We start from the raw sequence: 55,901 nt of genomic DNA, 5'->3' as shown, positions 1-55,901 counted from the left end.
GCGAGCCGCGTCGCGTTCGCATCGAAGACATCCAGCGTATCGTTGCACGGCATTACAACGTCTCGCGCCAGGAGCTGGTCTCGAACCGCCGCACGCGCGTTATCGTCAAGCCGCGCCAGATCGCCATGTATCTGTCGAAGACACTGACGCCGCGGTCGTTCCCGGAGATCGGTCGCCGTTTCGGCGGTCGCGACCATACGACGGTGCTGCACGCCGTCCGCAAGATTGAAGAGCTGATTTCCGGCGATACCAAGCTTTCGCACGAAATCGAGCTTCTGAAGCGCCTTATCAACGAATAGTCGGGCGCTTTCGATCAAAAAGAACAACGGCCAGGAGCAATCCTGGCCGTTTTCTGTTTCAATCCCTTTGTTTGATACCGCATGCGTACAAGCGTCCGCCGTGGGAGGAGACACGGTGTTCAGGGGAGGGATCCATGACGTTCACGAAAATTGCCGTCGTTGGCCTGGGCAAGGTCGGCCGACTGGCAGCGACGCTTCTGCATGAAGGCGGCTTCGAGGTGATCGGCGTCGATGCGCAGCTGCCGGTGGGAGACCTGCCCTTCAAATGCCGGAGCGGCGATATTTCCGACAGGGCGGTGATGGGGGAATTGCTGTCGAGTGTCGAAGCCGTGCTCTCCTGCCTGCCCTATCATCTCAACATGGAACTCGCGCGCGCGGCCCATACGGCCGGCATCAACTACTTCGATCTGACCGAGGACGTGCCGACCACCAACTTCATCATCGAACTGTCGAAGACCGCGCGCGGGTTGATGGCGCCGCAATGCGGATTAGCACCTGGTTTTGTCGGCATCGTCGGATCAAGCCTGGCGGACGGTTTCGATCGTTGCCGCTCGATCCGCATGCGTGTCGGTGCCTTGCCGCAACATCCGACCGGGCTCCTCGGCTATGCCTTCAACTGGTCGCCGGAAGGCGTCGTCAATGAATACCTCAACGATTGCGAGGTCATCGAGGGCGGCGTCCGCAAACTCGTCTCGCCGATGGAGTGGCATGAGACAATCTACGTCGAGGGCGTCAAGCTGGAAGCCTTCACGACATCGGGCGGCCTTGGCACCATGTGCGATACGCTGCTCGGGAGGGTCGAGAACCTCGATTACAAGACCATGCGCTATCCCGGCCATATGGACCTGATGAACTTTTTCTTCCACGAACTGCTGATGCGCGACAGGCGCAAGCTTGCTGGCGAGATCCTCACCAATGCCAAGCCGCCCGTGGAAGACGATGTCGTCTACGTCCATGTGGCTGCCGAAGGCACGGAAAACGGCAACCTGCGCCGCAAGGAGTTTGTTCGCGCCTATTATCCGCTCGAGATAGCAGGCGCTCGCCGCACCGCCATCGCCTGGACGACCTCGGCCTCCGTCGTGGCAGTCATCGAGATGGTCCGCGACGGGCTGCTGCCGTCGTCGGGTTTTCTGCACCAGGAGCACATTCCGCTGGACATGTTCGTGCAGACCCCGACCGGCAGCCTGTTCAAGACCGGGGCCTCAAGCCACCGCTAACCCCTTTGGCTTGGCAGCGCGCAAGTCTTGCCGCAACTGGGAACGCCGGGGAGCATGTAGCGCAGGCAGCAGATCTTGCGGCGGGCGACGCGCTCGCCGCCCTCTTCGACCTGCTGAACGCAGCCGCAGAACGGATTCACGCCGCCATCCGGCAGGCAGCCTCGGACGAACAGAGGCAGGTCGGATATCGTCGCCGCATCTCCGCTGGTCAGGCGCAGTGCATAGTTGACGTATACTGCCGCATTGTTCCAGCAAAGCTTGGCCGAGATGCCGCAGGCTTTCAGTCGAGTAACGGCCTCGCCCAGATGTGTTTGGAGCAGCGGCCCAACGGCGTCGAAATCGTCACCTGCGTTCGGGGCTTGCCCGTGTCCCTCATGCAGCACGCCGAACGCGCGTGGTAGCCCGTTCTCCGCCAAGGCGATGGTCATGTCACCAAAGGCTACCGGCAGCGCCTGCGCGGCCAACCTGCGGGCGATAAGATAGGGAATGGCCAGGGCTGAGAAGTAGTAGAGCGACCACATCGAGACGACGGCCCGTCTGTCGCTGCCGCCGCAGTGCTCTGCATAGCGGTCGATCGCCTGCTGAAAGCCATCGCCGTCAAAAAACTCCAGGAGAGGTAGGCCATCGGCGAGATCTGCCGTTAGCATCATGCGGTCCCGGCACCAGTCGTGTTCGCCGGAAAAGGCCGGTGACAGGCCGCACGGCTGGTCGCTACAATCGATTTTCCGTTGGGACGCGCTCGCCATTGTTCAGGCGTTGCGCCGGGTTGTGGTGACAGCGCGTCTTGGCGGCTGTCCGGCAAGAGAGCAAGCCTGCCGCAGTCCTTCCAGAGAAGGCGGATCATTCCTCAGGCCCACGGTACGGTTCCCGGCCGCGTGCCGCAGCGATGTGATCGTCAATCTGCGAATGGTCATCGATCTGGATCCCAGCATCCTCATGCGAGCGATATGCTGAGTGTATTAGTCAACAAATGCGGCCGAGGGAAGATGAAATGCGAGTAAGGAACTCAACTTTTATTCCTGCATGCGAAACTGCAGCAGCCAGTCAGCCATGCGCTTGGGATAGCAGCCAGCGACGGAACGCTGCGACCGCTGGCCGCTCGAGCGCCAGACCGGGATAAACCAGATGGTAGGCGAGGCGGCTGGACAGGCCGAGCGAAAAAGGCGCCACAACCGTCCCATCCTCCAGCTCGCGAGCCAGGAATGAGCGGCGCATCAACGCAATGCCCGAACCCGATTTCATGGCGTCGAAGGCGCCGCTGCCGTCGGTGAAGACCGGCCCTTTGTTGCCGTCGACACCGGTGGCGCCGGCGGCCTCCAGCCAGAGCTGCCAGTCTCGTCGGTAGACGTCGTGGATCAGGGTGAGGGCGGCAAGCCGGTCGGGTGTTGGCGCTTCGCCAAGTGCTGCTGCCAGCGCCGGCACGCAGACCGGCGTCAGTTCGTCGTCCACCAACCTTTCGCTGATCAGGCCGTCATAGCCGCCAAGGCCATGGCGAATGGCGAGGTCTATTCCATCGTGTGCGAAGTCGAGAACGCGATGCGAGGTGCTGATCCGCACGTCGATTTCGGGATGCGCGTCCTCGAATGCCCTGAGCCTCGGCAACAGCCAGTGGGTCGCAAAACCGGCGGTACAGGTGACCGTGAGGAAGGCGCCGCGAGCGCGGGTGGTAATGGCAGCCGTTGCCTCACGCACGAGGCGGAATGCGGCCCGCAGCGTCGCAAAGTAGTCCGCGCCCTCCGTGGTCAGTGCGAGCGCGCGTGTCTTGCGTTCAAAAAGCTGCACGCCCAGCGCCGCTTCCAGATCGCGAACCTGAAGGCTGATCGCACCCGGCGTGACGTTGAGTTCCTTCGCCGCCATCGTCATGCTGAGATGGCGCGCGGCGGCCTCGAAGGCGCGAAGGGCGGACAAGGATGGGAGATAATCGCTCATGATTTAGCTCACCTAAAGCGTAGGCCGAAAAAGACTCGTTTGTCGTGCCCAATTTGTCGAAATAATATCAGCATAAAGGCGGCTATCAATCGGAATCGCAAATGCCGATAGAGCGAGAATAATTCGCTCATTGAATGGCGCGCAACAATCGGGTGGCACCCGTCGCAATGGCGACGTACAGCTTGGGTATCGAGCGGAGGAGACGATGACATGCAGCAGAAACAGATGGGTCTTGCGGAATGGGGAATGTTGCTGGTGCTCTCCCTACTGTGGGGTGGGTCGTTCCTCTTCAACGGCATTCTGGTCAAGACCCTGCCGCCCTTCACCATCGTCACCGGCCGCGTGCTGATCGCGGCGATCGCGCTCAACGTCATCGTCCGGGCAACCGGCCACGTCATGCCGCGCGATGGGAAGTCCTGGGCCGCTTTCTTCGGCATGGGCATCCTCAACAACATGATCCCCTTCTGCCTGATCGTCTGGGGGCAGACGCATATCGCGAGCGGCCTTGCCTCCATCCTCAACGCCACGACCCCGCTCTTCGGCGTGGTTGTTGCCCACCTGCTGACCGCAGACGAGAAGATGACCGGCAATCGACTGCTCGGCGTGCTCGTCGGCTTTGCCGGCGTCGCTTACATGATCGGCTTCGATGTGCTGCGAGACCTCGGCTCCAACGTGCTCGCACAGCTCGCCGTGCTCGGCGCCGCGCTATCCTATGCTTTTGCAGGGATATTTGGTCGCCGTTTCCGGCAGATGGGCATGGCGCCACTGCTACCGGCGGCCGGGCAGGTCACGGCCTCGACCATCCTCATGCTACCGATCGCGCTGATCGTCGATCAGCCATGGACGCTGGCAGCACCGTCGTCCGAGACTTGGATGGCGCTGCTCGGGCTCGCCCTGCTGTCGACAGCAATCGCCTACGTCCTGTTCTTCCGGATCTTGTCGACCGCGGGCGCAACCAACCTCATGCTCGTCACCTTCCTCATCCCCGTCAGCGCCATTCTGCTGGGAGCGCTGGTGCTGGGCGAACAGTTGCAGGCCAAACATCTGATCGGCATGGCAATGATCGCCCTCGGCCTCGCGGCGATCGACGGACGGTTGATGCCCTTCGGCCGTAAAAGACCGGCCTAGACCTCGCCTAGCAGGCGAGGTCGGCGACGACGGAATCGAGGATGAGCATGCCGGATGGCGTGCAGCGTAGGCGCGAATTGCCGATCCGCTCGACGAAGCCGTGCTGCAGCAGGAACTCTTCGCGCTTTGGATCGAGGTCCCGTCCGGAAAGCTGCTGCCAGCGGGCGAGATCGACGCCCTCCTTCAGCCGCAGCCCCATCAGTAGCAGTTCGTCCGACTGCTCCTCATAGCCGAGCACTTCCTCGTCCAGCATGCCATGTCCGCCGCGCTCCACCAGATCAAGCCAGGCCTCCGGCTTGCGCTCGGTGGCGGTCGCGATCTTGGCGTTCCCGCGCGTCAGGCGTCCGTGTGCTCCCGGGCCGATGCCGGCATAATCGCCGTAGCGCCAGTAGGTGAGGTTATGCCGGCTTTCGGCGCCCGGCCGTGCGTGGTTGGAAACCTCGTAGGCCGGCATGCCTTCGCGCTCGGTAATTTCCTGCGTCGCCTCATAAAGCAGCGCGGATTGCTCGCCATCAGGAACGATCAGCTTGCCGGCCTTATGCAATCCGAAGAACGGCGTGCCTTCCTCGATCGTCAGCTGATAGAGCGACAGGTGGTCGACGGCATAGGAGATCGCCTGCTTCAGCTCGGCGTCCCACTCCTCCACCGTCTGGTTGGGCCGGGCATAGATCAGGTCGAAGGACATGCGCGGGAAGATGTCGCGCGCCAGTTTGATCGCCTTCAGCGCGTCGGCGACGTCGTGCAGCCGACCGAGGAACTTCAGGTCGCGATCGTTCAGGGCTTGGACGCCGAGCGAGACGCGATTGACGCCCGCCGCGCGATAGCCGCGGAAGCGGTCTGCCTCGACGCTGGAGGGATTGGCCTCCATAGTGATCTCGATGCCATCAGGCATGTGCCAGGCGGCTGCAATGCCGTCGAGAATGGCTGCCACCGTCGATGGGTTCATCAGGGACGGCGTGCCGCCCCCGAGGAAGACGCTGGTGACCGTTTTCGGTCCGCTCATCTGGCGCATCGTTGCCATTTCTTTCAGGAAGGCGGCGGTGAAGCGCTCCTGATCGACCGGCTGATGGCGGACATGGCTGTTGAAATCGCAATAGGGGCACTTGGCGGCGCAGAACGGCCAATGCACGTAGACGCCGAAACCGGGCTCGCCGGTATCGGGCAGGAGAGGGGCATTGCGCAGCAGGTTCGGCTGTTCCAAGGTGTCCACGATCGCCCTTATGCTTCCAGGCAGGTTTCGACGAAAATCTTGAAGGCGCGGGCGCGGTGCGAGAGCGCCTGGGCATCGCCCGGCTTCCAGCCATGCTTTTCTTCCGCGCTCATCTCGCCAAAGGTAGTCTCATAGCCTGCCGGTTGGAAGACCGGATCGTAGCCGAAACCCTGGCTGCCGCGCGGTGGCCATGCGACCGTTCCCTCGACTTCGCCGCGAAACAGTTCCGTATGGCCGTCCGGCCAGGCCAAGCACAGCACACTGACGAAGCGGGACGTGCGCTGGTCGGGTTTCGTCGCGCCGGCTGCCTTAAGCGCGGTCTCGACCTTCTCCATCGCCATGGCGAAATCGCGCGTGCCATCGGCCGTCTCGGCCCAGTTGGCGGTGTAGACGCCCGGATCGCCGCCGAGCGCGTCGATCACGAGGCCTGAATCGTCGGAGAGTGCCGGCAGGCCCGATGCTTGCGCCGAGGCCAGCGCCTTGATCGTTGCGTTTTCCTCGAAGGTCGTGCCTGTTTCATCCGGTTCGATGAAATTGAGTTCGGCAGCCGACTTGGCGGTAAAGCCGAACGGTCCGATCAGGTCCTGGATTTCCCGGATCTTGCCGGCATTGTGGCTGGCCACGACGATGGTCTTGGTCTCAAGCTTGCGCATTGGATATCCTATTCGATGCCCCAAATTCTGGCTTCGGCACATTCCAGACTGTTACCCGCGGGATCGCGAAAATAGATCGATCGTCCGCCCTGCGGCCACCGCACCTCGGATTCGATCGCGACGCCTGCGCCGGTCAGCAGCTTGGCAATCCGGTCCAGATTTTCGGCGGAGACGCGAAAGCACGCATGCCCGGCGCCGTTCGTGCCATGTGGCGGTACCTGCAGCGAATGCTGCTCCGGCGGCTTGATCGTTTCCTCAGGATTGAAGATCAGGAGAACGCCGGGGCCGCAGCGAAAGAAGACATGCCGGTTACCCGCCCGCGTGATCTTTTCCAGTCCGAGCACGCCTTCATAGAAGGCCTCGGCCCTGTCGAGATCGTCCACGTAAAGCGCGGTCTCGAGCATGCCTTCCAGCATGTCGTTCATCCGGCGATGGCCTGCTTCTGCATGTCGACGAGCTCGCTGATGCCGGCCTTGGCCAGCGCCAGCAGCGATGCAAACTCTTCCTCGCTGAAAGGCTTGCCTTCCGCCGTGCCCTGGATCTCGACGATACCGCCGGCGCCGGTGATGACGAAGTTGGCATCGGTCTCGGCCGAGGAGTCCTCGAGGTAGTCGAGATCGACGACGGGCTGATCGGCGAAGATACCGCAGGAGATCGCGGCGATGTGGTCCTTGAGGACCCGCTCGACCTTGATCATGTTGCGGCTTTCCATCCATTTCAGGCAGTCATAGAGCGCGATCCAGGCACCGGTGATCGACGCGGTGCGGGTCCCGCCGTCGGCCTGGATGACGTCGCAATCGAGCGTGATCTGGCGTTCGCCCAGTTCCTTGAGATCGACCACTGCGCGAAGCGACCGTCCGATCAGGCGCTGGATTTCCTGCGTGCGTCCGCCCTGCTTGCCGGCCGCGGCCTCGCGCTTCATGCGCTCGCCGGTGGCGCGCGGCAGCATGCCGTATTCCGCGGTGACCCAGCCCTTGCCGGTGTTGCGCAGCCACGGCGGCGTCTTTTCTTCAAGGCTCGCCGTGCAGAGCACGTGCGTATCGCCGAATTTCACCAGACAGGAGCCTTCGGCGTGCTTTGAAAAGTTGCGCTCGAAGGAAACCTTGCGCATTTGATCGGTTTTTCTGCCTGATGGCCGCATTCTATTCTCCTGGGGCATGACGCGAAAAGTACGAAGCGAATGGCAAACGGCGTCACACGCGCTTTTATGTTGTTGACCGCTTCTACGATTGGCGGCGCTCATTTGCAATTTCCCTTTTGCCAGCACGCGGAGATTGGCTATATTTTGTCCGATCATCGTCAGCACAGGTGCGCAAGAATTCATGGAGTTCAGATCGACGTCGGTTTCGGATGCAGTGGCTGCACTGGACGAACGCTCGAAGGAAATCTTTCGCCGCATCGTGGAAGGTTATCTCGAAAGCGGAGAACCGCTGGGTTCCCGCAATCTCTCGCGCATTCTTCCCATGTCGCTTTCGCCGGCATCCGTCAGGAATGTCATGAGCGATCTGGAGGAACTCGGCCTCATCTACTCGCCGCATGTGAGTGCCGGCCGGCTGCCGACGCAACTGGGCCTGCGCTTCTTCGTCGATGCCTTCATGCAGGTCGGCGACCTCACGGCTGAGGAACGCGCGAATATCGACCGCCAGGTGCGCGCGGGAAACCGCGACAATCCGATGGAAACGATGATGAACGAGGCGAGCCGGATGCTGTCGGGCATTTCCCGCGGCGCCGGGCTCGTCATCACCTCCAAGAGCGATCCGGTTCTGAAGCATGTCGAGTTTATTCGCCTGGAGCCGACCAAGGCGCTCGCCGTTCTGGTCGGTGATCACGACCAGGTCGAAAACCGCATTATCGAGCTGCCGGCAGGCGTGACGTCCTCGCAGCTGATGGAGGCGGCAAACTTCCTCAATGCCCACATGACCGGCCAGACGCTTCCAGAGCTGCGCAATCAGCTCAGCAAGCTGAAAGACAACGTGCGGCAGGAGCTCGATACGCTGTCGCAGGATCTCGTCGAGCGCGGCGTTGCCGTGTGGTCGGGCAGTGCGGATGAAGGCAAGCCCGCTCAGCTCATCATTCGCGGCAGGTCGAACCTGCTCGAAGGGCTCGTGGGTGCCGACGACCTCGACCGCTTGCGCATGCTGTTCGATGATCTGGAGAAGAAGGACAGCCTGATCGAGCTGCTCAATCTGGCGGAGAGCGGTCCGGGCGTGCGCATCTTCATCGGTTCGGAAAACAAGCTGTTTTCGCTGTCGGGGTCGTCGCTGATTGTGGCGCCCTATCGTGACAACGACGATCGCATCGTGGGCGCGGTGGGCGTCATCGGCCCGACACGGCTCAACTACTCGCGCATCGTTCCGATGGTGGATTACACCGCCCAGCTCATCTCGAGAATGTCGCGTTCCGGCATCTGATCGCGAAGGCGGCTATTCCGGCAGGAGCTCGCCGGAGCCGCCCATTTCGGCCGGCATGTCCTTGAACTTGGGAAGCCCGTCTTTCACGCGAAACACCGTCTCGGCGTAGTTCACATGCAGGGTAGGGGTGTAGCGCAGGCTCGGGATGACCGCCGCATAGACATCCGTGACGCCCCACAACGGGTGCTCGGTCAGCAGATGGCCGCCGCAAAGTTCGCAGAATTTCCGGACGCTCGTGTCGCTCTTCTGGTAGGCCTCCATGTGCTCGCCGCCCTTGGTGACGTGCACAGCGCCCTGCGTCCAGAGCGTGAAGGCGTTGATCGGCCCTGCCGACCATTCCCGGCACGAGTTGCAATGACAGTAGCCCATCGCCACCGGCTCGCCCCTGACCTCGATTGCGACCATGCCGCAGAAGCACTTTCCTTTGTAGCTTGCCTGATCGGTCATTGGGGGCTCCTGAAAACCGCGGTGAGATAATAAATATATACCAATATAAGAATTGCATGAAATGAGAATGCATGGCGATCGGGCAAACCCTATCGGCCCGCATTTCTGGCTTCTTCGTCACGCAGACTTGATTTTTGCCGGCCAAAGCTCGATATCGGGCACATCCAAGAAGACACCAATGACCGGAGAACGTCATGACTGACGAAACGACGAAGAACGGACCGGACGCAGCGGCGGCCGATACCGCTGCGAACGTCGAAAACGAAACCGTGGCTGAGGCTGCGCCGCAGCCGGATCCGCTCGATCAGCTGAAGGCGGAGAACGCCGAACTGCGGGATCGCTATCTGCGCCTGGCTGCCGACATGGACAACCTTCGCCGCCGCACCGAGCGCGAAGTCAAGGATGCGAAGTCCTATTCCGTGGCAGGCTTTGCCCGCGACATGCTGGCTGTATCAGACAATCTCCGCCGCGCGCTCGAAGCCATTCCTGCCGATGTCAGGGAAGCGGCAGATGCCGGTCTGGCAACGCTGATCGAAGGCGTCGAGATGACCGAGCGTTCGATGCTGTCTGCTCTGGAACGCCATGGTGTGCGCAAGCTGGAGCCGGTTGGCCAGAAGTTCGACCCGAACTTCCACCAGGCGATGTTCGAGGTTCCGAACCCCGATGTTCCGAACAATACGGTCGTTCAGGTGGTGCAGGCCGGCTTCACCATCGGCGAGCGCGTTCTCCGTCCCGCCATGGTCGGCGTCGCCAAGGGCGGCCCGAAGGTCGTCGAAGCCGACGTGAACTCAATATTCGACCAGAAAGACGCCTGATCCCATCGGGCCCGCTTGCGCGGGCCTGATTTTTCAGCGTCTAGATCAGATGCGGGCGAAGCGCTCGATCAGCAGATCGAAGAAGCCGTCCGCATCGACGTCGCGCATGACCTTGGCATTGCGCTTGCGATCGGTCACGTGCCACCAGTCGACCACGGTCATGCCGACCGTCAGTTCCGACTTCACTTCGATTTCCACGTTGCAGTCCCGGCCCTGGAAGAGCTCAGGCTTGAGCAGGTAGGCCACGACCGTCGGGTCGTGCAGCGGGCCGCCGTCCGAACCGTATTTCTCGATATCGAACCGCTCGAAGAACTCAAGCATCTCCACCATGGCAATGGCGGGGCGCGTGCCGAGGTCCGCCATGCGCTTGACGCGGTCCTTGCGGGTCAGGAGCTTGTGGGTCACGTCGAGCGGCATCATCACGATCGGGACGCCGGACCGGAACACGATGTCGGCTGCTTCGGGATCGACGTAGATGTTGAACTCGGCTGCGGGCGTGATGTTGCCGCCTTCGAAGAAGCCACCACCCATCATCACCAGCTCGCGAATGCGTGGGATGATATCGGGCGCCTTCTGGAAGGCCATGCCGACGTTGGTAAGCGGGCCAAGCGTGCAGAGCGTCACCGTTCCGGCCGGCTCGTTGCGGAGCGTCTCTATGATGAAGTCGACGGAGTGCTGGGCCTGCAGAGGCATGGTTGGCTCATCAAGCGTCGGGCCGTCGAGCCCTGTCTTGCCGTGCACATGCTCCGCCGTCACCAGCTTGCGCGCGATCGGCTTGTCGGCACCGGCGAAAACCTTGGTGTCGGTCTTGCCGCAGAGTTCGCAGACGATGCGAGCGTTGCGGCTCGTGTAGGAGAGCGGCACGTTGCCGGCAACGGTCGTGATGCCGAGGACTTCGAGTTCCTCGGGGCTGCCGAATGCGAGCATGATCGCAGCAGCATCGTCCTGACCTGGGTCCGTGTCGATAATGATCTTTCTTGGGTCTGCCATTCCGGTCGTTCCATCCTCGTGGTGCGCGTCTTCCTGGCATGCACCGTTTGTTTATTTTCCCGTAGCAAATCGGCGCAGCCGGTACGGGCCCGTTTTGATGCGAGGCGCAGCGGTCTTTGTCAAGCGTGGGCTGCAGTCATCGAATGCAGCAGCTTTGCCTTGCGCGCGCACGCCCGGCTTCCCATATTAGCACTACCCGGATGCTGACGTTCAGGTCTGGTTAGGTCGCTTGGATCAAGGACTTGAGAACGATGAGCCGCATTACGCCTTTCGCCAGCCCGCTTCTGTTGGGCTTTGACGCCATGGAGAAGACGCTCGAGCGGATTTCCAAGGCCAGTGATGGATATCCGCCGTACAATATCGAACGCATGGCCGCTGACCGCGTCTCGAACACGCCTGAGCGACTGCGCATAACGCTTGCGGTTGCCGGCTTTGGCGAGGAAGAACTTGACGTCTCGGTCGAGGAAAATCAGTTGGTGATCCGCGGCCGCCAGGTCGATCAGGGTGAGCGTGAATATCTCTATCGCGGCATAGCGGCGCGTCAGTTTCAACGCACATTCGTGCTGGCCGATGGCATGCAGGTTCTCGGCGCCGGCCTGAAGAATGGCTTGCTGTCTGTGGACCTCATTCGTCCGGAACCGGACCGTATGGTGAAGAAAATTAACATTTCGGTCTCACAGTAGGACAACGGCACACTTGAGCCGTTGGTCCCTTCTCATGGAGGTACAGGAAATGTTGATGAAAGAAGCCAATTCGCACCTGACCAAAACCGAACTTGCCGGAATCGGCAACGGCGAGGTCGCCTACATCCGAAAAATACGCTCTGAAGAAGTGTCCAGGTGCTTTCCCGAAGCGCCGGATATCGATCCGAGTGTTGACCTCTGGGCGCTCTTCGGCGCCGATGGTACGCCGATCCTGCTCACCGACAATCGCTCCAGCACCTTCTTCAAGGCTGCGGAGGATGAGCTGAAGACGGTAAGTCTGCACTAACAAGGCGCTGCTCCGGTGGCCACGCGACCGAACGCGTGTCCACGGTTGGCTGGGCTCCCGCTTTTGTGGCGGCGCAGACTCATGCTAGACAGCCTTGCATGCGCATAGCCTCTTTCCAGCGGTTCCCGATTTTCGATGACCTGGAGAGGGCGGCACAAACGCTTTTGTGCGACTTGCGATGGGCAGACAACAACAATGTCGATCTCGCCCTTTTCCCGGAATGTTATCTGCAGGGCCACAGTTACGACCGTTCGATCATGGAATGTCGCGCTCTGGCGACGGACGGCGCCAGTCTTCTGAAATGTCTAGAGCATCTGCGTCCGGCCCGATGGGACCGTCGTGACGAAGGCTGAGGAGTGTGCGGAGGGCGTCATCATGCTGGATATAGGCTGACGCCGGATGCTGCCCTAGACGCGCTTGAACGTCAGGTAAGCGGAGGAGCGTCCCTCGCGCCGGGCCTTCGCCTCGTAGCGCGTGCTCGGCCAGCCCTCATAGGGCGTGAGCCAATCGGCCGCATTGGAGGCTATCCACTCGAAGCCACCGTGATCGCGGCACTTCAGCAGCGTCCAGTTGACGTACGTGTCTATGTCGGACGCAAAGCAGAACAGGCCGCCTGGCTTCAGTACGCGGTGAAAGCGATCGAGATTGGTCTTCGACACGAACCGGCGCTTCCAGTGCTTTCGCTTCGGCCACGGATCGGGATAGAGAAGGTCGATCTGGTCGATCGAACCGTCCGGTAGCCAATCCAGCAGCTGCGTGGCATCGTCGTTGAAGACGCGGATATTCCTGGCGCCGGCATTGTCAACGCTCGACAGCAGCTTCTGCATCGAATTGACGAACGGCTCGACGCCGATGAACCCCGTGCTCGGTGTCTCCACCGCGCGGTGGATCAGATGTTCACCACCGCCGAAACCGATTTCCAACCGGAGCCGATTGGTCGCGACGGGAAAGAGTGCGTTCAGCGGCTCCGGGGGAGCCGCCGAGAGATCGATGATGAACGCCGGCAGCAGGGTATTCAGCTTCTCCGCCTGTTGTCCGCGAAGCGCTTTTCCCTTGCGGCGACCGAAAAAGGCTTCGGTCGCGCGGCCACGGCGTTCCATATCGGTCATTGCTCTGCCTTAAGCCTTCACAGCTTCCTTGAGGGCCTTCACGAGATCCGTGCGCTCCCAGGAGAACGAACCGTCACGGCCTGCCTTGCGGCCGAAATGGCCGTAAGCCGAAGTCTTGGCGTAGATCGGCTTGTTGAGGTCGAGGTGACGACGAATGCCGGTCGGAGAAAGGTCCATGGTCTTGCGGATCGCCGCTTCGACCTGGTCTTCGGTTACTTTGCCGGTGCCATGCAGGTCGACATAGATCGACAGCGGCTGAGCAACGCCGATCGCGTAGGAGATCTGGATCGTGCAACGATCGGCAAGGCCGGCTGCCACGACGTTCTTGGCGAGGTAGCGCGCGGCATAGGCGGCCGAACGGTCGACCTTGGTCGTGTCCTTGCCGGAGAAGGCGCCGCCGCCGTGCGGAGCAGCGCCGCCGTAGGTGTCAACGATGATCTTGCGGCCGGTCAGGCCGGCGTCGCCGTCAGGGCCCCCGATGACGAACTTGCCGGTCGGGTTGATGTACCACTTGCAATCGCTGGCGATCGGCAGGTCGCCGAGGGCTTCGCGGATGTAAGGCTCGACAACCGCGCGAACCTTGTTGGAGTCCCAGCTGTCGTCGAGGTGCTGGGTGGAGAGAACGATCGAGGTTACTTCGGCCGGCTTGCCGTCGACGTAGCGAACGGTCACCTGGCTCTTGGCATCCGGGCCGAGCTTGGCGACGTCGCCGTCGCCCTTCTTGCGGGCGACTGCCAGCAGCTGCAGGATCTTGTGCGAGTAGTAGATCGGCGCCGGCATCAGGTCCGGCGTCTCCTTGCAGGCGTAACCGAACATGATGCCCTGGTCGCCGGCACCTTCGTCGCCCTGCTGGTCGGCGGCGTTATCTACGCCCTGGGCGATGTCGGCCGACTGCGAGTGCAGCAGCACGTCGATCTTCGCCTTCTTCCAGTGGAAGCCGTCCTGCTCGTAGCCGATGTCCTTGATGGCGCGGCGGGCCGCTGCCTTGAACTTGGACGGGTTGATGACGTCGTTGCCGTCCTTGTCCTTCTTCATCAGGCTCGGCGGCAGGCGAACTTCACCGGCGATCACGACACGATTGGTGGTGGCGAGCGTCTCGCAGGCGATACGGACGCCCCACGGGTTTACGCCGGTCTTCGCGGCTTCGCGATAGACCAGATCCACGATCTCGTCGGAGATCCGGTCACACACCTTGTCCGGGTGACCTTCGGCTACTGACTCGCTGGTGAAGAGGTAATTGGCGCGCATCTCGGGATTCCCCTCAAAGAACAAAAGCTGCCTAGTTGGTATCGAGTCCGCTCACGAAAAACAAGCGCAGAAGGACATAAATATATCTTTATATCTGCGGCTAAGTGGCAAATTTTGCCCTAAAAACGCAGAAAACGGCCATTTAGGCCGTTTTCGTTTTAGTCGGTATTCTTACTGATGATTATTCGCTGTCGGCTTCGGCAGCCAGAGCCTTGACCAGTTCCACGACCTTGCGACGGACCTTCGGGTCGGTGATCTTGACGAAGGCGCGGTTGAGCTGAAGCCCCTCGGAGGACGACAGGAAGTCGACGACGTAGTTGGAGCTGGAAGCCTCGGCCATGCCCGTGAGCGCGCCGGAATGTTCGCCCGGTGCATCTTCGAAGAAGAAGGAAACCGGTACGTTGAGAATGCTGGAAATGTTTTGAAGACGGCTGGCACCGACGCGGTTGGTGCCCTTTTCGTATTTCTGGATCTGCTGGAAGGTGATGCCGAGACTTTCGCCCAGCTTTTCCTGGCTCATCCCAAGCATTGTGCGTCGAAGGCGAATCCGGCTGCCAACGTGGATGTCGATCGGGTTTGGCTTCTTCTTATTTTCAATCATGGTCCTGCCTAACAAAAATTTTCAACCTTGTTCAAACCGGCATGCCCAAACCCATCCCCAAAACGCCACGTTGCAAAGCCTTGATCTATCTCTTTGAAACATACGTTAAGAACGCCGATCGCAACCACTATGCAATTTTAGGGGTTTTCGGTCAATTCCGCTTGAAAACTAAACCGGAGCGCGAAACGGCTGCAATTACAAACAAGAGTATTTCGATCAACCAGAAGTACCTCTGGCGCGTATATGCAGGATTGCTCGTAAACCCCACTCCATCAATGGTTGCGTCGACGAAGCCCGTTTTATTAAGCCCAAGCCCGGCGATTATCTCGCCGCGGGCGTTTACGACGGCCGAAATGCCGCTATTGCCGTCGCGAATCAGCGGTAGCCCGGTCTCCACCGCGCGCACGCGCGCCTGCTGGAAGTGTTGGTAAGGCCCCGGTGTCGCACCAAACCAGGCATCGTTGGTGATGTTCAGGATGGCTGACGCCGAGGCGATGTCGCCGGTCATCTCGTCAGGGAAGATGATCTCGTAGCAGACCAGCGGGTAGAGCTTCATGCCCGAGGGCAGCGTCAGCAGTTGTCGCGTGGCGGCAGCGGAAAAGCCGCCGGGCATCTCGACGATGTTCTGAATGCCGAATTCGTTCAGCACGCTCTCGAACGGCATGTATTCGCCGAACGGCACGAGATGCACCTTGTCCGCGGCGGCGACGATCTGGCCGCGCCCGTCGATGACATAGATCGAATTGTAGTAGCGTGGCGCGTTGCCTGGCCCCATGTCCTCGGCCCGGACGGCGCCGGCAATCAGTACCTGATTGTCGTCGAGCGTATCGGCGATCCGGGTGAGAGCGTCCTGGTTGTCCGTCAGGATGAACGGGATCGCCGTCTCCGGCCAGACGATGATGTCGGGTTTCCTGCCGCCATCCTGCGGAGGCTCGGCGGAGAGCTTCAGGTGCTTTTCGAAGATGGCGGCACGATCGCCGTCGGTATCCATCTTGGCGGTCTGCTCGATCATCGGCTGGACGAGCCGGATAACCGGACCTGCCACGGTTGCCGCTGCCGGTTTTGGTGCGCCATAAAGCACATAGGCGCCGTAGCCGAGATGCGCCGCAAACAGCAGCGCGGCCAGCGAAACGCCGAACCTGGCGCCCTGTTTGGTGCCGAGAAGCGCCGGCGCGGCGAAAATGAAAACCGAAAGTGCGGTGATGCCCATGATGCCGATGATGTGCGCCGTTTGCATCATCAGCGGCACGGGCGTCATGCCATAGCCGATCGCGTTCCAGGGAAAGCCGGTAAACAGCACGCTTCGAGCCCATTCCAGCAGCCCAAAGCTCCCGGCAAGCGCTGCAATGCGTCCTACGCCATCGGACCAGAGGATGCGGGCAAGCGCGGTAGCAAGGCCGTAGAAGATCGCGAGCACGGCGGGCAGTCCGAAGATCGCGAGCGGAAGCGCCCAGGCAAAGGCGTCGGCGTCGATCATCAGGGCATGGCCGAGCCACCAGAGGCCGGCAACGAAGTAGCCGAAGCCGAACAGCCAGCCGGTGACGAAGGACGGCCAGAGCCGACCGATCAGGCTGCTGTGGGGAGAGGCGGCCGCACCGTCGATCAGCCACGCGAGCAACGTGAAGGAAACGAACATCGCGGCGAAGAAGCCGATCGGAGGAAGCGCCAATACCCCGAAAGCGCCGGCAAGGATCGCCAGCAGCACTCTCTTGAAACCCCAGGCCAGGATCACCCTGTCCGCAAGCCGCTCCATGCGCACTCCCACCAAGCCACGAATCAATTGTGTTCGCAGTCTTTCAAAAAAGCCGCCATTTGTCGTGGTAGGCGCTGATCAGTTTGTCGTGGGGGCTTCCGATTGCCGTTCGTCGCCGTGCTCCGGACCCGACGCGCCGTCCCCGTCGGTCTTGATACGGCGGCGGATCGCCTGGCGTTTGCGCGTGATGCGGACCCGCTTGATGCGGCGCGGATCGGCATCGAGAATGTGAAACTCGAAGCCGGGCAGGGCCTGAACCACCTCGCCACGCACCGGGATGCGCCCGAGTTCGGAGAAGATCAGGCCGCCCAGGGTGTCGACTTCATCCACCTGTTCGGTGATGTCGAAGTCGGGCCCGATCGCTTCGGCGATGTCTTCCAGCTCGACGCGCGCGTCGGCAACGAAGACGTCTTCCGAAATGCGCTTGAACATGACCTCTTCGTCGTCGTGTTCGTCGTCGATGTCGCCGATCACCATCTCGACGATATCCTCGTGCGAAGCGAGGCCGTCGGTGCCGCCATATTCATCGATGACAAGCGCCATCTGCGTACGGTTGACCTGCATGCGGCGCAGCAGATCCGACGCGAGCATCGACGGCGGAACGAACAGGATCTTGCGGATGATACCGGCTTCGGCGACCGTCTTCTGCAGATCGACGCGGGCAAGATCGAAATTCGGCTTGGCCACGCGAGGCGCCTTCTGCAGGTGCTCGGGCGACACTTCGACGATCGGCTCGACCGCCTTGATGGTTTTCGTGCCGCTGCGGCGCTTGTTGCGCGCCTGCTTGGCGACATAGGAAAGCAGATCGCGGATGTGGACCATGCCGCGCGGGTCGTCCAGCGTTTCGGCGTAGACAGGCATACGGGAGCGGCCGGATTCCTCGAACAGGATCATCAGCTCACCGATGGTGATGTTCTGATCCACGGCTTCGATGTCGGCGCGGGGAACCATGACATCGGCCACGCGAACCTCGCGGAAGCGCAGGATATTGTGCAGCATCGCCCGTTCGTCGGGCGAAAAGGCATCGTCGCCGGCTGCATCCGTCATCAGCGCGTCGGCCAGATCCTCGCGAAGACGCGAGCCTTGCTGCGGCCTCAGGATGCGTGCTGCGCGCGACCAGAAGGATTGGGATCGTCCGGACTGCCTGCTACTACTGCCACCCTCGTCGGAAGAGGAGGATTGGTCGGCGTCCTTGGCCTCAGGGGCCGGTCTCGTCGTAAAGTCGCTCATGGTTCCATTTTAAGGTCTTGACCCTCGTATGGGTCAGATAGGCCGAGTGCCGCCAAAATGCGAGTCTCCAGCCCCTCCATAATTTCGGCTTCCGCGTCATTATTATGATCGTAGCCGAAAAGATGCAAGAATCCGTGCACCATCAGGTGCGTCAGGTGGTCATCAAAGCTCTTCTCAAGCTCGGTCGCCTCGCGCTCCACCGTCTCTCTGGCGATGATGATGTCGCCGAGCATCGGGCCGGGGACCTTGCCGGGCTGGACCGGGAATGCCGGAAACGACAGCACGTTGGTCGGCTTGTCCTTGCCCCGCCATTCAGCATTGATGTCCTGGATCGACGCGTCGTCGGTAAAAACCAGTGAGACCTCGGGGATTATTTTCGGAAATGGCTGCTTCTCGGTCTCGCGCAGATAGGTCGCGGCTGTCTCCAATACACGGTCCGCCAATGCATGCAAGACGTCTTCGGAGGGCCACTGGCCCTCCTCGACGCTGATCTGGATATCAAGTTCCGCCATCAGTCCTGCCGGTTAACCTCTTCGGATTCCACTGCATAAGTGGAATCGTAGGCCCTGACAATGCGTCCGACGAGCGGGTGACGGACGACGTCCGTATCCTTAAAGCGGACGATCGAGATGCCCTCGACCCCGTTCAGAAGCTGCAGGGCTTCCACGAGGCCGGATTTGACGCCGCGCGGCAGGTCGATCTGGCTGGGGTCACCAGTCACGATCATGCGAGAGTTTTCGCCGAGACGCGTCAGGAACATCTTCATCTGCATCGACGTCGTGTTCTGCGCCTCGTCGAGGATGACGGCGGCGTTCGCAAGCGTACGACCGCGCATGAAGGCAAGCGGCGCGATTTCGATGACGCCGGCGGTGATCGCACGATCGACCTTGTCGGCCGGGATCATGTCGTAAAGCGCGTCATAGAGCGGGCGAAGGTACGGATCGACCTTTTCCTTCATGTCGCCGGGCAGGAAGCCCAGGCGTTCGCCGGCTTCGACAGCCGGACGCGACAGGATGATCTTCTCGACCACGCCGCGCTCCAGAAGCTGAGCCGCATGGGCCACGGCAAGATAGGTCTTGCCGGTACCGGCCGGACCACAGCCAAACACCAGCTCGGCGCGTTCGAGCGCCCTGAGGTAGGCGTCCTGCGTCGGCGTGCGGGCAATGATGGTCTTCTTGCGCGTCGAGACCTGGGCCATCGTCAACTTGGCCTTCTTTTCCATCGTCGGCAGGCTGAGCTGGTCGTCAGCGGCAACCGCCATGCGGATGGCACCCTCGACGTCGGATCGTTCCACGCTGCCGCCTTTCTGAAGCTTCTCATAGAGATAGTCGAGCGTTCGGCGCGCCTGATTGGTGGTGACGATGTCCCCGGAAATCACGACGGAGTTGCCGCGCGCTCGGGCGTCGATGTTCAGGCGCTCCTCGAGCAGCTTGAGGTTCTGGTCAAATTGGCCGAACAACTCGCTGGCGAACCTATTGTTCTCGAACGTCAGTATAAAGTGATTGGCGTCGCTCGCGATGCGTGGGTGGCGCGGTGAAGAAGAAACCAATTCTTGTCCGTTCAAGCGGTCGAGCTCCTTGGGTTTAGACCTCAGCCTCTGCTATCTCGGCAAACAGGCTGTTGGTTCCGGTTCCGGTGATTCGCACTCTAATAATGTCACCGATTTGCGATGTCTTTGCATCAACATTCACCGACTGAAGCCAGGGAGAACGGCCGATAAGTTGTTGAGACATACGACCGGGCTTTTCGAGCAACAGTTCGATGGTTTTCCCGACGCAGGATTCGGCAAATTCCTGCTGCTGCTTCAAAAGAAGCGCCTGCAGGCGTTCGAGCCGTTCTGCCTTGATCTCTTCCGGCACTTGGTCCTTCAGATCCGCACCGGGCGTACCCGGCCGCGTCGAGTATTTGAAGGAGAAGGCCTGCGCATAGCGGACTTTCTCCACGAGTTGCAGTGTATCCTCAAAATCCTGATCTGTCTCCCCCGGAAAGCCGACGATGAAGTCGCCCGAAAGCGCGATGTCAGGACGGGCAGCACGGATGCGCTCGATCAGCGTCAGATATTCGGCGGCGGTGTGCCGGCGGTTCATGGCCTTGAGGATGCGGTCGGAGCCCGCCTGCACGGGAAGGTGCAGGTAGGGCATCAGCGCGCGCAGATCACGGTGCGCTTCGATCAGCCGGTCATCCATGTCGCGCGGGTGGCTGGTCGTGTAGCGAAGGCGAGCGAGACCGGGAATTTCCGCCAGCCGGTAGAGCAGGTCGCCAAGCGTCCATTCCTGGCCGTTCGGCCCCACGCCATGCCAGGCATTGACGTTCTGGCCTAGCAAGGTGATTTCCCGCACGCCGCCTTCGACAAGCTTCTGCGCTTCCTCGACGATCTGACTGACCGGGCGCGACACTTCCGAACCGCGCGTATAGGGCACGACACAGAAGGTGCAGAACTTGTCGCATCCTTCCTGAACCGTCAGGAACGAGGTCACGCCGCGAGAGCGGATCTTCGTCTTTTCGGCGATGGGAAGGTGCTCGAACTTATCTTCCAGCGCATATTCCGTATCGACGATGCGCTGGCCTTCCTTGGCCCGACGCAGTGCTTCCGGCAGGCGGTGGTAGGTCTGCGGGCCGATGACGACATCCACGGCAGGCGCACGGCGCAGAATTTCTTCGCCCTCGGCCTGCGCCACGCAACCGGCCACGCCGATCATGAACTCGCGGCCTTCCTTGTTGCGCTCCTTCTTCATGTCGCGCAGGCGGCCAAGTGCCGAGTAGACCTTCTCGGCGGCCTTCTCGCGGATATGACAGGTATTCAGCAGCACGAGATCAGCCTCGGCCATGTCCTCGGTCGGCTCATAGCCGTCGCGGGCAAGCGCATCGCTCATCCGGGTCGAGTCATAGACGTTCATCTGACAGCCGTAGGTCTTGATGAAAACCTTGCGGCTGTTGCTGCCATCGCGGAGATTGGTCTCCGGGGCCGGGAGGAGGGCGCTGTCCTGGGTCATGGCGCGCTATTTAGTGGTTTTTGGCGCGCGAGAAAACGGAAATCTTGTCTCAGTCCAAATCGCGGCCGCGCAGTGCCGCACCGAGCATCGTGCGAATCCGCTGGGCGATCGTCGCGCTGACATCCTTGCGCTTGGTCTCGGGCCCGTAACGGACCGCCTCGCCGAAGCACACATCCACCTCGAAAGCACCGCATCTCAGCATGTCCTTGAGATGCGGAAACATCTCGACATCGCCGGGCCAGGACGTCAGAGGACGATGATAACGCCCCGTCGGCAGACCGTGTACGCCCGTATAAGCGATCGCGACGGGCTGCACGGTGACGACACCGGTGGGTGAAGCAGGTACGGCCATTGCAGCCGCGCCGAACAGGGATGACTTGACGTCGAGCAGCCGGTTACCGTCCGATGTGGTGCCTTCGGGAAACAGCACGACGATCTCGCCGTCCGCCATCCGGGCCGCGATCTCGCTGGCCTGGTTGCCCGTCTTGCGCTTCTCCTCTCGCACGACGAAGACGCTCTTCTGCAGCTTGGAAAGCGCGCCGAAGATCGGCCAGTCACGCACCTCGATCTTGGCGATGAAGGCGACATCGGCAATCGAAGACAGAACCATGATGTCCATCCATGAGGAATGGTTGGCGCACAGCATCAGTGGCCGGTGCGTTTCCATCTTGCCGTGGACGCGGACGCGGATGCCGAGGCAGAAGCAGACGATACGGTGCCAGACGCGCGGGAGCCAGCGCCGCATCCGCCAGTCGAAGCGCAACGCCAGAAGCTGCCAGGGCATCAGCACGATGCTGGCGATGACAATGACGATGGCGGCGAGGGCGACGCGCAGCCAGGCGATCAAGTCGAGAACTCCGCGGCTGCACCACTCATGGCCTCAGTGCTCGTCCTTCTTGAGCGGAATGCCATAGAGTTCCAGCCGGTGATCGACGAGTTGGAAGCCATGCTCGCGGGCGATCCGCTCCTGCAGTGCCTCGATCTCCGGCGAGCGGAATTCGATGACCACGCCGGTCTTCAGGTCGATCAGGTGGTCGTGGTGCTCTTCCGGCACGGTCTCGTAGCGGGAGCGACCGTCGCGGAAGTCATGGCGCGCAATGATGCCGGCGTCTTCGAAGAGCTTGACGGTGCGGTAGACGGTCGAGATCGAGATCTTGGCGTCGACCTTCACCGAGCGGCGGTAGAGTTCCTCGACGTCGGGGTGGTCTTCGGATTCCTCGAGAATGCGCGCAATGACGCGGCGCTGCTCGGTCATGCGCATGCCGCGTTCAGCACAAAGCTCCTCAAGGGTTTTGGCCACTTCAGTCATGTGCCGCCTTCCGATAGTCAACGTTGTGTAACGGAACTAGCGAAGAACGCGCTTCATGACAAGCGCGGTGGAAACCCCGCCATTCGCATCCTTGTAGTATCCACGACGCTCGCCGACCTTGTCGAAGCCGAGTTTGCGATAAAGGCCGAGTGCCGCCACGTTGCCGTCATCGACCTCGAGGAAGATGCTCTCGCCGCCGCGCAGCTTTGCTTCGCGCATCGCGGCCTGCATCAGTCGCCAGCCGAGCCCGGCGCGCGCTACCTTTGCCTGCACGGCGATCGTCAGGATTTCCGCCTCGCCAGCAACTTCGCGGGCAAGGACGAAGCCGGGAAGCGGCTTCTTCAGGAAGGCGTTGGTCTGGCGTGCGACGAAGCCGAAGACGGTGCTCTGGGTCAGCAGGCTATAGAACTCGCCATCTCCCCATGGCCGCGCAAAACGCTCCCCGTGAAGGGCTGCGACCGCGCGGCAGTCTTCAGCATCCATGGCGACGATTTCGAATTCCGGCTTCAGCGTCAGATAGGATTCCAGCATGGTCATACTCGCGCAATGGCGAACCCGGCCTGCGGCTTGGCGTCAGGTCCGCGCAGATAAAGAGGCTTCGGCTTTCCGGAAGAGGGGTCTGCGGCAGCGCCGAGGCGCGCCACGATGGAAATTGGAAAATGGTTGGCTTGCTCGCCGGCGTTAGGCCTCAGCAGCGGGGTCGCGGAGCCGGTGATCGCACCGTCGAAGTCCGCCGCGAATGCCTGTGCGTCCTCGGTCGTGACTGCGCGTGCCTCGTCGAGCGGGCGGCCGGCGGGATCGAAGGATTGAAGGTAGATCTCGTTGCGCTTGGCATCCATTGCAGCGAGCACGGCCTGGCCCGGCGACCGTTGCCGCTCAGCCTCCGCCATGACGGCGAGCGTCGTCACGCCAACCGCGGGGACGCCCAGCGACAGCGCGAAGCCGCGAGCAGCGGCGACGCCAACGCGAATGCCAGTAAAGGAGCCGGGACCGACAGTAACGGCGATGCGCTCGACGGCGGAAAGTGCGATGCCCGCCTGATCCAGCGCGCGGTCGACGATCCCCATCAGATGTTCTGCATGCCCCTTGCCGATCATGTCCGATGCCTCCCCCAGCACCGTATTCCTGCCGCTGTCATAGACAGCGGCAGCGCAATCCACACCTGCGGTGTCGAGCGCCAGTATGATCATGGCATCAATTTCCGAATAAAACGTTCCTGACTGTCCATACATCGCCACGCCACGCTTGCAAACGCTGCGTCATCGCGAATGTTGGTTCAGGTCGTCAGACGGCTTCGACTTCCTGCACCTCGGGAACGAAATGGCGCAGCAAATTCTGGACACCGTGCTTCAGCGTTGCCGTCGAGGACGGGCAACCCGCGCAGGAGCCCTTCATGTTGAGATAGACGGTGCCGTCCTTGAAGCCGCGGAAGGTGATGTCGCCACCATCCTGGGCAACGGCCGGACGCACGCGTGTCTCCAGCAGTTCCTTGATCGTCAGAACGATCGATTCATCGCCTTCGTCGAAGAATTCGCCATCGGCATCGGCAGCTTCGCCGAGAACGGAAGCCGCTCCCATGACCGGCTTGCCGGACATGAAATGCTCCATGATCGATCCGAGAATGGCGGGCTTGAGGTGCTGCCACTCCTGGTTTTCCTTGGAAACGCTGATGAAATCATAGCCGAAGTAGACGCCGGTCACGCCGGGAATGTCGAACAGGCGAGCCGCCAGTGGCGAAGCGTTGGCCTCGTCGGCATTGCGGAATTCGGCGGTGCCGTTTTCCATTACGACCCTGCCGGGCAGAAACTTCTGCGTGGCGGGATTCGGCGTGGCTTCGGTCTGAATGAACATCTTGCTCTCCGTGCGGCGGGCGCAAGGCTCCAGCCGTCTTTAGAATTCTTCAAAAGAGAAATAAGCCGTTTGGCGTTGCTATTCAAGAGACTGTCACTCAAGAAAACGCATCAAGCCAGTGCGTCAAGTTCCTCGTCGGTCAGTGTATCAGGAAGCACGGTGACGGGGATGGGAAAGGCTGCGCCGCGACCTGCCACGGACGACACGAGTGGTCCCGGGCCTTCCTTTGCCGAACTCGCCGCGAGCACCAGAATGGCGATGTCCCGATCTTCCTCGATCACCGCGTTGATCTGTTCGGCTGCACTTCCCTCGCGAATGACGACCTCGGGTTCGATGCCGATTGTCTCGCGCACCAATTGCGCCGATTTGGCGACGACCGCTTCGGCTTCCTCGCGCGCTTCGGCCCTCATGATCTCCTCGACACCCAGCCATTGCTGAAAGTCTCCGTCCGGAATGACGTAGACGAGCACGAGGCCGCCATTGGAGTTTTTTGCACGGCGGCCGGCGTAGTGGACAGCCCGCTGGCACTCGGGCGTGTCGTCGATGACCGCCATGAATTTGCGGCGATGGCCCTCAAGCCTGGAGAGTCGTTTTGATACCATGGAGCGGACTCTGACACCCGATCCCGAAAATTTGCAAGTCCTCGTTTTGCGCGGATCCGGTGGTCAGTTCACGCCGGCACGAGGCCGTAAAGCAGCATGATTTCCTTGACATGCTCGATATCAGGCTTGCCCTTGACGTTCATCGCCGCAGAGATTTCCTCGAAGTACCGACGGCCGATCAGTCCGGGAGTCATGGTGATGAGAGCGCGTGCGGTTTCTGCGTGAAGGTTCTCATGGGTGTGGACGACGCCGCGCGGGATGAACACCGTCTGCCCAGGGGCCACCTCGTGCTTTTTTCCGTCGACGGTGGTCGTCATCGTGCCGGCAATCCCGTAGATCACCTCGTCGACATCCCTGTGAAAATGCGCGGCCGGCACCCTGGATTGCGACGGCACGACGAATTCGAACATGACGACGCTTTCCGAACTCTGATCCTCGTCGATCAGGAACCGGACTTCCATCGCGCCGATTTGAATGAGGTTACGATCACGCATCGGAGCCTCCGCAGGGGTCCTATGAGACTACGCTGTCATACCCGGTTCGACAAGTCCGGGCGGCTTGGCCGCCCGGAACCTGGCTATTGGCGCTTGGCCTAGTAAAGGAAGCCGACGATGTCGCGGACTTCCTTCATCGTCACTTCCGCGCGTGCCCTTGCCCGCTCGCCACCGTTGCGAAGGATCGCGTCGATGTGGCTCGTGTCGGCCATCAGGCGGCGCATCTCGGCGGTGATCGGCGACAGCACGTTGACCGACAGGTCGATCAGGGCCGGCTTGAAGACCGAGAACTGCTGGCCGCCGAATTCCGAAAGCACCTCGGCCTTCGACTTGTCGGCGAGTGCCGCGTAGATGCCGACGAGGTTGTCGGCTTCCGGACGACCCTTGAGGCCGTCGATCTCGCTCGGCAAGCCATCCGGGTCGGTCTTGGCCTTGCGGATCTTCTTGGAGATCGCATCTTCGTCGTCCATCAGGTTGATGCGCGACAGATCGGACGGATCCGACTTCGACATCTTCTTGGTGCCGTCACGAAGCGACATGACGCGCGGTGCCGGACCGTCGATCAAGGGCTCGACCATCGGAAAATAGGCATGCACCGGCTCATCCCCGACGGTGATGTCGATCCCGTATCCGGCCTTGCGGATATGCTCGGCGTAGTCGAGGTTGAACTTCATGGCGATGTCGCGGGCCAGCTCGAGATGCTGCTTCTGGTCGTCACCAACGGGAACATGCGTTCCGCGATAGACGAGAATGTCTGCAGCCATCAGGCTCGGATAGGCATAGAGACCGAGCGAGGCCTGCTCGCGGTCCTTGCCGGCCTTGTCCTTGAACTGCGTCATGCGGTTCATCCAGCCGATGCGCGCGACGCAATTGAAGATCCAGGCGAGTTCCGCATGCTGCGGCACGGCCGACTGGTTGAAAACGATATGCTTTTCAGGGTCGATGCCGGAGGCGATAAAGGCGGCTGCGATCGATCGGATCTGGTTCGGCATGTCTTCGTGCACGAGTTGCGCGGTCAGCGCATGCATGTCGACGACGCAATAGATGCAGTCATTGCCGTCCTGCAGCGCCACGAACTTGCGGATCGCGCCGAGATAGTTGCCGAGATGGAGATTGCCGGTCGGCTGAACGCCCGAAAAGACCAGTTTCTTGAATTCGCTCATCATGTCCTCGATTAGGCTTGTGGAGGGCCTTTACTGCGCCACGCGTCTTTGACGCGTGAAGGACGCAGTAACACTTTTAGATCTGCGTGCAATCCCGATCGCAACACGCCGTTTTGCGGTCGGGATTGCGCGCGGCGGCCAACGGCCCATGTTGCTAACGCAGCGGCTTATGCACGGGCAAAGCCCGGCAATCAAGGGGGCTGGGCCTTCGCCGCGCCGAATGATTGCGGGCGGTGCTCGCAAGGCACGGTTGCGCGCTCACGCGGCCGGAATCGGTCCGTGGCTTGGGCATGGCATTCACTCGGACGGGGCGCTGGAAATTGCCGCGTTTGAGTAAAGAGGAATGGCGCTTTCCAGCGCCCCGTTCGGCGGTTTTTGTGCGCAACTCCGGCCCCTCTGCAGCCTTCGGGGGGGAAGCAGTGCTCCGCCCGAAAACCTTGTGTGCCACACAGGCACGTCCGAAGCGAAACTCGGGCTGCGTCGCCGCAGCACGCCGTCTCCGGAGGGAAGCCATTTTCTGCGAACCCCTGGTGAGGAAGCCTGCGTCTTCCCCCTTCACCCGGCGCCGGTCCCGTTTCGCCGCAACGCCTTGCGGGGTATCCGACAACAGAACGGAGGGATTGTAAGGCGTCTGTTTCGGCCGGGGAAAATCGCATTTAAATTTCTGTGAATTTTCTAATTCAATTTTTAGTGTTGAGCAATTTCTACCTCTTTTTAGGTATCTCTACTTTATCAATTGGCGGTAAAATGGGGCTAAATCTTGCATTGGTGGGTATGAAATTTCACAAAAAGGCCATTTTTGGGGAGAGCTTTTCCGGCCGCAAACTCGAGCGTGTGGCCGAGCCCACGCTCTAGCTGGGGAGGGAACCATGCATACTGCGTTTTCGATCGCGTTAGCCGGTCTTTTCAGCCTGTCCTGTTTCGACAGTGCGAGTGCCCAGAACGTGCGTAGAATTTCCTTGGGGCCTGCAGCGCCCACCGAGAAGGTTGCTTACACATTGCAGACCGTCAGTGTCCGGGCGAGTTGCTTTCCGCCGAAGCTGAAGGGGATCCTGGCCTATATCGCACTCAGGACCGGCCGGCGTCCGCTGGTGACGTCGGGCCTCAGGCATAGCGGTCGGTCGCATTCGCAGCATCGAAATTGTGCCGCGGCCGACATTCGCATTCCGGGGCTTTCTGATCGTGCGATAATCGCGATCGCGGAAGACGCCCCCGGCATCGGCGGCATCGGGCGTTACTGCAACGGGATCGTCCACGTCGACATAGGTCCAAGCCGCCGCTGGGTCTACTGTTAGGCCAAGGCGGTGGCTAGGTGTCCGTCTTGACCGCCGGCTTGCGGTTGAGATTGCGGCGGATCATGCCGAGGTTCGCGCCGCCGATCAGGAACGCCGTGGCGAAGTAGACGGTCATGGCAATCAGGATCAGCAGGCCGAGCGTGCTGATCTTCGTTGTCAGGCGAGCGTCCGAGGCAAGCCACGGCGCCCAACGGTGCTGAAGATACATAATCGCCGCGCCCATGACGGCAGCAGAAACGACGAGAAGCGCGGCGCGACGCGCCAGCGCCCACTCCCACGCGAGATGGCCGCGGCGCAGCAAGGTGGAGAATAGCAGCACGGTGCTGATCCAGCCGGCCGTTGCTTCCGCGACTGCGATGCCGGGAGCACCGAGGTGAGGAAAGAGCGTGAGCGCGGTGGCGCAGTTGACCCCAACGGCGACCGCCGAAAACCGCATTGGCGTCCTGGTGTCCTCGCGTGCGTAGAAGCCCGGCTGCAGGGCCTTGATCAATACAAAGGCGGGCAGGCCGATGCCGTAGATGGCAAGGATCGAGCCGACGATGGCGGTGTTTTCCTGGTGGAAGGCGCCGCGCTCGTAGAGCACGCGGATGATCTCGTCGGAGAGGATCCAGAGCGCGAAGGCGGCTGGGATCGTCAGGAACAGCACGAACTCGATCGAGCGGTTCTGCAGATTTCCGGCTTCGCGCAGATTGCCGGCCTTCAGGGCGCGCGCCAGTTCCGGCAGCAGCACCACGCCGACGGCGACGCCGACGACGCCGAGCGGCAGCTGGTAGATGCGGTCGGCATATTGCAGGGCCGCGATGGCGCCCTCCCGCGAGGAGGCGATTGCCTGGCCGATCATCTGGTTGATCTGGGTGATGCCGCCGGTGACGGCGGCCGGAATGGCGAGGATCAGCAGGCGTTTGACGTTCGGCGTGAAGCGCGGGAAGCGCAGGCCGATGCTCATGCCGGCATGAACCACGCCGAGATAGACGACGACAAGCTGCAGGATACCGGCCACCAGCACGCCCCAGGAGAGGTACCATGCGGTCTGCAGCGGTTCGGCACCGGTGTAGAGCGCATAAAACAGCGCCCCGATCATCACCACGTTGAGGAAGACAGGCGCGATCGCTGCGGCAAAGAAGTGATGCAGCGAGTTCAGCATCCCGCTCATCATCGCCGTCAGCGACATGCACATGAGATAGGGGAACATCACCGCCGCCATGCGCACGGTAATGTCGAACTTGTCGGGATCGTTGGTAAAGCCCGGCGCGATGATGAAGCGCACCAGGAGCGGCATCGCCAGCTCCATCACGATGGTGATGAGCAGCAGCACCGAGAAGAGAACGCCGAACACTTCCTCCGAGAAGCGCTTTGCCCCGTCGGTCCCGTTCGCCTCGATTTCCTTGGCAAACAGCGGCACGAAGGCGGCGTTGAACGCGCCTTCCGCAAACAGCCGTCGGAACAGGTTGGGGAAGCGGAAGGCCGCATAGAAGACGTCGGCCATCGGCCCGGTGCCGAGTGCGGCCGCCATCAGCGTTTCACGGGCAAAACCGAAGATGCGGCTGCCCAGAGTGGCGCCGCCGACGGTGGCGAATTTCTTGACGAGGCTCATGCGTATAGGCTCATGCGGTGGAATCCGCTTTCTTGTCAGTCGGCACGGCGCTGCGGGCGGTGCTCGCCGGCGCGATGATACCGGACGGCATGCGTTCGCGAAGCTCGTCCTGTTCCTCGGCGATGACGGCCCTCAGGCGCGCGGTGATGTTCGATCGCTTGCTGTCGCCGGAGATCTTCTGGCCGACGAGATCGGTGACGTAGAAGGTGTCGATCACCTTCTCGCCGAAGGTGGTGATGCGGGCCGACTGGATGTCGAGCGACAGGTCGGAGAGAACAGCCGTGACCTCGGACAGCAGCCCGGTGCGGTCGAGGCACTCGACCTCGATGACCGTGAACTTGTTCGACAGGCTGTTGGAGATGGTGACCGACGGCGGGATGACGAAGGCCTTGCTCTTCTTGCGGTTCTTGGTGCGCGTGGCAATCACTTCCGGCAGCCGCTTGCGGCCCGAGAGCACGTCCTCGATCATCCGACCGATGGTGCCGGCTCGGCGCAGCTCGTCGGCATCGTCCTTGAATTCGCGGCTGACATGGATCGTGTCGAGCGCGCGCCCGTCCGATGTCGTGAAGATCTGCGCGTCGACGATGTTGGCGCCCGCAGCGGCACATGCGCCGGCGATGACCGCGAGCAGGCGCGGATGGTCGGGCGACAGCACGGTAATCTCGGTGATAGCATGGAAGCTGTCGGTGCGCACCATGGTCGCCAGCGCCTGGCCGGCCTTGTCCGCCTGGCGGATGAAGCCGGCGTGGCGCACCTGGTCTTCCAGCGGCACGGACAGCAGGTAGGGCTGGTAGTGCAGCTTGCTGTAGGTCTTGCGGTCCTTCTGGCTCCAGTCCGCCAGCGCGTTGAACAGCGCCTCGGCGGCGAAGTTGGCGCGCTCCTTGCGGGACACTTCCGAGAAACCGCCGGCGAGCAGCAGCTCGGTTTCATAGTAGAGCGTCCGCAGCAGCTGGCCCTTCCAGCCGTTCCAGACGCCCGGACCGACGGCACGAATATCGGCGATCGTCAGGATCAGCAGCATCTTCAGCCGCTCGAGCGACTGCACGCGGTCGGCAAAGTCGGTGATGGTCTTGCGGTCGGTCAGGTCGCGGGTCTGCGCCACCATCGACATCGTCAGATGTTCCTCGATCAGCCAGACGACGGTCTCCGTCTGCTTCTGCGACAGGCCGAAGCGGGCGCAGAGCTTGCGGGCGACGCGCGCGCCGGCGATCGAATGGTCTTCCTGGCGGCCCTTGGCGACGTCGTGCAGCAGCACGGCGACGTAAAGCGCCTCGCGATCCTCGATGCCGGGCATCAACTTGTTGGCAAGCGGGTGCAGGTCGTCGGCCTTGCCCTTGTCGATCTCCGACAGCACGTCGACCGAGCGGATCAGATGCTCGTCCACGGTATAGTGGTGGTACATGTTGAACTGCATCATCGCGACGATCTTGCCGAACTCCGGAATGAAGCGGCCGAGCACGCCGGCTTCGTTCATGCGGCGCAGGATCAGCGCGGGGTCGCGCTTGGAGGTGAGGATCGAAATGAAGAGGCGGTTCGCCTCGTCGCTTTCACGCAGGGCATTGTCGATCAGGCTGAGCGAGCGCGTCACGCGCTTCAGGGCATCAGGGTGGAATTCCAGGCCGTGGATATCGGCGACGTGGAAGAGCCGGATGATGTTGACGGGATCGCGCTTGAAGACGTCAGGGCTCGCGAGTGCAATGCGGCCGCGATCTTCCATGAAGTCTGTGCTGCCGGGAATCTTGCGGCTGCGGTGGGCGAAGCGGCTGATCACGCCGGACAATCCGGGTGTCGACTTGGCCTGTTGGTCCTCGAGCGCGGCGCAGAGAATCCGGGTAAGGTCGCCGACGTCCTTGGCCACCAGGAAGTAGTGCTTCATGAAGCGTTCGACCGCCGACAGGCCCGGCCGCGAGTGATAGCCGAGCGCCTCGGCGATTTCCCGCTGGATGTCGAAGGAGAGCCGCTCTTCCGCCTTGCCGGTCAGGAAATGCATGTGGCAGCGCACCGCCCAGAGAAAATCGTCGGCCTTCTCGAAAAGCCGGTATTCGTGCTTGGACAGGACGCCCAGCGCCACCAGTTCGGCGGCGTCGCGCACATGGTAGTAATATTTCGAGATCCAGAAGAGCGTGTGCAGGTCGCGCAGGCCGCCCTTGCCTTCCTTGACATTCGGCTCGACCAGATAGCGCGTGTCGCCGGCCTTGCGGTGCCGCTCGTCGCGCTCGGCGAGCTTGGCGGCAATGAACTCCGGCCCGGTCCCGGTGACGATTTCCTTGTCGAAGCGCGTCTCGAGGTCGGTCGCCAGCGATGTCAGGCCGCAGATGTAGCGCATCTCGAGGATCGCCGTGCGGATCGTCATGTCGGAGCGCGACAGCGTGATGCATTCGTCAATCGTGCGCGTGGCGTGGCCGACCTTGAAGCCCATGTCCCAGAGGACATAGAGCATGAATTCCACGGCCTTGTGCGTCTCCTCCGCCGGCTTGGGCAGGAAGAGGAAGAGCAGGTCGATGTCGGAGCCCGGAGCGAGCGTGTCTCGGCCGTAGCCGCCGACCGCGGTAACCGCGAACTTGTCGCGCTGCGCCGGAAACACGTGGCTCGTGACGAACCGGTAGAGAACTGTGATGAGCTGGTCCTGCAGCCAGGAAATGCGCCGCGCGCACCGCAACCCGCTGCCGTCGGCAGACAGAAGCTCGCGCGCTTTCTCGCGGCCTTCGTTGCTGGCCTTCTTCATGATGGCCAACAGGTCGGCGCGCATGACATCCGGCCGCGTCTTGTTGGCTTCGGCAACGGCGTCGCACATCTGCTGGAGATAGGCCGTATCGAGAATGGCTGAAAAGTCGGTGTCGTTCGTCGGCGCCATGCGCGGGGCGGCTTCCTGTTCACGCGGCGCCACGTCGTCGGAGTGCGCCTCTCGTTTCGTCTGCATGCGCTATAGCCTCTTTGCCGGTCGATTGACACGGCTTCATACTGCAAGAACCTTTAATTTTGGCGAAAAGGTGTTGCTGCAGCAAAAGGCGGTTCGAAAGGCTGCGTCCTCAGGCGCCGATCTGCGCGTTCACCGTATAGAGAACCTGCCGCGTTTCGCTGGCGATTTCGTCGAGCATTGCCTTATCGCATTCGCGGTAGCCGGCCTTGGCGATGGCAAGCGTCAGGTCGGAGATGATCGAGCAGCAGCGGGTGATCTGCAGCAGGCCGAAGGGCGAGGCCCAGCCGCGCGGGTTGCCGCGTTCGTCTGCAAGTCGCAGGGCCTCGATCGCCGTGAAAATATTGGCGAGCCTTTGCGTTTCGCGAAGCAGTCGCTCCATGAACATCGTTGGCCTCCTACTTGACCTGCTTTTTCAAACTGTAGAGCGCGTTCAGCGCTTCGCGAGGTGTCATGTCGTCGAGGCTCATGCCCTTCAGCGCCTCCTCGACTTTCGACGGGCCGCGGTTGCCGTCTTCGCGACGCACCGCCACCTGGAACAGCGGCAGGTCGTCGATCAGCTGGCTCGCCGGATTCTTGCGGTCGGCGTCTTCCAGCCGTGTGAGTACGTCGCGGGCGCGGGCCACGACGGACGCCGGCAACCCAGCAAGCCGCGCGACCTGGATACCATAGGATCGATCCGCCGCTCCCGGCCCGACCTCGTGCAGGAAGATGACGTCGCCGTCCCACTCCTTGACGCGCATCGTGGCGTTGGACAGCCGTGCGAGCTTTTCCGACAGGACCGTCAACTCGTGGAAGTGCGTGGCAAACAGGCCGCGGCAGCGGTTCGCCTCATGAAGATGCTCGACTGCGGCCCAGGCAATGGAAAGGCCGTCGAACGTTGCCGTCCCGCGGCCGATCTCGTCGAGGATGACAAGCGAGCGTTCGGTCGCCTGGTTGAGGATCGCCGCGGTTTCGACCATCTCGACCATGAAGGTCGAACGCCCGCGCGCCAGATCGTCGGACGCGCCGACGCGCGAGAACAGCCGGTCGACGATGCCGATATGCGCGCTCGTCGCCGGAACGAAGGCGCCCATCTGTGCCATGATCGCGATCAGCGCGTTCTGGCGCAGGAATGTCGATTTACCGCCCATGTTCGGGCCGGTCAGCAGCCAGATGGCGCCGTCCTTGTCGTCAGCGACCGGTGAAAGATCGCAGTTGTTGGCAACGAAGGGTCCGGAAGACTGCCGCCTGAGGGCCTGTTCGACGACAGGGTGGCGGCCGCCCTCGATCGCAAACATCTTCGATCCATCGACCTGCGGCCGGCAATAGGCCTGCTCGTCGGCCAGCAGCGCAAGGCCGGCCGCGACGTCGATAACGGCAAGCGCGCGTGCGCCGGCCTTGATCGCTTCGGCTTCCGCAACCACCGCGGCCGTCACCCGGTCGAACGCCTCCAGTTCGATCTGCAGCGCCCGGTCGGCCGCATTGGCGATCCGGCTCTCGAGATCGGCGAGTTCGGTGGTGGTGAAGCGCATCGCGTTCGCCATGGTCTGGCGGTGAATGAAACGCGCCTTCGCCTCCGCTGTATCCGTCATCGGGCCCGCATTGCCGGCGGTCACCTCGATGAAGTAGCCGAGCACATTGTTGTGCTTGATCTTCAGCGACTTGATGCCGGTTTCTTCGGCATACTGCAGCTGCAAGCCGGCGATCACGCGGCGCGACTGGTCGCGCAGCGCCCTCACGTCGTCGAGTTCCGCGTTGGCGCCATCGCGCAGAAAGCCGCCGTCACGCTTCAGCAGCGGCAGTTCGTCGCCCAGCGTTTCCGACAACAGTCGGGCGAGGTCGCAGGGCAGGGCGCAAAGCCCCGACAGCGCCTGAACCAGTTCTTCCGGCAGCAGAGCGTTTCTCAGAAGGCCAGCAAGATCGGCCGCGGCATTCAGGCCTTGGCGGATCGCCGCTAGATCGCGCGGGCCGCCGCGGTCCAGCGCAAGTCGCGACAGCGCGCGGGGCATGTCGGGCACATGTTTCAGGTGATCGCGCAGATCGCCGCACAGCGAAGGCTCTTCGATCAGGAACCCGATCGAATCCAGCCTCTCGTTGATGCTGACGGGATCCGTCAGCGGCGACATCAGCCGTTCGGCAAGCAACCGCGCGCCGCCGCCTGTCACGGTCCTGTCGATGGCCTTGAGCAGCGAACCGTTGCGATCGCCCGACAGCGTCCTTGCAAGTTCGAGGTTGGCGCGTGTCGCGGGATCGATAAACAGCGTCGAGGCGGCGCTCTCGCGCTCCGGCTTGCCAAGCGGTGGGCGTTCGGCGATCTGCGTCTTCTCGACATAGGCGACGGCCGCTGCCGCTGCCGCAAGCTCGGCGCGCGAGAAGGTGCCGAAGCCGTCCAGTGTCGATACGCCGAAGTAGCGCGTGATACGCCCCTCCGCCGTTGCGCTGTCGAACAGCACCGAGGGCTGAGGAACAGCCGTGCGTCCCAGCACGTCGAAAACCGGCTTCAGCTCGGGATCGTGAAACATCGTGTCCGGCAGGATCAGTTCGCGTGGGTCAATACGCAGGATATCGGCAAGCAGCCGCGACGCTTCCGTTTCGGCCAACCGGAAGACGCCGGTCGAAATATCGATCCAGGCCAGCGCCAGCAACGGCTCGGAGGCGCCGCGAATCCGGGTAAGTGCCATCAGGTAGTTCGATTCCGATGGCGAAAGCAGCTTCTCTTCGGTGATCGTACCTGGCGTAACCAGCCGGACGACGTCGCGCTTCACGACGGATTTCGAACCGCGCTTCTTGGCCTCCGCCGGGTCCTCGACCTGCTCGCAGACCGCAACGCGAAAGCCGAGAGAAATCAGCTTCTGCAGGTAGTCGTCGGCCGCATGGACCGGTACGCCGCACATTGGAATGTCCTGGCCCATGTGCTGGCCGCGCTTCGTCAAGGTGATGCCGAGCGCGCGCGATGCGTCCAGCGCGTCCTCGAAGAACAGCTCGTAGAAATCGCCCATGCGGTAAAACAGCAGCGAGCCCGGGTTGTTAGCCTTGATCTCGATGAATTGTTCCATCATCGGCGTGGCCGATGCACGGCTTTCCTCGGTAGCAAGCGCGGCAGCCGAAAAAGCTTCGTTTCTGGCGTTCATACGTTCGTTCACGGAGTGCGATTTTTCCAAAAAAAACAGGTGCCAACCCTAGCCGCCCGCCGCTATAGATGACAACCGGGATTGAGGAAGAGCAAAGCGTCACCCACAAGACGTTGGAGGAATAATGCCCGATACCGAGAAGAAGCCACGTTCCGTGACGTCGGTCACCGACAATGAAGCGCTTGAGTTTCACGCGATGGGCCGCCCCGGCAAGCTGGAGATCTCTCCCACCAAGCCGATGGCGACGCAACGCGACCTGTCGCTTGCCTATTCTCCTGGTGTTGCCGTGCCGGTCAAGGCGATCGCGGCGGATCCGGCCACGGCCTACGACTACACGACGCGCGGCAACATGGTGGCCGTGATCTCGAACGGCACCGCAATCCTTGGTCTTGGCAATCTCGGCGCGCTGGCGTCGAAGCCGGTCATGGAAGGCAAGTCGGTGCTGTTCAAGCGCTTTGCCGACGTCGACTCCATCGATCTCGAGGTCGATACAGAGAATGTCGACGAGTTCATCAATTGCGTGCGCTTCCTCGGCCCGTCCTTCGGTGGCATCAACCTGGAAGACATCAAGGCGCCGGACTGTTTCATCATCGAGCAGCGCCTTCGCGAGCTGATGGATATCCCTGTTTTCCACGATGACCAGCACGGCACGGCAATCATCGCCGCCGCCGGCCTGATCAACGCGCTGGAACTCACGGGCCGCGATCTGAAGACGACGAAGCTGGTCTGCAACGGCGCCGGTGCTGCGGCAATCGCCTGCGTCGAGCTGATCAAGGCCATGGGCTTTGCGCCTGAAAACATCACCCTCTGCGACACAAAGGGCGTGATCTATCAGGGCCGCACCGAGGGCATGAACCAGTGGAAATCCGCGCATGCGGTCAAGACTAAGGCGCGCACGCTAGAAGAGGCCATCAAGGGCGCTGACGTCGTTTTCGGCCTGTCCCAGAAGGGCGCCGTCTCCGAGAAGATGATCCGCTCGATGGCCGACCGGCCTGTGATCTTCGCAATGGCCAATCCCGATCCTGAGATCACGCCGGAAGAGGTTGCCCGCATTCGTGACGACGCTATCATGGCGACCGGCCGGTCCGACTACCCGAACCAGGTCAACAACGTTCTCGGCTTCCCCTACATTTTCCGCGGCGCGCTCGACGTTCGGGCAACCACCATCAACGACGACATGAAGATCGCAGCCGTCAACGCTCTGGCGAAGCTGGCGCGCGAAGACGTGCCGGATGACGTGGCTGCCGCCTACCAGGGCAATCGGCCGCGCTTTGGCTCTCAGTACATCATTCCCGTGCCGTTCGATCCGCGCCTGATCTCGGCCATCCCGGTCGCCGTCGCGCAGGCTGCCATCGATAGCGGCGTCGCCCGCAAGCCGATCACCGACATGGCGGGCTATGCCCGCGAACTCTCGGCTCGCCGCGACCCGATCGCCTCGACGCTGGCAAGCCTCTATGAGCGCGTTCGCCGCCGTCCGAAGCGCGTCGTCTTCGCCGAAGCCGAGGAAGAGCAGGTCATGCGCGCGGCGATGTCCTATGCGAACCAGGAGCTGGGCACGGCGATCCTGCTCGGACGCGAGGACCTGATCCATCAGACCGCAGAGCGCGCCGGCGTCGACCTCAACCGTCCCGGCATCGAGATCGTCAACGCCCGCATTTCCACGCGGGTCGAAGCCTATATCGACTATCTCTACGCGCGCCTTCAGCGCAAAGGCTATCTGCACCGTGACGCGCAGCGCCTGATCCATAACGATCGCAACCACTTCGCGGCCTGCATGGTCGCGCTCGGCGACGCGGACGGCATGGTGACCGGCATTACCCGCAATTACTCGACGGCGCTCGAGGACGTGCGCCGTTGCATCGACATGAAGCCGGGTCACCGCGTGATCGGCGTTTCGATCGCGCTATGCCGCGGCCGCACAGTCTTCGTCGCCGATACCGCCGTCCACGACATGCCATCGGCTGAGGAACTGGCCGATATCGCGGTCGAGGCCGCAGGCTTCGCACGCCGCATGGGCTACCAGCCGCGCGTCGCCATGCTTGCCTATTCCACCTTCGGACATCCGTCGGGCGAGCGCTCCGAGCGCGTGCGCGAGGCGGTGAAGATCCTCGACAGCCGCCGCGTCGACTTCGAGTACGACGGCGAGATGGCTGCCGATGTGGCGCTGAACCGCAAGGCGATGGAACAGTATCCGTTCTGCCGTCTCTCCGGCCCGGCCAATGTTCTGGTCATGCCGGCGTTCCACTCGGCCTCGATCTCGACGAAGATGCTGCAGGAACTCGGCGGCTCGACGGTCATCGGCCCGATCCTTGTCGGTCTCGACAAGGCCGTGCAGATCACCTCGATGGGCGCGAAGGACTCCGACATCGTCAACATGGCGGCAATCGCCGCCTATACGGCGGGTAGCTAACAAGACAAAGCCCGCTTTGCGAGGGCAAAGCGGGCTTCCTCTTCAGGCAAAAGCGGCGATTTAGCTCGCGAACCGTCCGGCGTCGGCGCCGTAGTAGTTCAGATAGCGGTCCGAAATGCTGGCGATCGGCAGAACGATCAGCACATCCGTCGTATTGAAGGCATGATCGACGACGGCGGTGGAGCCGACCATCGCGCCGAGACGCATGTAGCCTTTGATCAGCGGCGGCAGCGCCATCAGCGCCCGCTTCGGGTTCACAGCCTCGCTCGGCATCAGATCCATGTCACGGGCGAGATGCGGAAGCGCACCCACGGCCCATTCGTCCTTGGCCGAGACATTGTGATGCAGGAAGGAAAGCGCCAGCGCGTGGCTTTCGGGGTGCACGCCGGGGAAGGACGCGCAGCCGAACATGGCGCTCATGCCGTGTTTCAGCGCATAGGCCCAGTTGCCCTGCCAGAGAAGTTCGACAATCCGCTTCGTGCGATAATCGGGCAGAACGCAGGAGCGGCCAAGCTCCATGAAGCGCTTATCCGGATGGCGCGCGATCAGGTCATCGACGGCAAACTCCGAAGCCGAGTAAAAGCCGCCGTTGGCCATCGCGACCTCCTGTCGCAGGAGGCGGTAGGTGCCGACGATCTGGTCCTCGCTGTCGCCCTCGATCGAGCGGTCGAGCACCAGCAGATGGTCGCAAAAGGCGTCATAACGGTCGAAATCACGCTTGCGGCGCATCGCCTCGGCCGGCAATTGCGCCTGCATTTCCTCGACGAAGACGCGATAGCGGACAGCCTGCGCGGCATCCACTTCGCCGGGCGTACGGGCGAGTCTCGTCTCGAGATTCCCGATGCGGCCGAACACGTCATTTTCTTTCGGAGCAGCTGTTCCAGAAGGGGGCAAAGTCTCCGAGACGCTGTCACGGTTGCGGATGTCTACTGACATGGCGATTCTTTCGTTGCCGGCTTTGGAAGGCCATAAAACACTTATATGCGACAGGAAAGTGACATTTTAAACCCCCTCTAACGCGTGACCCGGGAGGTGTTGCAAGGCGGTTATAGCGCTTCAGATCGGCGTGCAGAGAGTGCGGCCACGGCCTGAACTTCTGTCAGCAGCCGTATCGGATCAATGGGCTTTAGCATGACGCGGTTTGCGCCGTTCAGCAAGACTTGTCTGCGGGATTCGTCGCGCTTGTCGGCTGTCAGAACGATGATTGGCACCGAGGGAACGTCGAGCCGGCGCTCATGCCCACGTAGCCGGCCAATCATCTCGATTCCGTCGCCACCGGGCATGGAAAGATCGCTGATGACGATGTCCGGACGCACGCTCCGCTCGCCGAGCGCCCGGTCGAGAAGAGCCTCGAAATCCTCGACATGGTGAACCGTATGTCCCGCCTTCTCAAGCATGGCGCGGATCAGCATGGCATTGATCGGATCGTCTTCGGCGAGCAGGATATTGAGGCCGTGCTGATTGCCCTGTTCGGGGATCGCCGCGCTGAAGCCGGGCTGGTTGTCGTTCAACGCGTCGCGCTTTTCCATGCCGCGAATACGGCCGCGCAGCACGTCGATCAGCGACTGCTCCCGCAGCGGCCGGATGAGCCAGGCATCGAAGAGGTCGAGGGAGTGCGAGCTGCGCTCTTCCGGATTGACGAGGAAGATCTTGCGCAGGCCAAGCGCCGCGATCTCCGTTCGATCGGCAAGATGCGCAGCGAATTCGGCGGACATGCGATGATCGACGATGATGTCAGTCGGCCGGCGGCCTCCCTTGGCCATTTCCAGCAGCAGCTCACGCGCGGCCATGCCGTCGCTGACGAGATGGCAATCGCCGCCGAGCGTACCGATGGTTTCGGCGGTCGCCATGCGGGCCGCGCCTGCCGGCGCCAACAGCACGACGACGTTTCCCGCAAGCACCGCGTCCCGCCGGCCGCGCGCTTCCTCGGGAAGATCGACGCGAAAGCGGATGCTGAACTCGCTGCCTGTGCCGCGTTCACTCGCGACAGTCAACGAACCGCCGAATTCGCGCATGATGCGGGCGGAGATCGCCAGTCCGAGGCCGGTGCCGTTGCTCTTGTCGACGATGCTGCCGGCCTGCTCGAATTCGCCGAAGATGCGTGCCTGCTCCTCGTCCGTCATGCCCGGTCCGGTATCCGTGACGCTGATGTGCAGATCGTCATCCTGCAGCGAAACGCGAACGAACACGCCGCCCACCTGCGTGAACTTGACGGCATTGCCGATCACGTTGAAGAGAACCTGCCGCAAGCGCGCAGGGTCGAAGTTCATCAGCTCCGGCACGTCGGATGATACGGTCGCGCCGATCTCGATGCCCTTCTCGTGGGCGCGGTGCGCCAGCATTTCAACGACGCTTTCGAGCAGCGTTCGCAGCGATTCCAGGCGTGGCCTGAGCTGGAAACGGCCGACCTCGATCGTCGAGAAGTCGAGCAGGTCCTCCACCAGCTGGGTGAGCGCGTGGCCGGACTGGCGGATGCCCGTCAGATAGTTCTGCTGCTCCTGCGTCAGCCGGCTTTCGGTGAACAGGTGCGTCATGCCAAGGATGCCGGAAAGCGGCGTGCGCAGCTCGTGGCTGACAGTGGCAAGCAGCCGCGACTTGGCAGCGCTGTTGTATTCCGCCTTCTGGCGTGCCTCCTCGCGGGCGTATGCCAGCAGGCGCTCGTCCGTGACGTCGCGTGCGATGCTCTGCAGCAGCATGCGGCCGTCCGCCGGATCGCGCACGATGATATCGCTCCAGAAAAAGATCCGCTGCCCCTCCGGCGTCGAGACCTCGACGTCGTAGCGGTGCGGCTCCGCGCCGGGACGAAAGGCGATACCCATCTCCTCGCAGGTCAGGCCCTCCGGATTGAGGCGTCCCGTCAACCGGCGGAAGGTGGTGTTGGCCGTTATGATACGGCGATCCATGCCACGGGTGACGGCAATATCGCCGAGCGCATCGTGGATGTCGGCCAGCAGCTGCGTTCCGCCTTGCCCGGTCGGGCCGTGCCTTTTTGCGGCGCGGCGCCTGGCACTCCCCCGGACAGAGAGGACCGCAAGCCCGACGACAAGCAGGAGAGCCGTGACGGCAATTCCGATTGAAAGAAGAAACACGCCGCCCAGCTTGGCAAGCGCCAGGAGCAGAAGGCCGACAATGAGACCGACGCCGCCGAGCCAGAACGAAAGCAGCTTGCGTGATGCGATCCCTGACCGCGCCGGTCGCGCCGGCCTTGTGTTTTTGAAGGTAAAGTCGTCCGCAGCCTGCTCATCGCCGTGATGAGCAGCTTGCCCGCCGAATGCGGCGGCCAGCTTTTCGTGCAATCGACCCAGACCAACCATGGCATTCGACTAGCATGACGCCCGTTCCGAATGCCTTCAGCAAACAGATAAAATTTTAGGCGTTTGTGCTTTTAGGTTGCATCAGCTCGTCTAATATCACGCATCCCGCGCCGATCGTGATAAAACTGTCGGCTAGGTTGAAGACTGCAAACGACCATGTCTCTGTATGGAACAGGATGTAGTCGATCACGTGGCCATAGAGAAAGCGGTCGATCAGGTTGCCGAGCGCGCCCGCGATGATGAAGGCATAGCCGAGATGCGCGAAGGTGCGTTGCTTGCCGGTGCGGCGCCAGAGCCAGATGACAAAGGCGACGATGACCAGTCGCATGCCGACGATGAACCAGCCGTCCATCCCCGACAACATCGAGAAGGCGACGCCGAGATTATAGGTCCGATAGAGCGCCAGCATCGGGATCACAGGCACCACTTCCTGCAAGGGCAGCGTATGGTCGACGACGATCTTGACGATCTGGTCGAGCACAACGGCGATGACGATGAAGATCAGGATCGGCAGGGGGCGCGAAAAGAGCGTTGGGCGGTCTAGCGTCTGCTCGGTCATTTGGCCTCGTCGAGTGAGAGGAGATGGCGCCGGGCCTCGAACATCATCACGGCGCTGGCGACGGCGAGATTAAGCGAGTCGGCGCGCCCCTGCTGTGGAATTCGCGCAAGCACATCGGCTTCCTTTGCGAGATGGTCGGGCAGGCCGGATTGCTCGTTGCCCATGAGGATCACGACGGGCTTCTTCTTGTAGTCGATCGTCCGGTAGTCCACCGAGCCGGCGAGATGGGTTGCCACCACCGAAACGCCGGCGTGCTTCTTCCAGGCGATGAACTCTTCCGGCGTCGCGCGCGCGACCGGAACGGCAAACACCGAACCCATCGTGGCGCGCACCGTCTCCAGCGAAAACGGGTCGGTGGTTTCGCCGACGAGGATGACGCCGGAAGCGCCAGCCGCATCCGCCGTGCGAATGATGGTGCCGAGATTGCCCGGGTCGCGGACGCGGTCGAGCGCGATCCAGGTTTCACCCTGCTTCGGATGAATGTCGCGCAGCGGCTTCCAGCGGGTCTCGAAGATGCCGACCACCATCTGCGGATTGTCGCGACGAGTGACCGAGGAAAGCACCTTCTCGCTGACCTCGAGCACCAGTCCGCCCGATGCAATGGTCTTCGCCGCCATCTGCTCGACCAGAGGCTTGCCCTTGGCTGCCTTGGCATAGACCAGCGTGCGTATCGTCCAGCCGAGCTCGATGGCATCGATCACCAGCTTCAGGCCCTCGGCCATGAAGGCGCCGCTCTGCTCGCGGGTCTTCTTGTCGCTGAGCGCCTTGATATCCTTGATGATCGGATTGGCGAGCGAAGTCACTTCCTTCACCTGCCCGACCCTGTGCGGGCCGGAGCCCCTGTGTTCGTGGCTCATTTCGGCACCCAGCGGGAGAAGAGGGAGGTAGAGAGCGCGCGGCCCGGCGTCTTGCCGTCCAGCCCGGCCTCACGGATCACCAACTCCCCGGACTCGACCACGCCACCGGCGCCGCGCATCGTCTCGCGCATCAGTTCGTGGATCGAATAGAAGCTGGCGCGGATCGAATAGGCGGTCAGCACGAGGCCGACGGCTTTCGGTGACAGGATCTCGCGGCAGACGTCGAGCATCAAGGGCAGGTGGTCGAACAGATGCCAGACCTCGCCGTTCGGCCCGCGACCGAACTTCGGCGGGTCGGTGAGAATGATGTCGTAGGTATTGCCGCGCCGTTCCTCGCGCAGGATGAACTTCATGGCGTCTTCGCAGATCCAGCGAATCGGCGCCTTGTCCAGCCGGCTCAGCGCCTGGTTCTCGCGCGCCCAGCCGATTGCCTTCTTGGAGGCGTCGACGTGGGTCACCTCAGCGCCGGCGGCTGCCGCCACCAGTGAGGCAACGCCGGTGTAGCCGAAGAGGTTCAGCACCTTCAGCGGACGCCCGGCGGCCTCGACCTGCTGTTTCATCCAGGTCCAGTGGACGATCTGCTCGGGAAACACGCCGACGTGGCGGAAGGAGGTGAAACGGCCGAAGAAATCGACCGCGAGAAGATTGAGCGGCCAGGTCTCGCCCAGCGCTTCCTTCGGAAACCGCCAGCGCCCGGTGCCTTCCTCGTCGGTATCGCCGGTGAAGACGGCATCGACCTTCTCCCAGACGTGCTTTGGAAGGGAAGGCTGCCACAGCGCCTGCCCCTCCGGCCGAACGATGCGGAACGGCCCGTATTGTTCGAGCTTCTCGCCGTTGCCGCTGTCGATGAGATGGAAATCGCCGGCGCCGAGGGATTCGAGGATGATCGGCACGCGCTCTGCGGGCCGCTCACCCGTGCGCGCCGTCAGGGGCCGTTCGATTGCCGCAGGCGCTGCCGCCGCTTCCCGCACCGGCGCGGGCTTGCTCGCGGGCTTCAGCGGCCGGCTGGTGCCGCGATCGTCGCTGCGGCGTCCGCCTGTGGGCCCGGCGGCGGGCTTCTGGCCCGGCCGGCGTTCTTTTTGTCTCAACGTGGTCTTCCGCGTGCTGAATTCGATAGAGCCCGTGCAAATAGCATTCCGTTTCACCTTGGCAAAGCGCTTTCCGGCTGTGATAGTTCCAGGCACGGCGAAATGGGAGGATTTCGGATGGACTTGACGGGTGAAGAGCGGATCACCGCACCACGCGATGTTGTTTGGGCCGCCTTGAATGATCCTGAGGTGTTGAAGCAGTGTATTCCGGGCTGCCAGAGCCTCGAGATGAAGTCGCCAACGGAGCTTGCCGCGACCGTCAAGCTCAAGATCGGTCCGGTTTCGGCCACCTTCAACGGTGAAGTGACGCTTTCCAACATCAATGCGCCGGAGAGCTACACGATATCAGGCGAGGGCAAGGGCGGGATCGCCGGCTTTGCCAAGGGCGGCGCCGACGTCACGCTGAAGGAGGATGGCGGCGAAACGATCCTGCAATATCAGGCAAGCGCGCAGGTTGGCGGCAAGATCGCCCAGCTCGGAGCCCGCCTGATCGACTCGACCTCGCAGAAGCTGGCGCATCAGTTCTTCTCGGATTTCAACGCGGCGGTCAGCGCGAAAGCGGCGGAATAGGGAGCACATACACGTTGGCAAGCGTCGCGTCGTCGTTTAGCCCGGTCTCCATCAACTGGATCATCCGGGCGCCTGAGAGAACTGAGCGGGAAGACCTTGCCGACATCTACCTGACGGTTCGCCGCGAGACCTTCACCTGGGTGGAGCCGAGCCGGTTCCGGCACGAGGATTTCTTCACCCACACTCAGGGTGAAATCATGTGGCTGGCCAGCACGCCGGAGGGGGAGATCGCAGGTTTCATGACGCTGTGGGCGCCCGACGATTTCATCCACATGCTCTATATCAGCAAGGAATGGCAGGGAAAGGGCGCCGGGAGCGCGCTTCTGCGGGCATTGCCGGAGTGGCCCCATCAGAAATACCGACTGAAGTGCCTGGTCAATAACAGCCGCGCCAGGGCGTTTTACCTCGCCAGCGGCTTTGTCTCGACCGGCACCGGCACGTCGGCAGAAGGCGAGTACGACGAAATGACCTTCTTTGCGGAGTAGCCCATCGGCCTATTGCAGCGGGGGCCTCCTCAGGAAGCTGCTTCGGTCTGCCGAGCGGACACGCAGCCAGGCTTCACGTCCGTCCCGCAGGACCCGCATCGGGATCTCCGCACCGGCGTCACCGCTGCTCCAGACCTTGCGGTAGAAATCCGCGAGGCCATCGACCTCGCCGTCGCGGATCTCGGAAATGATGTCGCCCTGCTGCAGGCCCGCCTGATCCGCAGGGCTTCCCGCCGCGACGCTCATGACGACAACGTCGCCGTTGTTCTCGGCCGAGAAAGCGCCGAGCCACGGTCGCGGCGGCTTGTTGACCCGGCCGCGCGTCAGAAGGTCGTCAAGGATCGGCGGCAGCAGGTTGATCGGCACCACCATGTTGATGTCCGCGACCTCGCCCTTATTGTTCATCTGCAAGCGAAGAGACCCAATGCCCAGAAGCTTGCCATCCGCGTCCACCAGTGCTGCGCCGCCCCATGAAGGATGCGCCGGCGTGGTGAAGATCGCCTCGTCGAGCAAGTACTCCCAATATCCGGCGAACTCCTGCTTGACGACGATCCGGGCTTCGACGAACTGGCCGATCCCGTCTGCCAGAACGACGGGATCGCCGATCTGGGCCTTGTTGGCGTCGCCGAACTCAAGCGCAGGAAGCCCGAGTTCACCCAAAGCCTGCAGGAGGCCGAAGCCGGTTTCCTGGTCATAGGCGAGCGCATGAGCGGCGACGACCCGTCCGTCGCCGGTCGTCAGCCAGACTTCGTCCGCTTCGGTGATGAGATAGCCGATGGTCAGTACCAGGCCGGATTCCTGGATGACGACGCCGCTGCCTTCGCGGCGGATGCCAAGCGTCTCGGCTGTAAAGGCATCTTCCGGGATTGATGTGCGTACAGCCACGACCGACCGCAAAATTCTATCGATATCCATGGTTTCATCCTCTAAGGCGTGGCGCTGAGGCGGTGAAACTGCCGGTCTAGCAGGGCGCGCAACGGATCTTCTACATAGCTATGAAGACACTTTGCCTGCGACAAGTCTTCGTCGCCCGATTTTATTGGCGTGAGATGGGCTGGCGGCGCCAACCGCCCCGGATGCCCGGGACGATCACGTGAGCAGCTTACGTCCGTTTTCGACTATCGAGAGGGAAGCTGGCCAGCGATTTCCTCGGCGCGCGTCTTGTGCCGGTCAGCCTCGGTCTGCCAGCGAACCGCTTCCTTGGCTTCGGCGCGGGCGCGCTTCCGGTGTTTGCTCTGGCTGAACCAGGTGACCGCCGAGCCGGCGAACATGCCGATGATGAGCGCGATGAAGATGAAGACGAAGAACGGGGCAGACAGCGACAGAACCTGATCTTCAGGCCGGAACGGATTGAACGCCATGGTGACGCTCTGCCGATTGGCGACGCAGAAGATGATCAGAACAATGCCGAGAGGCAGCAAAATCAAAAGGTTGATGATCTTCTTCGCCATTGCATGGCCTCCATATGCTTCGGCGCGCAGTCTTTTTGCGCGTCGCTGTTCGTCAGCCACAGGATAGAAGGGGCGTCGGCAACTTCAAGTGCGGTTTCGCCGCAGCAGGCCGCGCCGGGCGACGATCAATCGTCCTGGTCGGCCTGTCCCGGGTTCAGCCGCTCACGCAGTTCCTTGCCGGTCTTGAAGAAGGGAACCCACTTCTCTTCGACGAACACGGTATCGCCCGTGCGGGGGTTGCGGCCGGAGCGCGAGGGACGGTTCTTGACCGAAAATGCGCCGAAGCCGCGCAGCTCGACGCGGTTGCCGGCGGCGAGTGCGTCGGTGATCTCGTCGAGGACCGCGTTGACAATATTTTCAACGTCACGGTGATAGAGATGCGGGTTGCGTGCAGCAACTATCTGCACCAGTTCGGACTTGATCACAGTCGCCCCCTTAAATTATTGATTTCTTATCAATCATGGCCAACCTGCCAAACTGAAACGAGCCCGTCAAGAAGCAACTTCTGCGGCAGAATTCCAGTGACGTCCTGGCTCCTGGCGAGATCGCCGTAACCAAGGAGCGTCAGTATCTGCGATGCGGCTCCGGCGAGGAAAAATGGCGTGTTACGCTTCTTGTCCCAATCGATTTCCGGCAGGTCCTTGTCGATCTTGCGCGTGGCCAGATAGGCGCGGATTTCCGTGTTGCCGCCGATCTGGTCGATGAGCTTGGCCTTGAGCGCCTGGCGGCCGGTGAAGATCGTGCCGTCGGCCAGCTTCAGCACCTCGTCGCGCGGCAGTTTGCGCCGGTCTGCGACGAGATCGACGAACCAGCCATAGCTGTCGATGATCATGGTGTTGATCATCGCCTTTGCTTCCTCGCTAGCGGGATGGAAGGGCGATGGTTCGGCCTTCAGCGGCGACGACTTGATCTCTTCCATCGATACGCCGAGCTTGTCGAGTAGCGGCTTGATCTGCGGATACTGGAAGATGACGCCGATCGAGCCGGTGATCGAGCTGTCCCCGGCAATGATCATGTCGCCCGCTGTGGCGATCATGTAGCCCGCGGACGCCGCAAGCGTGCGTACATCGGACACGACGGGCTTCTTGGCGGAGATCGCGCGGATTGCCTGGAAGATCCGCTCGCCGCCGTATGTCGTTCCACCCGGGGAGGAAATGGAGACGATGACCGCCTTGACCGCATCATCCTTCTCGATCTTGCCGAGGCGCTCGAGAAGTTCGTCGTCGTCGGTGATCAGGCCCGAGATCGTCACATGAGCAACATGCGGCCGGCGGGTTCCGGCGTCGCCGAGAAGGAAATAATAGGCAGCCAGCCCCAGCGCCACGATCAGCAATACGGCGACGATGCGCCAGAAGCCGAGCTTGCGGCGCAGCCGGCGGCGATCCGCGATGATCGAACTATCCATTCATTCCTCCAGGGTCGGCAAGCTTCGTGCAACTGTTTCCATGTAGGATTTCAACGGCGCGCGGAAATGCTGCTAGGGGCCAGTTTGTACGTTTCTTGCTTGTTGCAGAAAAATTTCCATATTGGCAAGCTAGTGTAATAATGCGACATGAACTGTGATCGGGCGAGGCAGTGCCTATATACGCCTACCGATCATCGCTACGGACTTGATTTATGCTCAACACATTGAACGACGGTGGACAGGCTGCCTATGCACGGCATGCGCGGAGCGCCTACGGCGACGCGCAGCACCATTCCGTGCGCGTGCGCCGGCTGAAAGTGCTTCTGCCCGTCGCCGCTGTCGTTGTTTCGCTGATCTTCATCGGCGTGTCGGTGATACGAACTTACCTGCCGGAAAACATCAAGATCGCCGGCGCCAAGATTGAAAACGGCAAGGTCGTGATGGAAAAGCCCGCGATCTCCGGCCGCAATTCCGATGGCATCAACTACTCGATGCTTGCCGAACGCGCGTTACAGGATATCAAGAATCCGAACCTCATCACGCTCGAAACCATCAAGGCGGCGGTTCCGATCAAGGACGATCTGATCGCCCGCGTGGACGCCACTTCCGCCGATTATGACCGCGCGACGGATAATCTGACGGTCAAGTCACCGTTCAATCTGCTCTTGAGCAATGGCATCACGGCCAAGTTCCAGAGCGCCAAGGTCGACATCAAGGGCGGCAAGCTCGTGACGGACGATCCGGTGACGATTGAAAAAGAAGGCGCTTCGGTTGTTGCGCGCTCGCTCAAGATGACGGATAAGGGGCGAACGATCACATTCGAGGGGAATGTTCGAATGAATGTTGATCCATCCGTTATTCGCAAACAGGGCACTTAACAAGCCGGGTTACTATGACAAACGATTGTCGCATTTCAGCCCGCAAGCCGGGCGCAGTATTTTTCAACGGTGCGCTGGCACTCCTGCTTCTGGCGGGAGGTGCGTTTGCGCAGGCGACCACCAGTCAGATGAGTGGTCTGAAGCTGAACAAGGACGAGCCGATCCAGATCGAAAGCGACAAGCTGGAAATCCACGATCAGGAGCACACGGCTGACTTCACCGGCAACGTCAAGGTCGTCCAGGGGACGACGACCTTGCAGGCCGGTCACATGACCGTCTACTACAAGCCGAAGGCTGGCGCCGCAGATGCTGCCGCGACACCGGCGGCGGACAAGCCAGCGACCGACAAACCAGCGACCGACAAGCCGGCAACGGACAAGAAGGCGGCCGACGCCGGCTCGACCTCGTTCGGCTCCGGCAATGCCGATATCGATCACATCATCGTGACCGGCAAGGTGTTCCTGAGCTCGGGCACGCAGACAGCGACGGCCGACAACGGTTCCTTCGACATGGCGCAGCAGCTGTTCATCCTCAAGGGTGACAAGGTTGTGCTATCCGACGGACCGAACGTCTTTACCGGCTGCCAGCTGACTGTGCACATGGCAACGGGACAGGCGCAACTGGACAGCTGCGGGGGGCGCGTCCAGATCCAACTCGATCCGCAATCCCAGAAAAAGAACTGACCCCGGCCTGACCACGTGAAATTATTCTCGCTAACGACAATGTTCGGCAAGGCCGGGCCGCAGGCTGCGGCCGATGCTGGGGCCGTGGACAAGACCCGCTATCAGGGCACCCTGATCGCGCGCGGTCTGACCAAGACCTACAGCACCCGACGGGTGGTGAACGGTGTTTCGCTGGTCGTGCGGCGTGGCGAGGCTGTCGGCCTGCTCGGGCCGAACGGCGCCGGCAAGACGACCTGCTTTTATATGATCACGGGTCTCGTGCCGGTCGACGAAGGCACCATCGAGATCGACGGCAACGACGTGACGACGATGCCGATGTATCGCCGCTCCCGCCTGGGCGTTGGCTACCTCCCGCAGGAAGCGTCGATTTTCCGCGGCCTGACGGTCGAAGAGAATATCCGCGCTGTACTGGAAGTGCATGTGAAGGACAAAGCGGCGCGCGAGAAGAAGCTCGACGAGCTGCTTGACGAGTTCCACATCCGCAAGCTCCGCAAGAGTGCTGCGGTATCGCTGTCGGGTGGTGAACGCCGCCGCCTGGAAATCGCGCGCGCCCTAGCCACCGATCCGACCTTCATGCTTCTCGACGAGCCTTTCGCGGGTGTCGACCCTATTTCGGTCGCCGACATTCAGAACCTGGTGCATCACCTGACGGCACGCGGCATCGGTGTTCTGATCACCGATCACAATGTCCGCGAGACGCTCGGCCTGATCGACCGCGCCTACATCATCCATGCGGGCGAAGTGCTGACCCATGGTCGGGCGAATGACATCGTCAACAACCCCGAAGTGCGCAGGCTTTATCTCGGCGACAACTTCAGTCTCTGACGGGCAGCGGATCCGACGGAAATTCACCTTCCTGTCATCTACCGCTTGACCAAATTCAATAAAAAAGCAATTTTTGGGCCAACTTGGATTTCCGTGGCCTGAGCCCGTTATAGGATGCGGTTTCCTGGAGGAATTAACGGGAGTTTCGCGTCCATCATGGCACTGTCGGCCAATCTTTACCTGCGCCAGAGCCAATCACTGGTGATGACACCGCAACTGATGCAATCCATCCAGTTGCTGCAGATGACGCACTTCGAGCTCAGTCAGTTCATCGCGCAGGAAGTCGAGAAGAACCCGCTGCTGGAATTTCCGTCAGGTGATGCCGAAACGGGCAGCGAGCGCGGCGCCGACGAGGATGATGGTTACGCGCGCCAGACGGAAGACGCGAAATCCGACGACGATTACGACAGCGGCACGGAAGTCATGTCCGGCGACTGGTCCGATCGCGCCGATGGCGCCGGCGCCAATCGCATGAACGATGAGCTGGACGCCAACTACGCCAACGTCTTTCCCGATGACGGCGTGCCGCCGCGGGCCGATGCCCCCGAGCTGATCAGCCAGTGGAAGTCGATGCCCGGAGGCGGCGAGGGTGCCGAGGCCTATGACCTTGATGACTTCGTTGCCGGGCAGGTGTCGCTTCGCGACTACCTCACGCAGCAGCTGCCTTTCGTCCTACCCGACGTTGCCGATAGCCTGATCGCACAAAACCTTGTCGACCAACTCGACGAGGCTGGCTACCTGCACGCCGACCTTGGCGAGGTGGCGGAGCGCCTCGGTGCCGATCCGGCGGACATGGAGCGGGTGCTGGCGGCGCTACAGACGCTTGATCCGCCCGGCGTCTTTGCACGCAATCTTGCGGAATGCCTTGCCATCCAGTTGCGCCAGAAGGATCGCTACGATCCGGCAATGCAGGCATTGGTTGGCAACCTGGAACTGCTGGCCCGGCGCGATTTCGCGACGCTGAAACGCCTCTGCGGTGTCGACGAGGAAGATCTGCTCGATATGCTGGGCGAGATCCGCCAGCTCAACCCGAAGCCCGGCAGCGGCTTCGAGGCGGGGATTTCGGAAGCGATCATGCCCGATGTGGTCGTCAGGGCCGCGTCCGATGGCAGCTGGCTTGTCGAACTCAATCCGGACACGCTGCCGCGCGTGCTCGTCAATCAGTCTTACTTCGCCAACGTGGCAAAGAATGGCGAGGATCACTCCTTCCTGTCGGAGTGCCTGCAGAATGCCAACTGGTTGACGCGCAGCCTCGATCAGCGCGCCAAGACGATCATGAAGGTGGCGACCGAGATCGTGCGCCAACAGGATGCGTTTCTGATGCACGGCGTCGATCACCTGCGCCCGCTCAATCTGAAGACAGTGGCGGACGCCATCAAGATGCATGAATCCACCGTTAGCCGCGTCACCTCGAACAAGTACATGCTGACGCCGCGCGGCCTGTTCGAGCTCAAGTACTTCTTCACCGTCTCCATCGGCGCCGTGGAGGGTGGCGACAGCCATTCCGCCGAGGCAGTCCGTCACAAGATCCGGACTCTCATCATGCAGGAGAGCCCCGAGGCCGTGCTGTCGGATGACGATATCGTGGATATCCTCAAGAAATCAGGCATCGAACTTGCTCGTCGCACGGTTGCGAAGTATCGTGAGGCCATGAACATTGCTTCGTCCGTGCAGCGCCGGCGGGAGAAGCGGGCCTTGGCGAAAGTCGCCGGCTTTTGAGTTCGGTCACATGTGACCTGTGCGTGTATTCCCGCGTGAAATAGACTGCCTGTTGACTTTTTGGTAACTTCTGGCTAGAAGCCGCCGAAATCGGCGCTGTGGATAGCGTCGGAGGTTATCCCCATCATCCTCAGGGCGCACGCAGCCGAGAACTTCGGTCGATCTTGCTTGGGATCGCGCGAAGTGCTTGGATGCGGATGAGCCTTGGCGTAAACTGGTACTCGCAAACCACATAAGAAGGGAAACTCCATGAGTGTGCGTGTATCCGGTAAACATATGGAAATTGGTGACTCGTTCCGTCAGCGGATTGAGGACCAAATTGGTGTGGCCGTCACGAAATACTTCGACGGAGGGTATTCTAGTCAGGTCATCGTGCAGAAGGCCAACGCCCGCTTTTCCGCCGATTGCAAGGTTCATCTCGACAGCGGCGTGGTTTTGCACGCAGCCGGAGAAGCGATGGATCCGCAGTTGGCCTTCGATGCCGCTTCCGCACGTATTGAGAAGCGACTTCGCCGCTACAAGCGCAAGCTTAAGGATCATCACGCCGGGAATCATCTGAATGGTTTTGCCGAAGTCGCCTACACCGTCATGGACGGTATGCCGGATCACGACGATGAAATTCCCGACGATTTCGCGCCGGCCATCGTCGCAGAAAGTACCAAGCAGTTGAAGACCATGTCTGTTGCGACCGCCGTGATGGCGCTCGACATGACGGACGAACCGTTGCTGCTGTTCCGCAGCCCCGGCAAAGAACAATTGAACATCGTTTACCGTCGGCAAGACGGCAACATTGGCTGGATAGACGCAGCCAACATCAAAAGCTGAGATGAGAGCGAGGAGCGGCGGAACCCGCCGCTCCTCCAAGTCTTGGCGCAGAAGGAAGAAGAAATGGCATTGGCAGATTTGCTGCAGCAAAATGCGATCATTCCCGCCCTCAGGGTAAGTTCCAAGAAACAGCTCCTCCAGGAATTGGCGTCCAAGGCGTCCAAGGTCACCGGGCTGTCCGAGCGGGAAATTTTCGACGTCGTTCTGCAACGTGAGCGCCTTGGTTCCACCGGCGTAGGCAACGGCATCGCCATTCCCCACGGCAAGCTCGCAAGCATCCATTCCATCGTCGGCATCTTTGCGCGCCTCGACCAGCCGGTCGATTTCGAAGCGCTGGACGATCAGCCGGTCGATCTCGTGTTTCTGCTTCTGGCGCCCGAAGGTGCCGGTGCGGACCACCTCAAGGCTCTGTCGCGCATCGCGCGCGTGCTGCGTGATCACGACCTCGTCGCCAAGCTGCGCGCGACGGATTCGGCTTCGGCGATCTATGCATTCCTGAACGAAGAGCAGACCTCGAACGCGGCCTGATTTCGACAGAACCAATTAAAAAGAGGCGCCTGATTGCTCAGGCGCCTCTTTTTTTCGTTTAGGGCCATGCCTTGGCTCAGAACTCTTCCCAGCTGTCCTGGGCAAGGGCTGCCGAGCCGCGCGACTGTGCGACGGCGCGGCGAGGCGCCGGTGCCGGTGCGGCCGGGCGATATGCCGGCGTAGCCGGTGCGCGCATCTGCTGCGCGGTCGAACGCAGGGCTGCGGCATTGCCGGAGCCGCCGACGCGGAAGCGCGTGACGAGCTGCTGCAGCGTCTGGGCTTCGTCGTTCAGCGCCACGCTGGCCGCGGTCGTCTCTTCGACCATTGCCGCATTCTGCTGGGTCACTTGGTCCATCTGGTTCATGGCCTGGTTGACTTCCTTCAGGCCGATCGCCTGTTCGCTGGCCGATGCCGAAATCTCGCGGATCAGGTTGTTGATACCCATCACCTGCTCGGAGATCTTGTGCAGCGTATCGCCTGCGCGGCCGACGAGATCGACGCCTTCCTTGACCTGGACGGCCGAGGTGTTGATGAGCGTCTTGATCTCCTTGGCGGCGTTTGCGGAGCGCTGGGCCAGTTCGCGGACTTCCTGAGCGACGACAGCAAAGCCCTTGCCGGCTTCACCGGCGCGCGCGGCTTCGACGCCGGCGTTGAGCGCCAGCAGGTTCGTCTGGAAGGCGATCTCGTCGATCACGCCGATGATGCGCGACACTTCCGTCGATGACTGCTCGATGCCATGCATCGAGGCGATCGCCTTGCGGACGACTTCGCCGGACTTCTCAGCGTCGGCGCAGGCGTGGTTGACGTTGTCGGCTGCCGTGCGGGCGTTCTCGGCGCTGGAGTTGACCTGTGCCGTGAGCTCGTTGAGCGCGGCGGCGGTTTCTTCCAGGCTGGCGGCCTGCTGTTCGGTGCGCTTGGCGAGATCGGAAGCGCTGCCGCTGATTTCGCTCGTGCCGGAACCGATGTTCACGACGCTGAGGTTCATCGTCTTGATGGTTTCTTCCAGGCTCTCGAGCGCGGCATTGAAGTCCTGCTTCAGCTTGCCGTACTCGCCCGGGAAGTCGTCGGTGATGCGGTGGCCGAGGTTGCCCTGGGACAGCTCCGACAGGCCCGCACCGACGATCGAGACGATATGGCGCTGCAACGTGACCGACTGCTGGCGTTCGGACTCCGAACGGCCGCGTTCGGCTTCGGCGGCATCACGCTGGCTGTTGGCCTCGGCTTCGAGGCGCTGGGTATCGGCCAGTGCGAAGCGGAAGCCTTCCAGCGCCTTGGCGACGGAACCGATTTCGTCGGCACGATCCTGGCCGGCGACGGCCTGTTCGTAGCGACCGTCGCTAAGCGCCTTCACGCTTGCGACGAGGCCGCTGAGCGGACGCTGTACGAACGAACGAACCGCCGCATAGAGAGCGATCATGACGGCGATCAGGACGAGGATACCGGCGATGACCATCATCAGCGTCTGGTCCTGGACCGGTGCGTTGATGGCGCTGTGCGGAACGTCGACGAGGATCACCCAGCTGGTGTTTACGTCAGGCAGGGCGAACGGATAGACCACGCGGTCGAAGGGCTCGAAGCCGTCGAACGTCAGGTCCTTGACGACAGCAGGCTGCAGCGAGGTCAGCGCGCTCTTGACCGCATCGAGACCGACGCCGTCGTATGGCTTCATGGACAGCTCAGCCTTCGGCGCAACGATCCAATCGGCGCTCTGCGAAAGCAGCGTCACGCGACCGGTGCCGAAGGGGTGCAGGGTCGAGAGCTTGTCGCGCAGCGACTTGAGCGAGATGTCGACGCCGCTGACGCCGATCAGCTTGCCACCCGACATGACCGGGTAGGCGATCGAGGTCATGGCCGTATTTTCGCCTGTGGTCGTCTCGGCGTAGGGCGGCGACAGCGCGCCCTTCTTGCTTGCTGCAGCCAGCGCGTACCAGCCGGCCTTGTAGTCGGAATCGAAGGTAGAGAAGGTGAAGCCACCATCCTTCTTCTTCGTCCAGTAGGGGTTGAAGGTTCCATCCTTGGACGAGCCGAAATCGACCTTGCCTGCCATCGTGGGCGACTGGCCGTCGAAGGCGTTCGGCTCCTCGGCAAACCAGCTGCCGAATGCGAATTGGTTATGCTCGACGTTTGCCTTGAGCATATCGACGACCGATTTGCGGTCGAGATACTTGCCTTCTTGGCCACGGCTGATTGTGCCGGCCATCGAGCGCGCTGCACCTGCGAGTTCGCCGACGGAGGAGGCAACTTCATTCGCGATCGACTTCGCCTCGAGGTTGGCCTGATCCATCGTGAGCGTCTGAACGCGGCTGCGCGTCTCACCGATCAGGAAAAAGTTCGAAACGAGGAGGACGAATGCGATGGAAATGCCGGTAATGAGGATAAGTTTGGCCGCAAGCGATTTCATGCGAAAGATAAACATGGGTTCCTCGGGGGAAGGATGTGTCGGATAATGCATTCATCGACACAGACACGAAGGCGTGGCCCCTTCATGGGGCAGCCATTACGAATGCCCGATCCTCGGAGGAAGGTCTGGCGATCAATCGGAAGATCGCCAGAAATCTCTTAAATTTGAATGAAATGCCGTCAAATTTCAGTGGTGACTGGCAGGCGGCACCCAAAATGTCGCAGGCCCGAAGTCGCTAGAGCGCCTTTGCGACATCGGCGCTGAGCGGGATCGACGGCTGAGCTCCATGCTTCAGGCAGGCAAGCGAACCGGCAACCGCTGCCCGGCGGAGCGCGGCCTCGAATTCCAGCCCTTCATCCAGGCTCGCGGCAAAGTAGCCGCAGAAAGTATCGCCGGCGCCGACAGTGTCGACCGGCTCGATTTTCAGGCCCTTGGCGCGCGACAGGAGACCGTCGCGGATGGCGATGACGCCGTCCGCGCCGAGGGTGACGATCAGTGTCTGGCCCGTTTCGCCGTTCAGGCGCTTCAGGGCGGCCTCTCTT

Annotated in this window: 56 protein-coding genes (2 of these 56 cut by a window edge); 17 read left to right on the top strand and 39 right to left on the bottom strand. The window is 61.8% G+C overall.

Translation table 11 applies throughout. The annotated features are described in order from the left end of the window. Positions 1 to 299 carry the 3' end of a chromosomal replication initiator protein DnaA gene (gene dnaA, locus QTL94_RS03125; RefSeq protein ID WP_289800550.1) on the top strand. Its footprint begins 1,252 nt before the window's first position, so only the last 299 of its 1,551 coding nucleotides appear in the window; its start codon lies beyond the left edge, outside the window; it ends in the stop codon at positions 297 to 299. A gap of 134 nt (positions 300 to 433) precedes the next feature. Then, entirely contained in the window at positions 434 to 1,516 is a 1,083-nt protein-coding gene (locus tag QTL94_RS03120; RefSeq protein WP_289800549.1) for a saccharopine dehydrogenase family protein, read from the top strand. On the opposite strand, the gene fhuF is transcribed toward QTL94_RS03120, so the two are convergent. Beyond that, complete coding sequence (gene fhuF, locus QTL94_RS03115) at positions 1,513 to 2,262, bottom strand: siderophore-iron reductase FhuF (RefSeq protein ID WP_065689256.1); 750 nt, start codon at positions 2,260 to 2,262, stop codon at positions 1,513 to 1,515. The two genes, QTL94_RS03120 and fhuF, sit on opposite strands and share 4 nt — an antisense overlap. 298 nt (positions 2,263 to 2,560) lie before the next feature. Further along, positions 2,561 to 3,445, bottom strand: a complete 885-nt coding sequence (gene gcvA / locus QTL94_RS03110) for a transcriptional regulator GcvA (protein WP_065689257.1) — start codon at positions 3,443 to 3,445, stop codon at positions 2,561 to 2,563. A 210-nt stretch (positions 3,446 to 3,655) separates the two neighbouring features. Here gcvA and QTL94_RS03105 point away from each other — a divergent pair, with 210 nt between their 5' ends. Then, on the top strand, positions 3,656 to 4,573 hold the full coding sequence (locus QTL94_RS03105; RefSeq protein WP_065689258.1) for a DMT family transporter: 918 nt from the start codon (positions 3,656 to 3,658) through the stop codon (positions 4,571 to 4,573). A 7-nt stretch (positions 4,574 to 4,580) separates the two neighbouring features. Here the strand turns inward: QTL94_RS03105 and hemW are convergent, their stop codons facing one another. Genes hemW through rph form a run of 4 tightly spaced genes read right to left on the bottom strand, consistent with a single transcriptional unit; the run spans position 4,581 to position 7,577 of the window. Beyond that, complete coding sequence (hemW, locus tag QTL94_RS03100) at positions 4,581 to 5,783, bottom strand: radical SAM family heme chaperone HemW (protein WP_065689259.1); 1,203 nt, start codon at positions 5,781 to 5,783, stop codon at positions 4,581 to 4,583. 8 nt (positions 5,784 to 5,791) lie between these two features. Next, a complete protein-coding gene (gene rdgB / locus QTL94_RS03095; RefSeq protein WP_289800548.1) occupies positions 5,792 to 6,436 on the bottom strand; it encodes an RdgB/HAM1 family non-canonical purine NTP pyrophosphatase in 645 nt (214 codons plus the stop codon). Between the two features lie 8 nt (positions 6,437 to 6,444). Then, positions 6,445 to 6,861 (bottom strand): VOC family protein, encoded by a 417-nt coding sequence (locus QTL94_RS03090; protein WP_289800547.1) that lies wholly within the window; start codon positions 6,859 to 6,861, stop codon positions 6,445 to 6,447. After that, a complete protein-coding gene (gene rph, locus QTL94_RS03085) occupies positions 6,858 to 7,577 on the bottom strand; it encodes a ribonuclease PH (RefSeq protein WP_289800546.1) in 720 nt (239 codons plus the stop codon). Before rph ends, QTL94_RS03090 begins: the two co-directional genes overlap by 4 nt. A 181-nt stretch (positions 7,578 to 7,758) precedes the next feature. Between rph and hrcA the strand changes: the two genes are divergently transcribed. Then, positions 7,759 to 8,847, top strand: a complete 1,089-nt coding sequence (gene hrcA, locus QTL94_RS03080) for a heat-inducible transcriptional repressor HrcA (protein WP_113520394.1) — start codon at positions 7,759 to 7,761, stop codon at positions 8,845 to 8,847. Between the two features lie 12 nt (positions 8,848 to 8,859). On the opposite strand, the gene QTL94_RS03075 is transcribed toward hrcA, so the two are convergent. Next, positions 8,860 to 9,294 (bottom strand): GFA family protein, encoded by a 435-nt coding sequence (locus QTL94_RS03075; RefSeq protein WP_065689264.1) that lies wholly within the window; start codon positions 9,292 to 9,294, stop codon positions 8,860 to 8,862. 194 nt (positions 9,295 to 9,488) lie between these two features. On the opposite strand from QTL94_RS03075, the gene grpE reads away from it, so the two are divergent. Beyond that, entirely contained in the window at positions 9,489 to 10,109 is a 621-nt protein-coding gene (gene grpE / locus QTL94_RS03070) for a nucleotide exchange factor GrpE (protein ID WP_065689265.1), read from the top strand. A gap of 45 nt (positions 10,110 to 10,154) precedes the next feature. On the opposite strand, the gene QTL94_RS03065 is transcribed toward grpE, so the two are convergent. After that, complete coding sequence (locus QTL94_RS03065; protein WP_065689266.1) at positions 10,155 to 11,099, bottom strand: nucleoside hydrolase; 945 nt, start codon at positions 11,097 to 11,099, stop codon at positions 10,155 to 10,157. A gap of 251 nt (positions 11,100 to 11,350) precedes the next feature. On the opposite strand from QTL94_RS03065, the gene QTL94_RS03060 reads away from it, so the two are divergent. Both QTL94_RS03060 and QTL94_RS03055 read left to right on the top strand, forming a co-directional pair. Beyond that, positions 11,351 to 11,782, top strand: coding sequence for an Hsp20 family protein (locus QTL94_RS03060; RefSeq protein WP_065689267.1), 432 nt, complete (start codon positions 11,351 to 11,353; stop codon positions 11,780 to 11,782). A gap of 49 nt (positions 11,783 to 11,831) precedes the next feature. Further along, the gene (locus tag QTL94_RS03055) at positions 11,832 to 12,089 is read left to right on the top strand and encodes a BQ00720 family protein (RefSeq protein ID WP_065689268.1); all 258 of its coding nucleotides are present in this window, start codon (positions 11,832 to 11,834) and stop codon (positions 12,087 to 12,089) included. A gap of 407 nt (positions 12,090 to 12,496) precedes the next feature. Here the strand turns inward: QTL94_RS03055 and trmB are convergent, their stop codons facing one another. The 16 genes from trmB to trpS all read right to left on the bottom strand — a co-directional run bounded on the left by trmB (position 12,497) and on the right by trpS (position 26,442). Beyond that, positions 12,497 to 13,198 (bottom strand): tRNA (guanosine(46)-N7)-methyltransferase TrmB, encoded by a 702-nt coding sequence (gene trmB, locus QTL94_RS03050; protein ID WP_289800545.1) that lies wholly within the window; start codon positions 13,196 to 13,198, stop codon positions 12,497 to 12,499. A 9-nt stretch (positions 13,199 to 13,207) separates the two neighbouring features. After that, positions 13,208 to 14,446 carry a methionine adenosyltransferase gene (gene metK, locus QTL94_RS03045; protein ID WP_065689271.1) on the bottom strand — a complete coding sequence of 413 codons (1,239 nt, stop codon included), beginning with the start codon at positions 14,444 to 14,446 and terminating at the stop codon, positions 13,208 to 13,210. Positions 14,447 to 14,627: 181 nt separating this feature from the next. Beyond that, positions 14,628 to 15,047 carry a helix-turn-helix domain-containing protein gene (locus QTL94_RS03040; RefSeq protein WP_065689272.1) on the bottom strand — a complete coding sequence of 140 codons (420 nt, stop codon included), beginning with the start codon at positions 15,045 to 15,047 and terminating at the stop codon, positions 14,628 to 14,630. A 151-nt stretch (positions 15,048 to 15,198) separates the two neighbouring features. Beyond that, entirely contained in the window at positions 15,199 to 16,800 is a 1,602-nt protein-coding gene (lnt, locus tag QTL94_RS03035; protein WP_289800544.1) for an apolipoprotein N-acyltransferase, read from the bottom strand. Positions 16,801 to 16,878: 78 nt separating this feature from the next. Beyond that, positions 16,879 to 18,030, bottom strand: coding sequence for a hemolysin family protein (locus tag QTL94_RS03030; protein ID WP_289800543.1), 1,152 nt, complete (start codon positions 18,028 to 18,030; stop codon positions 16,879 to 16,881). After that, positions 18,027 to 18,542: an rRNA maturation RNase YbeY gene (gene ybeY / locus QTL94_RS03025; protein WP_289800542.1), complete on the bottom strand. Its 516-nt coding sequence runs from the start codon at positions 18,540 to 18,542 to the stop codon at positions 18,027 to 18,029. The genes QTL94_RS03030 and ybeY overlap by 4 nt, the downstream gene beginning before the upstream one ends. Next, positions 18,542 to 19,594, bottom strand: coding sequence for a PhoH family protein (locus QTL94_RS03020; RefSeq protein ID WP_289800541.1), 1,053 nt, complete (start codon positions 19,592 to 19,594; stop codon positions 18,542 to 18,544). The genes ybeY and QTL94_RS03020 overlap by 1 nt, the downstream gene beginning before the upstream one ends. Positions 19,595 to 19,613: 19 nt before the next feature. After that, positions 19,614 to 21,023 carry a tRNA (N6-isopentenyl adenosine(37)-C2)-methylthiotransferase MiaB gene (miaB, locus tag QTL94_RS03015; protein ID WP_289800540.1) on the bottom strand — a complete coding sequence of 470 codons (1,410 nt, stop codon included), beginning with the start codon at positions 21,021 to 21,023 and terminating at the stop codon, positions 19,614 to 19,616. A 49-nt stretch (positions 21,024 to 21,072) separates the two neighbouring features. After that, positions 21,073 to 21,870 (bottom strand): lyso-ornithine lipid O-acyltransferase, encoded by a 798-nt coding sequence (gene olsA, locus QTL94_RS03010; RefSeq protein ID WP_289800539.1) that lies wholly within the window; start codon positions 21,868 to 21,870, stop codon positions 21,073 to 21,075. 33 nt (positions 21,871 to 21,903) lie between these two features. Continuing rightward, positions 21,904 to 22,332, bottom strand: coding sequence for a Fur family transcriptional regulator (locus tag QTL94_RS03005; protein WP_065689279.1), 429 nt, complete (start codon positions 22,330 to 22,332; stop codon positions 21,904 to 21,906). A gap of 36 nt (positions 22,333 to 22,368) precedes the next feature. Then, positions 22,369 to 22,869, bottom strand: coding sequence for a GNAT family N-acetyltransferase (locus QTL94_RS03000; protein ID WP_502944095.1), 501 nt, complete (start codon positions 22,867 to 22,869; stop codon positions 22,369 to 22,371). Then, positions 22,866 to 23,522 (bottom strand): tRNA (adenosine(37)-N6)-threonylcarbamoyltransferase complex dimerization subunit type 1 TsaB, encoded by a 657-nt coding sequence (gene tsaB / locus QTL94_RS02995; RefSeq protein ID WP_289800538.1) that lies wholly within the window; start codon positions 23,520 to 23,522, stop codon positions 22,866 to 22,868. Before tsaB ends, QTL94_RS03000 begins: the two co-directional genes overlap by 4 nt. A gap of 94 nt (positions 23,523 to 23,616) precedes the next feature. Beyond that, positions 23,617 to 24,183 (bottom strand): NifU family protein, encoded by a 567-nt coding sequence (locus QTL94_RS02990; protein ID WP_065689282.1) that lies wholly within the window; start codon positions 24,181 to 24,183, stop codon positions 23,617 to 23,619. A gap of 110 nt (positions 24,184 to 24,293) precedes the next feature. Beyond that, positions 24,294 to 24,785, bottom strand: coding sequence for a universal stress protein (locus tag QTL94_RS02985; protein ID WP_065689283.1), 492 nt, complete (start codon positions 24,783 to 24,785; stop codon positions 24,294 to 24,296). A gap of 68 nt (positions 24,786 to 24,853) precedes the next feature. Beyond that, positions 24,854 to 25,279 carry a cupin domain-containing protein gene (locus QTL94_RS02980; RefSeq protein ID WP_289800537.1) on the bottom strand — a complete coding sequence of 142 codons (426 nt, stop codon included), beginning with the start codon at positions 25,277 to 25,279 and terminating at the stop codon, positions 24,854 to 24,856. Positions 25,280 to 25,377: 98 nt separating this feature from the next. Beyond that, a complete protein-coding gene (gene trpS, locus QTL94_RS02975; RefSeq protein ID WP_113520380.1) occupies positions 25,378 to 26,442 on the bottom strand; it encodes a tryptophan--tRNA ligase in 1,065 nt (354 codons plus the stop codon). Positions 26,443 to 27,311: 869 nt separating this feature from the next. Between trpS and QTL94_RS02970 the strand changes: the two genes are divergently transcribed. Continuing rightward, positions 27,312 to 27,737, top strand: coding sequence for a YcbK family protein (locus QTL94_RS02970; protein ID WP_065689288.1), 426 nt, complete (start codon positions 27,312 to 27,314; stop codon positions 27,735 to 27,737). Between the two features lie 13 nt (positions 27,738 to 27,750). Here QTL94_RS02970 and murJ read toward each other — a convergent pair whose 3' ends face one another. The 4 genes from murJ to mutS all read right to left on the bottom strand — a co-directional run bounded on the left by murJ (position 27,751) and on the right by mutS (position 35,361). Further along, on the bottom strand, positions 27,751 to 29,331 hold the full coding sequence (gene murJ / locus QTL94_RS02965; protein WP_289800536.1) for a murein biosynthesis integral membrane protein MurJ: 1,581 nt from the start codon (positions 29,329 to 29,331) through the stop codon (positions 27,751 to 27,753). A gap of 10 nt (positions 29,332 to 29,341) precedes the next feature. Continuing rightward, the gene (locus tag QTL94_RS02960) at positions 29,342 to 32,251 is read right to left on the bottom strand and encodes a [protein-PII] uridylyltransferase (RefSeq protein ID WP_289800535.1); all 2,910 of its coding nucleotides are present in this window, start codon (positions 32,249 to 32,251) and stop codon (positions 29,342 to 29,344) included. Between the two features lie 109 nt (positions 32,252 to 32,360). Next, complete coding sequence (locus QTL94_RS02955) at positions 32,361 to 32,636, bottom strand: hypothetical protein (protein ID WP_065689291.1); 276 nt, start codon at positions 32,634 to 32,636, stop codon at positions 32,361 to 32,363. 10 nt (positions 32,637 to 32,646) lie between these two features. After that, entirely contained in the window at positions 32,647 to 35,361 is a 2,715-nt protein-coding gene (mutS, locus tag QTL94_RS02950) for a DNA mismatch repair protein MutS (RefSeq protein WP_502944101.1), read from the bottom strand. Positions 35,362 to 35,485: 124 nt separating this feature from the next. On the opposite strand from mutS, the gene QTL94_RS02945 reads away from it, so the two are divergent. Next, positions 35,486 to 37,771 carry an NADP-dependent malic enzyme gene (locus QTL94_RS02945; protein ID WP_289800533.1) on the top strand — a complete coding sequence of 762 codons (2,286 nt, stop codon included), beginning with the start codon at positions 35,486 to 35,488 and terminating at the stop codon, positions 37,769 to 37,771. Positions 37,772 to 37,831: 60 nt separating this feature from the next. On the opposite strand, the gene olsB is transcribed toward QTL94_RS02945, so the two are convergent. The 5 genes from olsB to QTL94_RS02920 form a co-directional block, all read right to left on the bottom strand. Further along, positions 37,832 to 38,707, bottom strand: coding sequence for a l-ornithine N(alpha)-acyltransferase (gene olsB / locus QTL94_RS02940; protein ID WP_065689294.1), 876 nt, complete (start codon positions 38,705 to 38,707; stop codon positions 37,832 to 37,834). A gap of 110 nt (positions 38,708 to 38,817) precedes the next feature. Continuing rightward, complete coding sequence (locus QTL94_RS02935; protein WP_289800532.1) at positions 38,818 to 41,085, bottom strand: hybrid sensor histidine kinase/response regulator; 2,268 nt, start codon at positions 41,083 to 41,085, stop codon at positions 38,818 to 38,820. Between the two features lie 55 nt (positions 41,086 to 41,140). Next, positions 41,141 to 41,644, bottom strand: coding sequence for a signal peptidase II (lspA, locus tag QTL94_RS02930; protein WP_065689296.1), 504 nt, complete (start codon positions 41,642 to 41,644; stop codon positions 41,141 to 41,143). After that, positions 41,641 to 42,501, bottom strand: coding sequence for a TrmH family RNA methyltransferase (locus tag QTL94_RS02925; protein ID WP_289800531.1), 861 nt, complete (start codon positions 42,499 to 42,501; stop codon positions 41,641 to 41,643). The genes lspA and QTL94_RS02925 overlap by 4 nt, the downstream gene beginning before the upstream one ends. Further along, positions 42,498 to 43,589 carry a class I SAM-dependent methyltransferase gene (locus tag QTL94_RS02920; RefSeq protein ID WP_289800530.1) on the bottom strand — a complete coding sequence of 364 codons (1,092 nt, stop codon included), beginning with the start codon at positions 43,587 to 43,589 and terminating at the stop codon, positions 42,498 to 42,500. Before QTL94_RS02920 ends, QTL94_RS02925 begins: the two co-directional genes overlap by 4 nt. A 117-nt stretch (positions 43,590 to 43,706) precedes the next feature. On the opposite strand from QTL94_RS02920, the gene QTL94_RS02915 reads away from it, so the two are divergent. Beyond that, entirely contained in the window at positions 43,707 to 44,159 is a 453-nt protein-coding gene (locus tag QTL94_RS02915) for an SRPBCC family protein (RefSeq protein WP_065689299.1), read from the top strand. A gap of 50 nt (positions 44,160 to 44,209) precedes the next feature. Next, a complete protein-coding gene (locus tag QTL94_RS02910; protein WP_289800767.1) occupies positions 44,210 to 44,644 on the top strand; it encodes a GNAT family N-acetyltransferase in 435 nt (144 codons plus the stop codon). Between the two features lie 9 nt (positions 44,645 to 44,653). Here QTL94_RS02910 and QTL94_RS02905 read toward each other — a convergent pair whose 3' ends face one another. The 4 genes from QTL94_RS02905 to sppA all read right to left on the bottom strand — a co-directional run bounded on the left by QTL94_RS02905 (position 44,654) and on the right by sppA (position 47,500). Then, positions 44,654 to 45,559: a S1C family serine protease gene (locus QTL94_RS02905; RefSeq protein ID WP_289800529.1), complete on the bottom strand. Its 906-nt coding sequence runs from the start codon at positions 45,557 to 45,559 to the stop codon at positions 44,654 to 44,656. Between the two features lie 203 nt (positions 45,560 to 45,762). Continuing rightward, positions 45,763 to 46,095: a LapA family protein gene (locus QTL94_RS02900; RefSeq protein WP_065689301.1), complete on the bottom strand. Its 333-nt coding sequence runs from the start codon at positions 46,093 to 46,095 to the stop codon at positions 45,763 to 45,765. A 125-nt stretch (positions 46,096 to 46,220) separates the two neighbouring features. Further along, positions 46,221 to 46,520: an integration host factor subunit beta gene (locus tag QTL94_RS02895; RefSeq protein WP_018898213.1), complete on the bottom strand. Its 300-nt coding sequence runs from the start codon at positions 46,518 to 46,520 to the stop codon at positions 46,221 to 46,223. Between the two features lie 29 nt (positions 46,521 to 46,549). Then, the gene (gene sppA, locus QTL94_RS02890) at positions 46,550 to 47,500 is read right to left on the bottom strand and encodes a signal peptide peptidase SppA (protein ID WP_289800528.1); all 951 of its coding nucleotides are present in this window, start codon (positions 47,498 to 47,500) and stop codon (positions 46,550 to 46,552) included. Positions 47,501 to 47,712: 212 nt separating this feature from the next. On the opposite strand from sppA, the gene lptC reads away from it, so the two are divergent. From lptC to ptsN, 6 genes are all read left to right on the top strand, one after another. Next, complete coding sequence (lptC, locus tag QTL94_RS02885) at positions 47,713 to 48,378, top strand: LPS export ABC transporter periplasmic protein LptC (protein WP_065689303.1); 666 nt, start codon at positions 47,713 to 47,715, stop codon at positions 48,376 to 48,378. A gap of 14 nt (positions 48,379 to 48,392) precedes the next feature. Beyond that, positions 48,393 to 49,061 carry an LptA/OstA family protein gene (locus tag QTL94_RS02880; RefSeq protein WP_289800527.1) on the top strand — a complete coding sequence of 223 codons (669 nt, stop codon included), beginning with the start codon at positions 48,393 to 48,395 and terminating at the stop codon, positions 49,059 to 49,061. Positions 49,062 to 49,100: 39 nt separating this feature from the next. Then, positions 49,101 to 49,886 carry an LPS export ABC transporter ATP-binding protein gene (lptB, locus tag QTL94_RS02875; protein WP_065689305.1) on the top strand — a complete coding sequence of 262 codons (786 nt, stop codon included), beginning with the start codon at positions 49,101 to 49,103 and terminating at the stop codon, positions 49,884 to 49,886. A 156-nt stretch (positions 49,887 to 50,042) separates the two neighbouring features. Continuing rightward, positions 50,043 to 51,605, top strand: a complete 1,563-nt coding sequence (rpoN, locus tag QTL94_RS02870) for an RNA polymerase factor sigma-54 (protein WP_289800526.1) — start codon at positions 50,043 to 50,045, stop codon at positions 51,603 to 51,605. A gap of 249 nt (positions 51,606 to 51,854) precedes the next feature. After that, on the top strand, positions 51,855 to 52,430 hold the full coding sequence (gene hpf / locus QTL94_RS02865; RefSeq protein WP_113520363.1) for a ribosome hibernation-promoting factor, HPF/YfiA family: 576 nt from the start codon (positions 51,855 to 51,857) through the stop codon (positions 52,428 to 52,430). Between the two features lie 63 nt (positions 52,431 to 52,493). Beyond that, positions 52,494 to 52,958 carry a PTS IIA-like nitrogen regulatory protein PtsN gene (ptsN, locus tag QTL94_RS02860; RefSeq protein WP_065689308.1) on the top strand — a complete coding sequence of 155 codons (465 nt, stop codon included), beginning with the start codon at positions 52,494 to 52,496 and terminating at the stop codon, positions 52,956 to 52,958. Between the two features lie 76 nt (positions 52,959 to 53,034). Here ptsN and QTL94_RS02855 read toward each other — a convergent pair whose 3' ends face one another. Together QTL94_RS02855 and QTL94_RS02850 are read right to left on the bottom strand one after the other, a co-directional pair. Then, a complete protein-coding gene (locus QTL94_RS02855; protein ID WP_289800525.1) occupies positions 53,035 to 55,374 on the bottom strand; it encodes a methyl-accepting chemotaxis protein in 2,340 nt (779 codons plus the stop codon). Between the two features lie 220 nt (positions 55,375 to 55,594). Beyond that, positions 55,595 to 55,901, bottom strand: partial view of a ribokinase gene (locus QTL94_RS02850; protein WP_289800524.1) — the 3' end only. The gene runs 593 nt beyond the window's last position; only the last 307 of its 900 coding nucleotides appear in the window; its start codon lies off the right edge, out of view; the stop codon is at positions 55,595 to 55,597.

This window comes from Rhizobium sp. S96 (assembly GCF_030382195.1).
Classification (GTDB): Bacteria; Pseudomonadota; Alphaproteobacteria; order Rhizobiales; family Rhizobiaceae; genus Rhizobium.
The sequence above is the reverse complement of the archived record's forward strand: the minus strand, read 5'-3'. Positions and strand labels throughout refer to the sequence as shown.

Bases quoted from the DNA above. Each gene is read 5' to 3' on its own strand.
- QTL94_RS03120 (WP_289800549.1), top strand. From the start codon at position 434: ATGACGTTCACGAAAATTGCCGTCGTTGGCCTGGGCAAGGTCGGCCGA.
- fhuF (WP_065689256.1), bottom strand. From the start codon at position 2,262: ATGGCGAGCGCGTCCCAACGGAAAATCGATTGTAGCGACCAGCCGTGC.
- gcvA (WP_065689257.1), bottom strand. From the start codon at position 3,445: ATGAGCGATTATCTCCCATCCTTGTCCGCCCTTCGCGCCTTCGAGGCC.
- QTL94_RS03105 (WP_065689258.1), top strand. From the start codon at position 3,656: ATGCAGCAGAAACAGATGGGTCTTGCGGAATGGGGAATGTTGCTGGTG.
- rdgB (WP_289800548.1), bottom strand. From the start codon at position 6,436: ATGCGCAAGCTTGAGACCAAGACCATCGTCGTGGCCAGCCACAATGCC.
- QTL94_RS03090 (WP_289800547.1), bottom strand. From the start codon at position 6,861: ATGAACGACATGCTGGAAGGCATGCTCGAGACCGCGCTTTACGTGGAC.
- rph (WP_289800546.1), bottom strand. From the start codon at position 7,577: ATGCGGCCATCAGGCAGAAAAACCGATCAAATGCGCAAGGTTTCCTTC.
- hrcA (WP_113520394.1), top strand. From the start codon at position 7,759: ATGGAGTTCAGATCGACGTCGGTTTCGGATGCAGTGGCTGCACTGGAC.
- QTL94_RS03075 (WP_065689264.1), bottom strand. From the start codon at position 9,294: ATGACCGATCAGGCAAGCTACAAAGGAAAGTGCTTCTGCGGCATGGTC.
- grpE (WP_065689265.1), top strand. From the start codon at position 9,489: ATGACTGACGAAACGACGAAGAACGGACCGGACGCAGCGGCGGCCGAT.
- QTL94_RS03065 (WP_065689266.1), bottom strand. From the start codon at position 11,099: ATGGCAGACCCAAGAAAGATCATTATCGACACGGACCCAGGTCAGGAC.
- QTL94_RS03060 (WP_065689267.1), top strand. From the start codon at position 11,351: ATGAGCCGCATTACGCCTTTCGCCAGCCCGCTTCTGTTGGGCTTTGAC.
- QTL94_RS03055 (WP_065689268.1), top strand. From the start codon at position 11,832: ATGTTGATGAAAGAAGCCAATTCGCACCTGACCAAAACCGAACTTGCC.
- trmB (WP_289800545.1), bottom strand. From the start codon at position 13,198: ATGACCGATATGGAACGCCGTGGCCGCGCGACCGAAGCCTTTTTCGGT.
- metK (WP_065689271.1), bottom strand. From the start codon at position 14,446: ATGCGCGCCAATTACCTCTTCACCAGCGAGTCAGTAGCCGAAGGTCAC.
- QTL94_RS03040 (WP_065689272.1), bottom strand. From the start codon at position 15,047: ATGATTGAAAATAAGAAGAAGCCAAACCCGATCGACATCCACGTTGGC.
- lnt (WP_289800544.1), bottom strand. From the start codon at position 16,800: ATGGAGCGGCTTGCGGACAGGGTGATCCTGGCCTGGGGTTTCAAGAGA.
- QTL94_RS03030 (WP_289800543.1), bottom strand. From the start codon at position 18,030: ATGAGCGACTTTACGACGAGACCGGCCCCTGAGGCCAAGGACGCCGAC.
- ybeY (WP_289800542.1), bottom strand. From the start codon at position 18,542: ATGGCGGAACTTGATATCCAGATCAGCGTCGAGGAGGGCCAGTGGCCC.
- miaB (WP_289800540.1), bottom strand. From the start codon at position 21,023: ATGACCCAGGACAGCGCCCTCCTCCCGGCCCCGGAGACCAATCTCCGC.
- QTL94_RS03005 (WP_065689279.1), bottom strand. From the start codon at position 22,332: ATGACTGAAGTGGCCAAAACCCTTGAGGAGCTTTGTGCTGAACGCGGC.
- QTL94_RS03000 (WP_502944095.1), bottom strand. From the start codon at position 22,869: ATGACCATGCTGGAATCCTATCTGACGCTGAAGCCGGAATTCGAAATC.
- tsaB (WP_289800538.1), bottom strand. From the start codon at position 23,522: ATGATCATACTGGCGCTCGACACCGCAGGTGTGGATTGCGCTGCCGCT.
- QTL94_RS02990 (WP_065689282.1), bottom strand. From the start codon at position 24,183: ATGTTCATTCAGACCGAAGCCACGCCGAATCCCGCCACGCAGAAGTTT.
- QTL94_RS02985 (WP_065689283.1), bottom strand. From the start codon at position 24,785: ATGGTATCAAAACGACTCTCCAGGCTTGAGGGCCATCGCCGCAAATTC.
- QTL94_RS02980 (WP_289800537.1), bottom strand. From the start codon at position 25,279: ATGCGTGATCGTAACCTCATTCAAATCGGCGCGATGGAAGTCCGGTTC.
- trpS (WP_113520380.1), bottom strand. From the start codon at position 26,442: ATGAGCGAATTCAAGAAACTGGTCTTTTCGGGCGTTCAGCCGACCGGC.
- QTL94_RS02970 (WP_065689288.1), top strand. From the start codon at position 27,312: ATGCATACTGCGTTTTCGATCGCGTTAGCCGGTCTTTTCAGCCTGTCC.
- murJ (WP_289800536.1), bottom strand. From the start codon at position 29,331: ATGAGCCTCGTCAAGAAATTCGCCACCGTCGGCGGCGCCACTCTGGGC.
- QTL94_RS02960 (WP_289800535.1), bottom strand. From the start codon at position 32,251: ATGCAGACGAAACGAGAGGCGCACTCCGACGACGTGGCGCCGCGTGAA.
- QTL94_RS02955 (WP_065689291.1), bottom strand. From the start codon at position 32,636: ATGTTCATGGAGCGACTGCTTCGCGAAACGCAAAGGCTCGCCAATATT.
- mutS (WP_502944101.1), bottom strand. From the start codon at position 35,361: ATGAACGCCAGAAACGAAGCTTTTTCGGCTGCCGCGCTTGCTACCGAG.
- QTL94_RS02945 (WP_289800533.1), top strand. From the start codon at position 35,486: ATGCCCGATACCGAGAAGAAGCCACGTTCCGTGACGTCGGTCACCGAC.
- olsB (WP_065689294.1), bottom strand. From the start codon at position 38,707: ATGTCAGTAGACATCCGCAACCGTGACAGCGTCTCGGAGACTTTGCCC.
- QTL94_RS02935 (WP_289800532.1), bottom strand. From the start codon at position 41,085: ATGGTTGGTCTGGGTCGATTGCACGAAAAGCTGGCCGCCGCATTCGGC.
- lspA (WP_065689296.1), bottom strand. From the start codon at position 41,644: ATGACCGAGCAGACGCTAGACCGCCCAACGCTCTTTTCGCGCCCCCTG.
- QTL94_RS02925 (WP_289800531.1), bottom strand. From the start codon at position 42,501: ATGAGCCACGAACACAGGGGCTCCGGCCCGCACAGGGTCGGGCAGGTG.
- QTL94_RS02915 (WP_065689299.1), top strand. From the start codon at position 43,707: ATGGACTTGACGGGTGAAGAGCGGATCACCGCACCACGCGATGTTGTT.
- QTL94_RS02905 (WP_289800529.1), bottom strand. From the start codon at position 45,559: ATGGATATCGATAGAATTTTGCGGTCGGTCGTGGCTGTACGCACATCA.
- QTL94_RS02900 (WP_065689301.1), bottom strand. From the start codon at position 46,095: ATGGCGAAGAAGATCATCAACCTTTTGATTTTGCTGCCTCTCGGCATT.
- sppA (WP_289800528.1), bottom strand. From the start codon at position 47,500: ATGGATAGTTCGATCATCGCGGATCGCCGCCGGCTGCGCCGCAAGCTC.
- lptC (WP_065689303.1), top strand. From the start codon at position 47,713: ATGCTCAACACATTGAACGACGGTGGACAGGCTGCCTATGCACGGCAT.
- QTL94_RS02880 (WP_289800527.1), top strand. From the start codon at position 48,393: ATGACAAACGATTGTCGCATTTCAGCCCGCAAGCCGGGCGCAGTATTT.
- lptB (WP_065689305.1), top strand. From the start codon at position 49,101: ATGTTCGGCAAGGCCGGGCCGCAGGCTGCGGCCGATGCTGGGGCCGTG.
- rpoN (WP_289800526.1), top strand. From the start codon at position 50,043: ATGGCACTGTCGGCCAATCTTTACCTGCGCCAGAGCCAATCACTGGTG.
- hpf (WP_113520363.1), top strand. From the start codon at position 51,855: ATGAGTGTGCGTGTATCCGGTAAACATATGGAAATTGGTGACTCGTTC.
- ptsN (WP_065689308.1), top strand. From the start codon at position 52,494: ATGGCATTGGCAGATTTGCTGCAGCAAAATGCGATCATTCCCGCCCTC.
- QTL94_RS02855 (WP_289800525.1), bottom strand. From the start codon at position 55,374: ATGTTTATCTTTCGCATGAAATCGCTTGCGGCCAAACTTATCCTCATT.